The sequence below is a fragment of the Pseudomonas sp. B21-047 genome, assembly GCF_024748775.1.
GTDB lineage: Bacteria > Pseudomonadota > Gammaproteobacteria > Pseudomonadales > Pseudomonadaceae > Aquipseudomonas > Aquipseudomonas capeferrum.
On record NZ_CP087169.1, the window covers coordinates 55136 to 111147 of the forward strand.

Here is a 56012-nt window from a genome sequence, read left to right on the forward strand (position 1 = left end):
GTTCAAGGCGGCGCGGCTGAAGATCAACCTGGTGAGCCTGGCCAAGCCTGGGCACATGGAATTGCGCCTGAGTGGCGCAGCAACATTCCTCAAGGTGCCGGCATTGACCCAGGTGCTGGATACGGTGCCGGCGGGGACCACCTTGCATGTGCCGTTGGGCAACCTCAGCTACATCGACCACTCGTGCCTGGAACTGCTTGAGGACTGGAGCCGCAGCAATGCAGCCAATGGCTCGCGGTTGCTGATCGAGCAGCGGCGGTTGAAGCGGCGCATCGAGGGGCGCTTGCGGACAACGGCGGGGGTTGGCGCTTAGTATTCAGCTGTTGTGTTGCCTGAGCGGGCCTCTTCGCGGGCTTGCCCCGCGATGAGGCCAGATCAGACTGCATCAATGCTGGATTCAGGCCGGCTGGCCCAGCTCCACACCCAGCTGGCGCGAAAGGCATGGCCAACGCTTCCAGGCAGCGCCCGTCTCGGCGCTGCACAAGGTATCGCGATAGGCCTCTACCGATTCCTTGGCAAAGCTCGCTTCATTGAGCATTTCGTCAACCGAATGGTGCACCACTTCATCGAGCTGGTTGGCGAACGTCTCGCCGATCAGCTGATGGGCAATCAGGTTGGCCATGGTGGTATCGAACGGAATCAGCGGCTGCTTGAAGTGCTGGATATACAGGTCGTTGACCTCTTCCACCAGGCGATGCGCCAGGTACGCCTCATCCAGCAGGCAGTCCAGGCCCACGTGCCCTTGCATCACGCTGGGCGGCTGCATGAAATAAGCCTCGGCAATTTTCAGCACCGGCTTGATCTGCGATTCGATGCCTGCTTCACGGGCCACCTCGTGGGCAGCCTCCAGCAGCTCTGGCACCTGGTCGATGTAGGCGCTGACGAAACGCGCCAAAGTACCCTGGGCGTCCTGCTCAGGCAGGTGGATCGAAGGGTGCAAATGCGGCAGTTGTTGCTCGAGTCGCGCTTTCAGTTGGTTGGTCTGGCGCTCGTGTTGATGGGCTTGGCTAATCTGCTCGCGTACAGCAGCGATGTTCATGACAACTCCAGGGACATTACGTTTCAAACGGAAGACACTAAATTAGCTCGGTATACAGAATACCTAAGACGCATTTGTTATAACCCGCGCAAACGTGTGCACGCTGTGGCATATCGGAATGCCATTATTGGGCCACATCCTATCAAGCACGCGGCTTTCAAGGCATTCGGCAAATTCATGAAGTTCATTTCACTGGTGTCATTGCGTGCCATTGGTCGCTGTCTATACTCCCGTTGAACGTGATTCGTTGATGAGGCCCGACTGCTTTTGCAGGGGCTCGGTCGTCGAAGCCAGGCAGTCTTGACCGCCGTTCCCTCTTGCCGCAGGCCACGCCTCCGGGACAACAAGAATTAGAAGGGGAACCCGCAATGATGCGACATCCACCTGTCTGGATGGGCCTCCTGTTGTGGACAGTTTTCGGTCAGGCCAACGCCGCCTGGACCGTGAACATGGCGCCAGGGGCGACGGAAGTCTCCAACGCCGTCTTCGACCTGCACATGACCATTTTCTGGATCTGCGTGATCATCGGCATCGTGGTGTTTGGCGCGATGTTCTGGTCCATGGTCGTGCACCGCCGTTCGACCGGCCAGCAAGCTGCGCATTTTCACGAGCACACCTGGGTCGAAATCATGTGGACCGTGGTGCCGTTCCTGATTCTGGTGGCCATGGCCATCCCCGCCACCAAGACCCTCATCGACATCTACGACGCCAGTGAATCGGACATCGACATACAGGTCACCGGCTACCAGTGGAAGTGGCACTACAAATACCTGGGCCAGGACGTGGAGTTTTTCAGCAACCTGGCCACCCCCGCCGACCAGATCCATAACAAGGCCCCCAAGGACGAGCACTACCTGCTCGAAGTCGACCAGCCGCTGGTGCTGCCGGTGGGTGCGAAAGTGCGCTTTCTGGTGACCGCCGCCGACGTGATCCATTCCTGGTGGGTGCCGGCCTTCGCGGTCAAGCGTGATGCCATCCCCGGCTTCGTCAACGAGGCCTGGACGCGTATCGAGAAACCCGGCATCTACCGCGGCCAGTGCACCGAGCTGTGTGGCAAGGACCACGGCTTCATGCCGGTGGTGGTCGAGGTCAAGTCCAAGGCCGACTACGACACCTGGCTCGGCGAGCGCAAGGCCGAGGCCGCCAAGCTCAAGGAGCTGACCAGCAAGGAGTGGACCCTCGAAGAGCTGGTCGAACGTGGCGACAAGGTCTACCACACCACCTGCGTGGCCTGTCACCAGGCCGAAGGCCAGGGCCTGCCGCCGATGTTCCCTGCACTCAAGGGCTCGAAAATCGCTACCGGGCCGAAGGAAGACCACCTCGGCATCGTCTTCCACGGCAAGCCCGGCACGGCCATGGCCGCGTTCGGCAAGCAGCTCTCGGAAGTGGATATCGCCGCCGTGGTCACCTACGAGCGCAACGCCTGGGGCAACAACAAGGGCGACATGGTCACGCCGAAGGATGTGCTGGCGCTCAAGCAGGCAGAAGCGCAATGAACCGGGTTACTCGCGGCAATCAATGGATTGCAGGAGACAGGACATGAGTGCAGTGATCGACGACCACGGCCACGGCCATGAGCACGCCCACGGCCCGGCCAAGGGCCTGATGCGCTGGGTGCTGACCACCAATCACAAGGACATCGGCACGATGTACCTGTGGTTCGCCTTCATCATGTTTCTGCTCGGTGGCTCGTTCGCCATGGTGATCCGCGCCGAGCTGTTCCAGCCCGGGCTGCAGATCGTCGAGCCTGCGTTCTTCAACCAGATGACCACCATGCATGGGCTGATCATGGTGTTCGGCGCCGTGATGCCGGCGTTCGTCGGCCTGGCCAACTGGATGATCCCGCTGATGATCGGCGCGCCGGACATGGCCCTGCCACGGATGAACAACCTCAGCTTCTGGTTGCTGCCGGCGGCCTTCCTGCTGCTGGTCTCGACCCTGTTCAGCCCCGGCGGCGGGCCCAACTTCGGCTGGACGTTCTACGCCCCGCTGTCGACCACCTATGCCCCGGCCAGCGTGACCTTCTTCATCTTTGCCATCCACCTGATGGGCATCAGTTCGATCATGGGCGCGATCAACGTGATCGCCACCATCCTCAACCTGCGTGCGCCGGGCATGACCTTGATGAAAATGCCGCTGTTCGTCTGGACCTGGCTGATCACCGCGTTCCTGCTGATTGCGGTGATGCCGGTACTGGCCGGCGTGGTGACCATGATGCTGATGGACATCCACTTCGGCACCAGCTTTTTCAGCGCCGCCGGCGGTGGCGACCCGGTGCTGTTCCAGCACGTGTTCTGGTTCTTCGGCCACCCCGAGGTGTACATCATGATCCTGCCGGCGTTCGGCGCGGTCAGCTCGATCATCCCGGCGTTCTCGCGCAAGCCGCTGTTTGGCTACACCTCGATGGTGTATGCCACCGGGGCGATCGCTTTCCTGTCGTTCATTGTCTGGGCGCACCACATGTTCGTGGTCGGTATCCCGGTGGTGGGCGAGCTGTTCTTCATGTATGCCACCATGCTCATCGCCGTGCCCACCGGGGTGAAGGTGTTCAACTGGGTCAGCACCATGTGGGAAGGGTCGCTGACCTTCGAAACGCCGATGCTGTTCGCCATCGCCTTCGTCATCCTGTTCACCATCGGCGGTTTCTCCGGGTTGATGCTGGCCATCGCGCCTGCGGACTTCCAGTACCACGACACCTACTTCGTGGTCGCCCACTTCCACTACGTGCTGGTGCCCGGGGCGATCTTCGGTATCTTCGCCTCGGCTTACTACTGGCTGCCGAAATGGACCGGGCACATGTATGACGAAACCCTCGGCAAGCTGCACTTCTGGCTGTCGTTCATCGGCATGAACATGGCCTTCTTCCCCATGCACTTCGTCGGCCTGGCGGGCATGCCGCGGCGCATTCCGGACTACAACCTGCAGTTCGCCGACTTCAACATGGTCTCCTCGATCGGCGCCTTCATGTTCGGCGCCACGCAGATCTTCTTCCTGTTCATCGTCATCAAGTGCATCCGTGGCGGTGCTCCAGCGCCGGCAAAACCCTGGGATGGCGCCGAAGGCCTGGAGTGGTCGGTCCCCTCGCCTGCGCCTTACCACACCTTCCAGACCCCACCGGACGTGAAGTAGAGGAGCGCCCATGAACGGCCTGTCGCTCAAACGCCTGGTCTTGCGCCTGCTGATGCTGACGGTGGTGATGTTCGCCTTCGGTTTCGCCCTGGTGCCGATCTATGACGTGATGTGCAAGGCCTTCGGCATCAATGGCAAGACCGGCGGCCAGTACGAGGGCAGCCAGGTCAGCGACCCATCGCGCTCGGTGCGGGTGCAGTTCATGTCGACCAACGCCAGTGACATGGTCTGGGACTTCTACTCCACGGCCGACCAGATCGACGTGAACCCCGGTGCGGTCAACCAGATGATCTTCGTGGCGCGCAACCCGACCGACCGGCCCATGAGCGCCCAGGCGATACCCAGCATCACCCCGGCCGAGGCCGCGGCGTATTTCCACAAGACCGAGTGCTTCTGCTTTACCCAGCAGGTGCTGCAGCCCGGCGAACGTATCGAGATGCCGGTGCGCTTCATCGTTGACCGCGACCTGCCGGCCAACGTGAAGCACCTGACACTGGCCTACACCTTGTTCGACATCACCGCTCGCCACCCGCCGGTCGCGCATGTTGCGGCCCAGGACGTCCAGGGCGCCCGTTAAGGGAAGGAGAACAGCAATGGCAAGTCATGAGCACTATTACGTTCCGGCGCAGAGCAAGTGGCCGATCATCGCCACCATCGGCATGTTCATCACGGTGTTCGGCCTGGGTACCTGGTTCAACGACATGAAGGCCGGGCACCCCGACTCGCATGGGCCGCTGATCTTCTTCGTCGGTGCGTTGTTACTGGCCTACATGCTGTTCGGCTGGTTTGGCGCGGTGGTGAAAGAGAGCCGCGCCGGGCTGTACAGCGCGCAGCTGGACCGCTCGTTCCGCTGGGGCATGAGCTGGTTCATCTTCTCGGAAGTGATGTTCTTCCTGGCCTTCTTCGGTGCGCTGTTCTACGTGCGGGTGCTGGCCGGGCCTTGGCTCGGTGGCGAAGGTGCCAAGGGCGTCGCGCACATGCTGTGGCCGACGTTCGAATTCACCTGGCCGCTGTTGCATACCCCGGACCCGAAACTGTTCCCGCCGCCCAAGGAAGTCATCGACCCTTGGCACCTGCCGCTGATCAACACCATTTTGCTGGTCAGTTCGAGCGTGACCATCACGATTGCCCACCACGCCCTGCGGCGTGACCACCGTGGGCCGCTGAAGCTGTGGATGGCGCTGACCATCGTGCTGGGCCTGAGCTTCATCGCCCTGCAGGCCTTCGAGTACCACGAGGCCTATACCGAGCTGGGGCTGACGCTGGGGTCGGGGATCTACGGCGCGACCTTCTTCATGCTTACCGGCTTCCATGGTGCCCACGTGACCTTGGGCACGATCATTCTGATCGTCATGTTCGTGCGCATCCTGCGCGGGCATTTCAATGCCGACAAGCACTTCGGCTTCGAAGCGGCCAGCTGGTACTGGCACTTCGTCGATGTGGTGTGGGTTGGGCTGTTCATCTTTGTGTACGTGCTTTGAAACCTGGCCTGCAACTGCTTTGTGTAGGAGCGGCCTTGCGTCGCGAAAGGGCAGCGAAGCGGCCCCGGCGATTTATGTCACCACACAAAACCTGGGGCCGCTTCGCGCCCCTTTCGCGACGCAAGGCCGCTCCTACAAAAAGCAGGGGGGTGATTCAGAAGGGCGCGTGAGAGACCAGCTGGCCACTGATCAAGCCGTAAGCCACCAGCCCGAGGGTCAAGGCGGCCAGGGTCACGCGTACGGTCAGCGCTTTCAGTAAGCGCGTCGAGTTTTCATCGTCCTTGACCAGAAACACCAGGCCACTGAACAGGCTGGCAACCGTGGCCAACAGCATCAGGACAATTGCGGCCTTGAGCATGGCGCTTCTCCGGGGGGGATGCAGTGATGTGGATAAGTATAGCGAGGCGCCCGTGAGGCCGTTTCGCCCAGGTTGGCTACCGACCTTGGTGGTGCTCGCGCTGCTGCCGGGCTTGATCGCGCTTGGCTGCTGGCAACTGGGCCGCGCCGAGCAAAAGCGCGCGCTGCTGGCGACCTATGCCGAGCGCAGCATTGATGCGCCCCTCTCTACTGCCCAGCTGCAGCAACGCGACGATAGCGCTTTTCGCCGCGTGCACCTGTACGGCCGTTTCGATGCCGAACACAGCCTGCTGCTGGACAACCGCATGCGCGACGGCCAGGCCGGTGTCGAACTGCTGCAGCCCTTCCATGACCAGCCCAGCGGGCTGTGGCTGTTGGTCAATCGTGGCTGGTTAGCCTGGCCGGACCGCCGCGTGCCGGTGCACTTCGAGACCCCGGCGCAGGCGTTGGCGCTGGAGGCTTCGGTCTATGTGGCGCCCGGCAGCACCTTCCAACTGCACCCCGACCCGGTTGGGGGCCAATGGCCGCACCTGCTGACCGCCATCGATGCCGCGCAGCTGTGGCAGCAGCTGAGCCGTGAAGGCTTCGCCCATGAACTGCGCCTGCAACCCGGCCCGGCCGCCTATCGCCTGGACTGGCCAGTGGTCGCGATGGGCCCGGAAAAGCACCTGGGCTACGCCGTGCAATGGTTTGCCCTGGCCGCCGCGCTGGTGCTGCTTTACCTCTACTTTGGCTGGCACAACAACAAGAAGGAGAACCACCATGGCCGCCACCACCAGCCCACTGGAAGTGCCTGAGCGCCGCAAGCCCAGAGCCCGCGGGCGTTTGCAGCTGGTCCTGATACTGCTGGTTGTGCTCGGCCCGATGATCCTGGCCACCAGCATGTACAAGCTCAAGTTCTGGGTGCCGGAAGGCCGCAGCTATCACGGCGCGATGATCGGCAATGGTGAAAGCCGCACGGATATCGGCGTGGCAGGCCAGGACGAGCGTTGGCAGTTGCTGGTCAGTGCGCCCGAAGCCTGTACCGAGGACTGCCAGCGCCTGGTGTACCTGGCCCGGCAAATCCAGGTCGGCCTGGGCCGCGATGCCAGCCGCGCAAGCCATGCGCTGGCAACCGCCCAGCCGCTGACCGCCGACTACCAGGCACTGCTTGGTCGCGAGTACCCGCAGCTGCAACGCTACCCACTGGATGCTCCGCACTACCTGCAGAAGGTAGGCAAGCCTGGCCCGCAACTGTGGATCGTCGACCCCCACGGCAACCTGGTGCTGCGTTACGACAGCAAGGCCAACGGCAAGCACGTGCTGGACGACCTGCGCCACCTACTCAAGCTCTCCAACATCGGCTAGGAGCCTGCCATGGCCAGACCCGGATTGCGCCTCGCTGTGTTCGCCACCCTGCTGGCACTGCTGGTCGTGTTGCTCGGTGCCTATACCCGCCTGACCCATGCCGGCCTGGGCTGCCCTGATTGGCCAGGCTGTTATGGTTTCATCAGTGTGCCCAAGACCGACGCTCAGCTGGCCCACGCCGAAGTGCACTTCCCCGAACACCCGGTGGAGGCCGCCAAGGGCTGGGCCGAAATGGTCCATCGCTACTTCGCCGGCACCCTGGCGCTGGTGATCGCCTGGCTGGCCTTGCAGGCCGTACGCCGCCATGCGCGTGATGGCCAGCCCTACCGCTTGCCCGTGCTGTTGCTGGCGGTGGTGCTGGCCCAGGCGGCGTTTGGCATGTGGACCGTGACGCTGAAACTCTGGCCGCAAGTCGTCACCGCGCATCTGCTGGGTGGGTTCACCACCTTGAGCCTGCTGTTTCTGCTGTGCCTGCGGCTGTCCCGGGCCTTTGCGCCGCTGCCTAAGCTACCGCTGAGCCTACGCCGCATCGCGGCTCTGGCGCTGCTGGTGGTGGTCGGCCAGATCGCCCTGGGCGGTTGGGTCAGCGCCAATTATGCGGCGGTCGCCTGTATCGATTTGCCCACCTGCCATGGCCAGTGGTGGCCGGCGGCGGACTTCAGCAACGGCTTCCACCTGACCCAGCACGTCGGCCTCAACTACCTGGGCGGGCAACTGGACAGCGATGCGCGCACGGCCATCCACATCAGCCACCGGTTGGGTGCGTTGCTGGTCAGTGCCGTGCTGCTGATGCTGAGCTTCAAGCTTTACCGCTGTGGCCTCGCTGGCCTGGCGCGGCTGGTGCTGTTGGCCCTGGCGGTGCAGGTCGGGCTAGGCATCAGCAACGTGCTGTTCCACCTGCCGCTTGGCGTGGCAGTGGCCCATAACGCTGGCGGGGCCATGCTGTTACTGAGCATGGTGCTGGTGAACTACCGCATCCGCGTGGTCGACAAAGTGCGCGTCGGCCACGGCTGGCGCCTGACGCCGGTGGTGGGCGTGGATATCTCGCACCCAATGAGGAACGATTCGTGGCGACGCTTCTAGGCGCACAACGGGCAGGCTGGCGCGACTATCTGGAGCTGACCAAGCCCAAGGTGGTGGTGCTGATGCTGATCACTTCCCTGGCAGGGATGTTCCTCGCCAGCCGCGCAGGCGTTGCCTGGAGCGTACTGCTGTTCGGCAACCTGGGCATTGGCTTGTGCGCGGGCGGTGCTGCGGTGGTCAACCATGTGGTGGACCGGCGTATCGACGCCTTGATGGCGCGCACCCACAAACGGCCGTTGGCTGCAGGCCGGGTCGCGCCGCTGCCGGCGCTGGCCTTTGCCTTGGCCCTGGCGTTGCTGGGCATGGCGCTGTTGCTGGTGTTCACCAACGCTCTCACCGCCTGGCTGACCCTGGCTTCGCTGCTGGGCTATGCGGTGCTCTACACCGGCTTTCTGAAGCGTGCAACACCACAGAACATCGTGATTGGTGGCTTGGCCGGCGCGGCGCCGCCGCTGCTTGGCTGGGTGGCGGTCAGCGGCCATGTCAGCGCCGAGCCTTTGTTACTGGTGCTGATCATCTTCGCCTGGACGCCACCGCACTTCTGGGCCCTGGCCATCCATCGCAAGGAGGAATACGCCAAGGCCGATATCCCGATGCTGCCGGTGACCCACGGCGAGCGCTACACCAAGCTGCACATCCTGCTCTACACCCTGATACTGTTGGCCGTCACCCTGCTGCCCTATGCCATCCACATGAGCGGCCCGTTGTACCTGGCCTGTGCCCTGGCCCTGGGCCTGCGCTTCCTGCATTGGGCCTGGGTGTTGTACCGTGGCAGCCGCCCGCACGCGGCAATCGGCACCTTCAAGTACTCTATCGGCTACCTGTTCGCGCTGTTCGTCGCGTTGCTCCTTGACCACTACCTGTTGCTGAATCTATGACCCGAACCCAGAAAACCGTCTTCATCCTCGTCGCCCTGGTCGCGTTGATCCTGGGCCTGACCGTCAACAAGGTGCTCAATGGCCGCGACCAGCCCAACCCCACCGAACTGATCGACGCCGGCATCATCCTGCTGCCGCAGAGCCGCACGGTGGCAGATGTGACCATGACCAACCAGGACGGCCAGCCGGTGGCGCTGAATGACCTGAAGGGCAAGTGGTCGCTGCTGTTCTTCGGCTACACCTACTGCCCGGACATCTGCCCGACCACCCTGGCCCAGTTGCGCCAGGTGAAGAGCGAACTGCCCAAGGAGGCGGTGGACCGGTTGCAAGTGGTGCTGGTGAGCGTGGACCCGAACCGCGACACGCCGAACCAGCTCAAGCAGTACCTGGGTTACTTCGACAAGGATTTCGTCGGGGTGGCGGGCTCGATCGAGGACACCCAGAAGCTGGCCAATGCCTTGAGCATTCCGTTCATCCCGGCGGATACCAGCAAGCCGGGGTATACCGTGGATCACAGCGGTAACCTGGCGATTGTCGGGCCGGATGGGCGTCAGCGTGGGTTCATTCGTGCGCCGTTCAACAACCAGAAGCTGCTGGCGCAGTTGCCCGGGCTGGTGAAGCGGGATTGAGATTTTGGGCCTGCTGCGCAGGCCTTGCCGGGGCGCCGGACCGGTCGGAAAGGGCCGCAAAGCGGCCCCATGGATTTCGGATCAGAAAGCGGGTACTACAGCGCCCTTGTACTTCTCGTTGATGAACTGCTTCACCTCTGGCGAGTGCAGTGCAGCCGCCAGTTTCTTCATGTCATCCGAGTCTTTGTTGTCCGGGCGGGCAACCAGGATGTTCACATAAGGCGAGTCGCTGCCTTCAATGGCCAGCGCGTCCTTCGCAGGGTTCAGCTTGGCTTCCAGCGCGTAGTTGGTGTTGATCAGGGCAGCATCGACCTGGGTCAGCACGCGCGGGATGGTGGCCGCTTCCAGCTCACGGAACTTGATGTTCTTCGGGTTCTCGGCAACGTCCTTCACGGTCGACAGGATATTGCTGTTGTCCTTGAGCGTGATCACGCCGGCCTTGGCCAGCAGCAGCAAAGCACGGCCGCCGTTGGTGGCGTCGTTGGGAATGACCACGGTGGCGCCCGAAGGCAGCTCGGCGAGCTTCTTGTACTTGGACGAGTACACGCCCAGCGGCTCGATGTGCACGCCGGCAACGCTGACCAGGGCGGTGCCCTTGGCCTTGTTGAACTCATCCAGGTACGGCTGGTGCTGGAAGAAGTTGGCGTCCAGGCGCTTTTCGGCGACCTGCACGTTCGGCTGGATGTAGTCGGTGAATACCTTGACCTTCAGGTCCACGCCTTCTTTAGCCAGTTGTGGTTTGACGAACTCGAGGATCTCGGCGTGCGGCACCGGGGTGGCGGCAACGGTCAGGGTATCGGCGTGGGCCGAAAAGGCCGCGACAGCGGCAGCGACAGCAAGCAGCTTCTTCATGAATCACTCCTTGTGAGGGCCGCGACGGCCCCCGAACGGGTCGGCCAGGCCGACCCCATTGGGGTTACTTACGGGAAAAATGCACGACCAGTTTGTCGCCCACACTTTGCAGGACTTGAACCAGCACCAGCAGCAGCACCACGGTCACGACCATGACATCGGTCTGGAAGCGCTGGTAGCCGAAGCGGATGGCCAGGTCGCCCAGGCCGCCTGCGCCCACCACACCGGCCATCGCGGTGTACGAAACCAGGGTGATGGCGGTGACGGTGATGGCTGCGAAGATGCCCGGGCGGGCTTCCGGCAGCAAGGCACTGGTGATGATCTGGCGCGTCGTCGCGCCCATCGACTGGGTGGCCTCGATGATGCCGCGGTCGACCTCGCGCAGGGCGGTTTCGACCAGGCGCGCGAAGAACGGCGTGGCCCCTACCACCAGCGGCGGAATGGCCCCGGCGACGCCCAGCGAGGTGCCGGTGATCAGCACGGTGAACGGGATCATCACGATCAGCAGGATGATGAACGGCAGCGAGCGCAGGATGTTGACCACCAGCGACAGCAGCGCGTACACGCCCTTCTGTTCGAACATCTGGCGTGGGCCGCAAAGGAACAGCAGCACGCCCAGCGGCAGGCCCAGCAGCACGGTGAAGAACAACGAGCCGAACAGCATGACCATGGTGTCGACGGTGGCCAGCCAGATTTCGGCCCAGTCGACGTTGGCGAAGAAATTCAGGGCGTCCATCAACGCAGTACCTCCATATGTACGTCAGCTGCCTTGAAGCGGTCGAACGCCGCTTCCATGTCGCCGCCGGTGACGGCCAGGGTCAGCTGCCCATAGGGGACATCCTTGATGCGGTCGATACGCCCGGCCAGGATGCTGTAGTCGACGCCGGTCTCGCGGGCCACGGTGCCCAGCAGCGGTGCGTAGGTCGCCTCGCCCTGGAAGGTCAGGCGCACGATGCGCCCCGGTACGTGGGCGAAGTCGTCGCGCTGTTCGCCTTCATCGACCTGTTCGTCCTCCTGGACGAAACGCTTGGTGGTCGGGTGCTGCGGGTGCAGGAACACATCGGCCACCGAGCCCTGCTCGACGATCTGCCCGGCGTCCATGACCGCCACGCGGTCGCAGACCCGGCGGATCACGTCCATTTCGTGGGTGATCAGGACGATGGTCAGCTTCAGCTCACGGTTGATCTCGGCCAGCAGTTGCAGCACCGACGCGGTGGTCTGCGGGTCGAGGGCGCTGGTGGCCTCGTCGCACAGCAGGATCTTCGGGTTGGTGGACAGGGCACGGGCGATGCCCACGCGCTGCTTCTGGCCGCCGGACAGCTGCGCCGGGTACTTCTTGGCGTGGTCGGATAGCCCGACGCGGGCCAGCAGCTCGGTGACGCGCTTGTCGATCTCGCTGCGCGACAGCCCGCCGGCCAGGGTCAGCGGCAGGGCGACGTTGTCGGCCACGGTCTTGGATGCCAGCAGGTTGAAGTGCTGGAAAATCATCCCGACCTGCTGGCGGAAGCCGCGCAGTTGGTTGGCGTTGAACGCAGTGACGTCCTCGCCATCGACGATGATCGTGCCGCCCGAGGGCTCTTCGAGGCGGTTGATCAGGCGCAGCATAGTGCTTTTGCCGGCGCCGGAATGGCCGATCAGGCCGAACACCTGGCCGTCTTCGATGGTCAGGCTGGTCGGGTTGAGGGCGGGGATTTCCCTACCGGCGACGCGGTAGGTCTTATGGACATGTTGGAACTCGATCACGTAGCGAACCTTGTGGGGCGCATGGAATTTTGGGTCAGCGGTTAGCTGGGGTCGCGCATTTTAGCCTTTTCCCATAGCTGTTCTTAGCATTTATTTCGTCATGCACCAACCCAGCGGGCATAACGCGACAACCGGTAAAGCTTATTGAACGTAGCCAATCGGGCTCCAGTCACTACTAGAACAAGCCCACACGGGCAAGCCTGAAGACTGATGAGGAAAGCTGACCATGCCCAGCAAGAAAACGGACGCGCCCAAAGAGAGCCAGGCCGCCGGTACCCAGACGCCCGACAAGGCCAATACCAATGCCAAACTGCAGAGCCTCGAGGCTGTGCGCAGCGATGCGACGGGCCAGGCTTTGCGGACCAACCAAGGCGTGCGCATCGCCGACAACCAGAACACGCTCAAGGCCGGTGACCGCGGGCCTTCGCTGCTCGAAGACTTCATCATGCGCGAGAAGATCACCCACTTCGACCATGAGCGCATCCCGGAGCGGATCGTCCACGCACGCGGCACCGGTGCCCATGGCTACTTCCAGAGCTACGGCAACCATGCTGCCCTGACCAAGGCCGGTTTCCTGCAGGACCCAGAGAAGATCACCCCGGTATTCGTGCGTTTTTCAACCGTGCAGGGCCCACGCGGCTCGGGCGACACCGTGCGAGATGTACGTGGCTTCGCGGTGAAGTTCTACACCGATGAGGGCAACTTCGACTTGGTTGGCAACAACATGCCGGTGTTCTTCATCCAGGACGCGATCAAGTTCCCCGACTTCGTGCATGCGGTCAAACCCGAGCCACACAACGAGATGCCTACGGGCGGCTCGGCCCACGATACGTTCTGGGACTTCGTTTCGCTGGTGCCGGAGTCTGCGCACATGGTCATGTGGGCCATGTCCGACCGCGCCATCCCCCGCAGCCTGCGGATGATGGAAGGCTTTGGCATCCACACCTTCCGCCTGATCAATGCCGAAGGGGTGGCCAGCTTCGTCAAGTTCCATTGGAAACCACGCCAAGGGGTGCACTCGGTATTGTGGGATGAGGCGCAGAAACTGGCGGGTAAGGACACCGACTTCCACCGCCGCGACCTGAGCGAAGCGATTGAGATGGGTGACTACCCAGAGTGGGAGTTGGGCGTGCAGATCGTGCCCGAAGCCGACGAGCATAAGTTCGAATTCGACCTGCTCGACCCCACCAAGATCATCCCCGAAGAACTGGTGCCGGTCACGCCGCTGGGCAAGATGGTGCTCAACCGCAACCCCGACAACTTCTTTGCCGAAGTGGAGCAGGTTGCCTTCTGCCCTGGGCATATCGTGCCTGGCATCGACTTCTCCAACGATCCCCTGCTGCAGGGGCGGTTGTTCTCCTATACCGACACCCAGCTGAGCCGCCTGGGCGGGCCTAACTTCCATGAAATCCCGATCAACCGCCCGGTTGCGCCGAACCATAACAACCAACGTGACGCGCTGCACCGGCAGACTATCCACAAGGGCCGCGCCTCGTACGAGCCGAACTCGATCGATGGCGGCTGGCCGAAAGAAACCCCTGCCGCAGCCCAGGATGGCGGCTTCGAGAGCTACCAGGAGCGTATCGATGCGGTGAAGATACGCCAACGCAGCGAGTCGTTCGGTGATCACTTCTCGCAGGCGCGGTTGTTCTTCCAGAGCATGAGCCCGAATGAGCAGCAGCACATCATCAAGGCCTACAGCTTCGAGCTGGGCAAGGTTGAGCGTGAGCATATCCGGGTGCGTGAGGTAAATGAGATTCTGGCCAACATCGACCTGAAACTGGCTGCGGCCGTGGCGGCCAACCTCGGCCTGCCTGCGCCCAAGGCCGGCACGGTTCAGGTCAAAGGCAGCAAGCTGGCGAAATCGCCCGCCTTGAGCCAGATGAACCACCCCGGCGATGTAGGCATCAAGGGCCGCAAGATTGCCGTGCTGGTGGCTGACGGCGTGGACGGTGCCAGCGTCGATCAACAGGTCAAGGCGCTGGAAGCGCACAGTGCTCGCATCATGGTGCTCGGGCCTACGTCGGCGCCGGTTAAAACCGCCCAAGGCAAGCCACTGCCGGTGGATGCGTCGATGGAGGGCATGCCATCGATCATGTTCGACGGCATTGTGGTGCCGGCTGGCAAGGCGTCGTTGGATGCGTTGGGTGCCAGTGGGCTGGCCAAGCACTTCCTGCTAGAGGGTTACAAGCATCTGAAGGCGATCGCGCTGGCCAAGGAAGGCAAGGCGTTGCTGGACAGCTTGGGGCTCAAGGAAGACAAGGGCCTGCTGCTGGGGGATGACCAGAAGACCGTGGATGCCTTTGTGAAAGCGGTTGAAGGGCATCGGGTGTGGGAGCGGGAGGCGGCTGCTGAAGCAGTACCAGCCTGACAGGGCCGCTTCGCGGGGCAATCCGACTTGCCCCGCGAAGCATTCAGCGCTGGTGCGGGACCAGTACCACCTGCGCCGGCAATTTGCGCTGGATTTCATGCTTCTGCTTCAGCGCAAAGCTGCTGTCGAGCTTGTGAACGCGCTTTTCCAGCAGGGTCTTCAGCCAAGGCGCGTCCTCGGTGCGTGGTACCTGAAACACCACCTCGCACTGGTAATTGACCACGTCCTTGGCAATTTCATCGAGCTGACGGCGCATGGCAGCCATGTCCGTAGTCTTCAGCGCAATCACCGTGCTTGGCGCAGTCGGGTCGATGACCCGCGCCTGGGGCTTGGCCTCGGCAGCTTTCAACGCCGCCTCGGCTTTCTCCAGCTCGGCTTTGCGCGCCTGGCTGACGGCATCACCACCGGTTACTGCCGGGGCTTGCGGCATCAGGGCGCGGGCGCGGGCCAGGGCGGTGGCCGCAGCGTTGACATCGCCCTTCTGCAGGACGATCTGGCTGCGCTGCAGATACGCCTCGGCCAACTGCCGCTGGTATTGCTCCAGGCGCGGGTCTACCGGCGACTGTGCCTGCAATGCAGCCAGTTGGTCTTCGGCGGTGGCCAGCTCATTGCTGGCAATGTTTTGTTGCAACTGCTGCCAGGCATCGGCTTGAGCAGGTGCATCGGCTTGTTCGACCGGTGCGCTGGAACAGGCAGCCAGGAACAGGGAAAACGCGGCAACAAGCAGATAACGGGAGGCGAACGGCTTCATTCCTGCGACTCTCTATTTGCGCAAAAAGCGAGCAAGTCTACACCCAGGTGCGCACGCTCGAAAACAAGTCTTACAGACCCTTTACCCGTGAAAAGGTTGCAGGGCGCGCCTTCGGGCGCCCTGGCTTTCAGCGTTTCGGCAAGGCCAGGCTCAGCAAGAATAGCACTGCCGCGCAGACCACGATCGAAGGGCCGGCTGGGGTGTCCTTGAACCAGGACATGGCCAGGCCGCCACAAACCGCGGTCACCCCCAGCAGGCTGGCACCCAAAGCCATCTGTTCGGGCGAGCGGGCGTGGCGCTGCGCCGCAGCGGCCGGGATGATCAGCAACGAGGTGATCAGCAGCACGCCGACGATCTTCATCGCCACGGCAATCACCACCGCAATCAACAGCATCAATGCCAGGCGCAGGCCCGCCACGGGCAAGCCCTCGACCATGGCCAGTTCCTCGTGCACGGTCACCGCCAGCAAGGGCCGCCACAGTGCGGCGAGCAACAGCAGCACCATTGCGCTGCCACCGAGGATCCAGGCAAGGTCGGTGGTGCTGATGGCCAGCAGGTCGCCGAACAGATAGGCCATCAGGTCGATGCGCACGTCGTGCATGAAGCTCAGCACCACCAGGCCCAGGGAAAGCGTGCTGGGGGCAAGGATGCCGAGCAGGGTGTCGGAGGCCAGCGGTTGGCGTTGCTGCAAAGTCACCAGCAGGATCGCCAGCAGCAGGCAGCCCACGGTCACTGCCAAGGCTGGGCTGACGTCCAGCGCGAAACCCAGGGCGACGCCGAGCAAGGCGGCGTGGGACAGGGTGTCGCCAAAATAGGCCATGCGCCGCCACACCACGAAAGACCCTAGTGGGCCGGCCACCAGCGCCAGGGACAGACCGGCAAGCAGGGCGTAGAGAAGAAAATCAGCCATGCTTGCAGTGCTCTCCGTGAACATGGGTGCCAGGGGCGACCACCGAGCCATGCAGGTCGTGGCTGTGGTCGTGATGGTGGTGATAGATGGCCAGGCTTTTCGCGTTCTGGCCGAACAGCTCGACGAAGGCCGGGTCGCCGCTGACTTGCTCCGGGTGGCCGGAACAGCACACGTGGCGGTTGAGGCAGACCACCTGGTCGGTGGTGCTCATGACCAGGTGCAGGTCGTGGGAGACCATCAGCACGCCGCAGCCGTGGCGGTCGCGCAGGCGGGTGATGAGGTTGTACAGCTCGGTCTGGCCGACCACATCGACGCCTTGTACCGGTTCGTCGAGCACCAGCAGTTGCGGCTCGCGCAGCAGGGCCCGGGCCAGCAGCACGCGCTGCATTTCGCCGCCGGAAACGGTCTGGATCGGGTTGTCGATAACGTGCTCGGCGCCCACTTCCTGTAACGCCGACAGCGCCGCTGCCCGGTCGACGCCCGGTACCAGGCGCAAGAAGCGCAGCACCGACAGCGGCAGCGTGGCGTCGACCTGGATTTTTTGCGGCATGTAGCCGATGCGCAGGCGCGGTTTACGCCATACCTTGCCCCGGTGCGGCTTGAGCAGCCCCAGCACGGCGCGTACCAGGGTAGTCTTGCCTGCCCCGTTGGGGCCGATCAGGGTGACGATCTGGCCCGGCGCCACCGACAAGTCGATGCTGTCGAGCACCGCTTCGCCGGCGAAGGTCACACCGACCTGCTCCAGGCGGATCAGCGCGTCGCTCATGCCGCGCTCCGGCAGCTGCCGCACAGGCCTACCACTTCCACGGTCTGGGTTTCGACGCTGAAGCCGACGCCCTTGGCGCTGTTGATGATGGCGTCGCTGATGCTGGCCTGCTCCAGCTCGATGGCCACATGGCAGGCGCGGCAGATCAGGAACTGGCCCTGGTGCACGTGCTCGGGGTGGCTGCAGCCAATGAACGCATTGAGTGAGGCGATGCGGTGCACCAGGCCGTTGTCGAGTAGGAAGTCCAGAGCGCGGTACACGGTTGGCGGTGCGGCGCGGCGGCCGTCCTGCTCGCTGAGCACGGCAAGAATGTCGTAGGCGCCCAGCGGTTTGTGGCTTTGCCATACCAGCTCCAGCACACGGCGGCGCAGCGCAGTCAGGCGCAACCCTTGGCGGGTGCACAAGGCATCGGCTTCGGCCAGTGCGCTGTGTACGCAATGGGAGTGATCGTGGGGGCGGTTGGCCAGCGGCGTGATGGACATGGGCAGCGACGGTTCTGGATGGAGACGTTATTATGTTACCTGTTTCTGGCGAGCCGAGTATTCACCGTGTCCCGATTCCTAGCCCTTTTTGTCGCTTTCATCGCATTTTCAGCCCAGGCCGACGTGCGTGTGCTGACCAGCATCAAACCGCTGCAGCAGATCGCCGCCGCCGTTCAGGACGGGGTCGGCAGCCCGGATGTGCTGCTGCCGCCTGGCGCCTCGCCGCACCATTACGCCCTGCGCCCCTCCGACGTACGGCGCGTCGCGGACGCCGACCTGCTGTACTGGATCGGCCCGGACATGGAGAGCTTCCTGCCCAGGGTGCTCAAAGGCCGAGACAAGGCCACCATCGCGGTTCAGTCGCTGACCGGCATGCAGCTGCGCCATTTTGGCGAAGACAGCCACTCGCATGAAGAAACCGACCAGGACGACCATGATCACGACCACCGCCCCGGTAGCCTGGATGCGCATCTGTGGTTGTCGTCGGTCAATGCCCGGGTGATCGCGGCGAAGATGGCGGCGGACCTGGTCGAGGTCGACCCGGCCAATGCCACGCGCTATCAAAGCAACCTGAAGGCATTCGTCGAGCGCCTGGATGCTCTGGATGGGCGCATCAAGGCACGTGTGGCCGGCATCGCCGACAAGCCGTACTTCGTGTTCCACGAAGCCTTCGACTACTTCGAGGCCGCCTATGGCCTGAAGCACGCCGGGGTATTCAGCGTGGCTTCGGAGGTGCAGCCGGGCGCCCAGCATGTGGCGGCCATGCGCAAACGCCTGCAGGAAGTGGGCAAGACCTGTGTGTTCAGCGAACCGCCGCTGCGCCCGCGCTTGGCCGAGACGTTGACCGCCGGGCTGCCGGTGCGCCTGGCCGAGCTGGATGCCCTGGGCGGCACCGACCCGGTGGACGGCAAGGGCTATGAGCGCTTGCTGGAGAAGCTGGGGGGTGATCTGGCCGGGTGCCTGGAGCAGTTGTAAACCTGTAGCGGCTTCTTCGCGGGCTTGCCCCGCGAAGAAGCCGGCGAGGTTCTAGAGCGCGAACGGCAGGTGCAACGCCACTTGCTGGCGCTGCGCCAGGCGCACCTCGAACTCGCTCGGGTCATGGATCATCACATCCATCCCGGCAAACGACTCCGCCGCGATCAGGCGCGACAGCCAGAAGCGCACGCAGCCGACCCGCAACATTTCCGGCCACAATTCGGCCTCGGCTGCGGTGAACGGCCGCAGCGCCGCATAGGCCGCCAGCAGCGCCTGGGCCCGTGGCACATCGAGCGCGCCCTGCTCATCGATGCACCAGTCGTTCACGGTGATGGCGATGTCATACAGCATCGGGCCCGAGCAGGCGTTGTAGAAGTCGATCACCCCGCTCAGGTGGGTACCTTCGAACATCACGTTGTCGCGGAATAGGTCGGCGTGCAGGTTGGCCCGTGGCAAGGCCAGGATCTGCGCCTTGTGCGCGTTGATTTCGTCCAGCGCAGGCTGCAGCAGCGCAACCTGTTCGGCCGTGAGGCGCGGCATCAGCTCGGCTCCCGAGGCCAGCATCCAGTCCAGGCCGCGGTCGGTCTTGCGCTCGATGACGTGGTGACGGGTAGCCAGGTGAATGTGCGCGAGCAATTCGCCTACCTGCGCGCAGTGCTGGTTGTTCGGCACCTTGATGTGCTTGCCCGACAAGCGCGGCTGCAGCAGTGCAGGCTTGCCGCACAGTTCGCGCAGGCCATTGCCGTCGCGGTCACGCAGGGCGTAGGGCACCGGCATGTCGGCGGCGTGCAGCACGTCGAGCAGCTCGATGAAGAACGGCATGTCTTCGCTCGGGCCACGTTCGATCAGCGTCAGGACGAACTCACCCTGTTCCAGGCTGACGAAGAAGTTGCTGTTTTCGGTGCCGGCGGCGATGCCCTGGAAATCGAGCAGACGGCCCAGCTGGTACGGCGCCAGAAAGGTTTCCAGCTCAGGCCGGGTCACAGGGGTGAAGACTGACATGATGAAAAAATGCCCATACGGGCACTTCCGCCGGGAAGTGCCGGGTTGATGTGAACGATACGCGTCAGCTTACCACTCGAAGATCTTCCAGGACGGAATCAGCATGTCCGGCTGGTCGGAACGAATGAAATTGGCATCAGTGCCATCGGCGCGTACCAGAAAATAAGGCTTGCCGTTTTTCGGCGTGATCTTGATCGCATACAGGAAGCCGTTCTGGCGGTATTCCTGGATGGTTTTATCGCCTTCCGTGCGAATGGTCACCTCGGGATCGGCCGAGGGGGCGTCGTCCGCCGCCAGGGTGACGACTGGCATGGTTGCCAACAGACCGAGCAGTAACAGGCGATTGAGTGTACGCATGATAACCTTGTCCCTTTGTCGTCATTGATCCGGCTATTCTAGCTCCGGACCCGCCGAAAAGGTTGATTCTGCTCATGAGCCAAGCGCCCCTCGTCCTGGTGGACGGTTCCTCCTACCTCTACCGCGCTTTCCACGCATTGCCGCCGCTGACCACCTCCAAGGGCATGCCTACCGGCGCGGTGAAGGGTGTGCTGAACATGCTCAAGAGCCTGCGCAAGCAATACCCCGACAGCCTGTTTGCGGTGGTGTTCGACGCCAAGGGCGGTACCTTCCGCGATGCCATGTTCGCCGAGTACAAGGCCAACCGCCCGAGCATGCCTGACGACCTGCGGGTGCAGATCGAACCGTTGCATGCCAGCGTCAAGGCCTTGGGCTACCCGCTGCTGTGCGTCGAGGGCGTGGAGGCCGACGATGTCATCGGCACCTTGGCGCGCAGCAGTGCGGCGCAGGGCCGGTCGGTGATCATTTCGACCGGCGACAAGGACATGGCGCAGTTGGTGGACGGGCATGTCACCCTGGTCAACACCATGACCGGTAGCGTGATGGATGTTGCCGGGGTGCACGAAAAGTTTGGTGTCGGCCCTGAGCACATCATCGATTTCCTCGCCCTGATGGGCGACAAGGTCGACAACATCCCCGGCGTGCCGGGCGTGGGCGAGAAGACCGCTGCCGGCCTGCTGACAGGTATTGGTGGCGGCCTGCGCGAGGTCTACGACAACCTCGACAAGGTGCCGACCCTGAGCATCCGCGGCGCCAAGACCCTGCCGGCCAAGCTTGAAGAGCACCGTGAGGCGGCGTTCCTGTCCTATGAGCTGGCCACCATCAAGCTCGACGTGCCGCTGGATATCGAAGTCGAGGCGCTGGTCTGCGGCGAGCCAGATCGTGATGCACTGCTGGCCTTGTACACCGAGATGGAATTCAAGAGCTGGGTCGCCGACGTTCAGCGCGAAGCCGCGAGGGCCGGGGCGACCGTGACCGTGCCGGAGGACGCGCCGGCGGCCAAGGTCGAACCCAAGTACGAGACGGTGCTCGACCAGGCCCGCTTCGATGCCTGGCTGGCCAAGCTGCGCCAGGCCCCGCTGTTCGCGTTCGACACCGAAACCACCGGCCTCGATGCCCAGCAGGCGCAGCTGGTCGGCCTGTCGTTCGCGGTCGAGCCGCATGAGGCGGCGTATGTACCGCTGACCCACGACTACGAAGGCGCCCCGGTCCAGCTGGACCGCGAGGCCGTGCTGCTGGCGCTCAAACCCCTGCTGGAAGACCCGGCCAAAGCCAAGGTCGGGCAGAACGCCAAGTACGATATCAACATCCTGGCCAACGGCGCCCCGGCCATCCAGATGCGCGGCGTGGCCTACGACACCATGCTCGAGTCCTATGTGCTGGACTCCACGGCCACCCGTCACGACATGGACAGCCTGGCGCAGAAGTACCTCGACCACACCACCATCACCTTCGAGCAGATTGCCGGCAAGGGCGCGAAACAGCTGACCTTCAACCAGATCCCACTGGACAAGGCCGGCCCATATGCTGCCGAAGATGCCGACATCACCCTGCGCCTGCACCAGGCACTGCAGCTGCGCCTGGCCAAGACCCCAAGCGTGCAACCGGTGCTGATGGACATCGAGATGCCGCTGGTGCCGGTGCTGGCGAAGATCGAGCGCCAAGGCGCGTTGGTGGATGCCGAACTGCTCCACGTGCAAAGCGGCGAACTGGGCGTGAAAATGGCTGAACTGGAGCGCCAGGCCTATGAACTGGCTGGCGAGACGTTCAACCTTGGCTCGCCCAAGCAGCTGGGGGCGATCCTCTACGACAAGCTGGGCATGCCGGTGCTGAGCAAGACTGCCAAGGGCCAGCCGTCCACCGCCGAGGCGGTACTCGACGAGCTGGCCGAGCAAGGCTACCCGCTGCCCGAGGTACTGATGCAGTACCGCAGCCTGAGCAAGCTCAAGAGCACCTACACCGACAAGCTGCCGGGGCAGATCAACCCGCGCACCGGGCGCATTCACACCTCTTACCAGCAGGCAGTGGCCGCCACCGGGCGCCTGTCGTCCAGCGACCCGAACCTGCAGAACATCCCGATCCGCACCGCCGAAGGTCGGCGTATCCGTCAGGCCTTCGTGGCCAGCCCCGGTTACAAGCTGCTGGCGGCGGACTATTCGCAGATCGAACTGCGCATCATGGCCCACCTGGCCAAGGACGAAGGTTTGCTGCATGCCTTCCGCAACAACCTCGACGTGCACCGCGCCACTGCTGCCGAAGTGTTCGGTGTGGCGCTGGAAAATGTCACCACCGACCAGCGCCGCAGCGCCAAGGCCATCAACTTCGGCCTGATCTACGGCATGAGTGCCTTTGGCCTGGCCAAGCAGATTGGCGTCGACCGCAAGCAATCCCAGGACTACATCGACCGTTACTTCGCCCGTTACCCAGGCGTGCTGGCTTACATGGAGCGCACCCGCGCCCAGGCGGCCGAGCAAGGCTTCGTCGAAACCCTGTTCGGCCGCCGGCTGTACTTGCCGGATATCAACGCCAAGAACCCGGCCCTGCGCAAAGGCGCCGAGCGGACGGCGATCAACGCCCCGATGCAGGGTACTGCGGCCGATATCATCAAGCGGGCGATGGTCAACGTGGACAACTGGCTGACCGAGAGCGGCCTGGATGCCCGGGTGATCCTGCAGGTGCACGATGAACTGGTGCTGGAGGTGCGTGAGGAGTTGGTCGAGCAGGTGAAAGATGAAATCCGCCTGCACATGAGCCGTGCCGCGCAGCTGGATGTGCCGTTGCTGGTCGAAGCAGGAATTGGCGCGAATTGGGACGAAGCTCACTGATTGAGCCTGCAAAGCTGTGTAGGATCTGCGACGTAGTGACGCGGATCCTGGCATAGCTAGATGCCATTAGTGCTGGGTTTCATGAAACTATCGCAAATAGTTTTCAAGGCCTCGGAACTAAACCGGTGAAGCGGAACTCAGAGTAACTGAATGGCTGGTGAAGCCCTTCGATGCTCCTATGTTGTGTTAAGTGTTGGCAGATATCTGGACCCCGCCCTAGCGGTCCGGACTTGGACCCCGAACTTCCCCCTCCCCATACGAAGTCCGGGGTTTTTTTTGCCTGGGATTTGACCACCCTACGATCCCTGGAGCGGCCTTTCGGCAAGGCTCCAGGATCAGTGATCAGCCTTTATTCCGCAGGCTTGTCTTCCAGTTCCATCCAGCCCGCCAGCACGCGGTAGGCCTCTTCGAGCCCCAGGCGCTTGGGCGCCGAGAACAACTGGATGGTCACCGCGTCGCCCCACCCCTTGCGGATCTCGGACTGCACCTTGAGCAAGGTGTTCTTGCCCGCGCCGTGGGTCAGCTTGTCGGCCTTGGTCAGTAGAATGTGCATCGGCATGCCGCTGGCCTTGGCCCAGTCGAGCATCATCTTGTCGAAGTCGGTCATCGGATGGCGCACGTCCATCATCAAGATCACCCCGCGCAGACACTCGCGGCTGCCCAGGTAGGCTTCCAGGTGGCGCTGCCAGTGCTGCTTGAGCGGAATCGGTACTTTTGCATAACCGTAGCCCGGCAGGTCGACCAAACGCCGTTCATCGTCCAGACTGAAGAAATTCAATAGCTGGGTGCGCCCCGGGGTTTTCGAGGTACGCGCCAGGCTGGCATGAGTCAGGGTATTGAGGGCGCTGGATTTGCCGGCGTTGGAACGGCCGGCGAAAGCCACCTCGTAACCCTGGTCGTCCGGGCATTGTTCGACCTTGGCAGCGCTGAGGGCGAATGTGGCTTTCTGGCAGAGGCCGAGGATGGGGTTCTTGACTTGCATGGGATATCCGATGTGGGTGTTGCCTGACTCTGAAGGCTCGAGCCTGGCAAGCGGTGTCGTTTCCGTTTGGATGGCGGAAGTATATAATGCCCCAGTTTTTGTGTGCTCATTCTCCCAGCGAAGGAGAGCGAGCATGGGGTGTCGAACAATAGCTCGCGCATCAGAACGCAGCGCGGCCCCCAACCCTGAAGGTCGTTCCGCATGGCGAAATGGCTGCTTGCTGTCGGTATGTTCCTGCCGTTTTTCAGCGCACAGGCTACACAGGATCCCGAGGTGTTGTACAACCGCACGTGTGCGGCCTGTCACGCCGGGCAGTTGCCACAGGCCCCCCAGCGGGGTGACCGGGCAGCGTGGGAGCCAAGGCTGGCGCAAGGTGTGGATGTACTCGTGAGGCATGTGACCCAGGGTTTCAAGGCTATGCCGCCGCGTGGATTGTGCATGGACTGCAGTGCCGAGGACTACCGTTTGGTCATCCTTTGGATGAGCGGCAGTCCCGATACATAACATTTCACCCTTAGCCGTGTTGGATTAGCTGATGAACAAACTAGTCGTGAGTCTGCTGTTGACCATGGGTGTCGCAGGTGCGGCCACTGCTGCGCAACCTATCAAAGGCGATGCCGCCGCCGGCCAGGCCAAGACGGCCGTCTGTGGTGCCTGCCACAACCCCGACGGCAATAGCCTGGCACCGAACTTCCCGAAACTGGCAGGCCAGGGCCAGCGCTACCTCGAAAAACAACTGCACGATATCAAGTCCGGCAAGCGCACCGTGCTGGAGATGACCGGCATGCTGGCCGCCTTCAGTGACCAGGACTTGGCCGATATCGCCGCGTACTTTGCCAGCCAGAAGGGCAGCGTCGGGGCGGCCGACCCCAAGCTGGTCGAACGTGGCCGTGCCCTGTTCAACGGCGGCGACCTGGAAAAAGGCCTGCCTGCCTGTACCGGCTGCCACTCGCCCAACGGCGCAGGTATCGCCTTGGCCGGCTTCCCGCACCTGAGCGGGCAGCACGCGCAGTACGTGACCAAGCAGCTGACCGAGTTCCGTGAAGGCGTGCGTACCAACGATGGCGACGCCACGACCATGCGCACCATCGCGGGCAAGCTGAGCAACCACGATATCGAAGCGTTGGCCAGCTACATCCAGGGCCTGCACTGAGGTGGTTGTCGATTTCTTCGCGGCTGAACCCGCGAAGAAATTGGCGCATTAACATTCGGTTAATGTTGTAAGCCAAAGATGAAAGGGCGGCCGGACCGCCCTTTTTTGCGTCCGCAGCCGTTACACTACAGAACTCGGGCCTGGCCCGACCTGTCTCAGGTACAGGTCGCGTCGAGGCGACCCATGAATGCTCAGGAGTAAAGCATGCGTAAACTGATTCTCAGCGCTGCGTTGGTCGCCGCCAGCGTATTCGGTATGACCGCCGTTCAGGCCGCCGAGCCTGTTGCCGGCAAGGAATATATCGAGCTGAGCAACCCTGTTCCGGTTTCCGTGCCCGGCAAGATCGAAGTGGTCGAGCTGTTCTGGTACGGCTGCCCTCACTGCTACCACTTCGAGCCGACCATCAACCCGTGGGCCGAAAAGCTGCCAGCAGACGTCAATTTCAAGCGCGTACCCGCCATGTTCGGTGGCCCGTGGGACGCACACGGCCAGATGTTCCTGACCCTCGAAGCCATGGGCGTCGAGCACAAGGTTCACGCGGCAGTGTTCGATGCCATCCAGAACCAGAACAAACGCCTGACCGACCCAGAGGACATGGCCGACTTCCTCGCCACTCAAGGCGTGGACAAGGACAAGTTCCTCGCCACCTTCAACTCCTTCGCCATCAAAGGCCAGGTCAACCAGGCCAAGGAACTGGCGAAGAAGTACGAAATCACCGGCGTACCGAGCTTGGTCGTCAACGGCAAGTACCGCTTCGACCTGGGCACTGCAGGCGGGCCTGAAGGCGTGCTTAAAGTGGCCGACCAGCTGATCGACAAGGAGCGCGCCGCTAAGTAAGCGGCGTACCCATGCCCCGCTTCAGAACCACGCGTGGCATTGGCCTGCACCAGCCGCAGGTCAACGAGCATCACCTGCAGGCTCCCGGCCTGCCAGAGGATGGTCGCCTGCGGCTGCTCAGTTTCAACATTCAGGTCGGCATCAGCACCGAACGCTACCGGCACTACCTGACCCGCAGCTGGCAGCACCTGCTGCCGCATACCGGGCGTGCCGGCAACCTGCAGAAGATCGGCCAACTGCTCGGTGACTTCGACCTGGTGGCCCTGCAAGAAGCCGATGGGGGCAGCCTGCGCTCAGGCTACATCAACCAGGTCGAACACCTGGCTCACCTGGGTGCCTTCCCCTATTGGTACCAGCAGCTCAATCGCAACCTTGGGCGTTTTGCCCAGCACAGCAACGGCGTGCTCAGCCGCCTCAAGCCGCAACACCTTGAAGATCACCCTTTGCCCGGCCCGTCCGGTCGCGGTGCAATCCTGGTGCGTTTCGGCGAAGGTGAAGATGCGCTGATCGTGGTGATGATGCACCTGGCACTCGGCGCCAAGACCCGTGCCCTGCAGCTCAGCTATATTCGCGAGCTGATCGGCGGCTACCGCCATCAGGTGTTGATGGGTGACATGAACACCCATGCCACCGACCTGCTGGAGCGTTCGCCCCTGCGCGATCTGGGCCTGGTTGCCCCTCAGGTCGAGGCCACCTTCCCCAGCTGGCGACCGCAGCGTTGCCTGGACCATATCCTGCTCAGCCCAACCCTTACGCTTGAGCGTGTCGAGGTGTTGGCGCAGCCAATTTCCGATCACCTTCCCGTTGCCGTCGAGATTCGATTGCCTGATGCATTGACTGTGGATACGCTGCCGGTTTTGAGCTAATTGCCATCACCGTTTGCGGACCTGGGCATGACTGACGACGCTGAGCGCTGGAAAGAGAAATACCTTAAGAGCATCGAGCAGCAAGAGAAGCTTGAGCGCCGTTGGGACGCACGTCTCGACCTGCTGCGTCGCGGGCTCGTGCGCAGCACCCTGGCCGCCGAAGGTAGCGACAAGGTGGTGGACGCGTGCATGAAGGAAATGCGCGAGGTCATCCGCAGCGACAATATGGACGCGGGCCTTGCCGGGCTGATCCCGCGCCTGGAAAAGGCGGTGCTGGACTCCGAGCAGCGCCGTGAAACCCGCATGAACCAGGTCAGTGATGCGCTGACATCGCTGGTGAGCCAGCTGCAAGGCCTGCCGTTGCCGAGCGACATCTCGCGGCCGCTGAAAAAGCTGGCGAAGAAGCTTGATGTTGGGGTCGCCCAGTCACGTGAACTGCCCCCGCTGCTGGGCGAGCTGAGTGGCCTGCAAGGCCGCGCACTCTCTGCCTTGGGCAAGCCCGAGGAAGAGCGGCCGGGCTTTTTGCAGCGTTTGTTTGGCGGGCGTGAGAACGAGCAACCCGGCGAAGCTGACGCCGACGCCGAGGCTACGCTGGTAGCAGCGCCTGCGGGCGTGATGGCAGACGCAGTGCCGCAGCCGGCAGCAGCCCCCGTACAGCGCACAGCCGAGGACCCGCAGCCCGACGATGTGGACGCCCTGCTGCCGTTGCCAGCCCCGCTGACTGAGGCACAGGCGCCCGAGGGCCCGGCGCTGATCGAAACCACAGACACGCCGGCCACGCCACAACCTGAGTCCTTGCCGGACGAGGCGCCCGAGCTGGCTACTACCCTCATCTCTCCCGCGGCTGAGGCAGAACCTGCGCAGGCGCTCGAAGACACCTTCGGCGAAGACGGCCCCTATGCCCTGCCCTATGCGGTAGAGCCGCCCTACAGCCAAGTGGCCGCACACATCGAACAGACCCTGATCGGTCTGCTCGACGACCTCAGCCTGCCCGAACGGCACAAGGCCCAGGCCCAGGAAATGCGCGGGCGGGTGGCGCGTGGGCTGAATTGGTATGAGCTGATCCCGGTGCTGGATGACCTAGCGGTGCTGATGTTGGCGATAACCGATAGCGGCCAGCACGAATTCGAGACCTACCTGCAACAGATCAACGAGCGCCTGGAAAGCTTCCAGAGTCACCTGCACGAAGCCAGTGCCGGGCATGCCGACAACAGCAGCGCCGCCCAGGCGCTCGATACCCAGCTGCGCAAGCAGGTCGATGGGCTGCAGAGCAGTGTGCAAGGTGCCGCCGATGTGGACAGCCTCAAGCACATCCTGGAAAACCGCCTCGAAGGCCTGTTGGTAACCATGGACGAACACAAGCACGAGCGTGATCGTCGCGAGCAGGAGCTCGCCGGGCGCCTGCAAGGCCTGTCCGAGCGGGTGGCGAACATGGAACACGAGGCGCTCGGTTATCGTGAGCACCTCGAAGAGCAGCGGCAAAAGGCGTTGCTGGACCCGCTGACCGGCCTGCCCAATCGCGCGGCCTGGAGCGAGCACCTGGAACGCGAGATGCTCGACTGGCATGAAAGTGGCGGCCATCTGGCCATGGCGATCCTCGACCTGGACCACTTCAAGCGCATCAACGACAACTATGGGCACCTGGCGGGGGACAAGGTGTTGAAGATCGTCGCCGACCAGCTGCGCAAACGCCTGCGAGGGCGCGATTTCATCGCGCGCTACGGCGGTGAGGAGTTCGTGCTGCTGTTCCCGCAGACCTCGCCAGCGGCCGCCGCCCAGATGGCCGAGGTACTGCGTGCGACCATCGAAGCGTGCCCGTTCCACTTCAAGGGTGAACGCGTGGTGATCACCGCCTCTATCGGGCTGGGCGCGTTTCGCTCGGGCGAGCGCGGCGACCAGGTGCTCAAGCGCGCCGACACCGCGTTGTACCGGGCCAAGGATTTGGGGCGAAATCGAGTGGAGCAGGGGTAAATATTTACCGCGTTGCGGGCTGAGAAGTGTTCGAGACTGGCTTGCCGTGATGCTGAATCACCAGCAGCGGTCGATTGAACTACTTACTCAGGAGTCGAAAATGACCAGATGGACACTGCCACTGATAGTGAGCCTGACATTCCATGTCAGTGCCATGGCCGCAGATGATCACTGGACGGCGCATATCAGCGCCGAGGGTGAAGTACTGCGATCTTGGCCGAAATGGATCGAAAAAGTAGAAAAGACACCGCAATCCAATTACTTCACGCAGTACAAGATGCACCTCAACAAGCACATCGTTCAGCAGGACCCCAGGTTTTGTTCTGTTTCGCCGATTGATGGGAGCACGCAGACCCGCTTGTTGCATGGCCACGCCAAAGTTGTTGGTATGCCGAGTGTTGACGGGGGCGTTACCGTTAACACCCAGCTGATAGACGTCAACGGCGCCAGTGGAGACAATTCGCTGGCGTTCATGCTGATGTGCATGCGTTGAGGCTGCTTGAGCCGCGCCGTCTGAAAGGGGCTCGTTATACTGTGGCTAACTTATCTATTCACGTTGACGTGCCCTTTCGATGAAGACCCTTTTAGCAACGCTTTTACTGATGATATTGACCGGCTGCTCGACGGGCCTGCGCATCGACCGCAGCCACCCTTCGGTCAACCAGGACAACCGTATCCAGTTCGTCGTCCTGCACTACACCAATGCCTCGCTTGAGCGCTCATTGGCGCTGTTGACCCACGGCGAGGTCAGCAGCCATTACCTGATTGGCGACGGCCCGGCCACGGTCTATCAGCTGGTGGATGAAAGCCGCCGTGCCTGGCATGCCGGTGACAGCCAGTGGCAGGGGCGCACTTGGTTGAACTCCACTTCTATTGGCATCGAAATCGTCAACCCAGGGTTCACCGACACTCCCAATGGCCGGGTCTGGTACCCCTACAGCGAAGCCCAGGTGCAGTCCTTGATCGCACTGCTCAAGGACATCGTCACGCGCAACAAGATCGACCCCCGGCACATCGTTGGCCATAGCGATATCGCACCTTTGCGCAAGCTCGACCCGGGCCCGTTGTTCCCGTGGAAGCGTTTGGCTGATGCCGGCATCGGTATCTGGCCCGAGGCTAACGCCGTCGCCCGTCAACAAGCCTTCTTCAGCGTCAACCCGCCAAGCGTGGGCTGGTATCAGCAGGAACTGGCGCGGTTCGGCTACGCCATCGCGCAAACCGGTGAGCTGGACGTTGCCACGCGGCATGTGATCGCCGCGTTCCAGATGCGTTTCCGGCCACAACGCTTCGATGGCATGCCCGACGCGCAAACGGCCGCCATGCTGCAGGTGCTCAACCGCATGCGTTGAGCTGAGGCGCCCAACGGCGAGGGCGATTCCTGATCCAGTTGCTATACCTTAGTAATCAACTGGATGCCCTTGATGTCAGCCCTCATCTCCACGCTGCGCCAAATTTTCTACCGTCCCTGGATGCTGGCCTCACTGGCGGCGCTGGCCAGCGCCGCGCTGTTGCTGACCGCCAGCATCGGCATTGCCCTGCAGCAGATGAAGCAAAGCGAGAGCGCACAGATGAATGCCCGGGGAGAGCGCTTTCTCGAACGCCTCGAACAGGTGTTCGGCCAGTTGCGTGAAGGGGTGGATATCTTGCAGGCGCAGCCCTTGCGAGGTTGCAGCCCGCAGATGCTGGCGGCGTTGCAGCAAGTTGGCCTGAGCTCGCGCTTTATTTATGAGGCGGCCTACGTGGATGCCAATGTCGCCTGCTCCAACCGGGGTGATGAGCGGGCGTTCGAACCCCTGCGGGCGCCTGACATCAAGGGCCCGACCTACAGCTATTGGCTCAATACCACTACCGAACCCAACGAAAACCTGGCGGCCTTGATGCTAGGGCGTGGCAATTTCGTGGTGTCCACCTCGCGCGGGCACCTGACCGATGTGGTCCACCTGCCGCCCGGCGGCAGCCTGGTGGTTGTGCTGGACAACGGTACGCGGGCAATCCCGGTACTGGGCCCACCGCAGGTCTGGCCCCCGCCCTCGGCCTGGACGGCCAGCCACAAGTCGCTGCTGGAGCTGAGCGACCGCCTCATCTACCGCATGCCAACCAAATCACCGGACTATCAACTGGTGCTGATCGCGCCGCGTGCCAGCCTGCCCTTGCGCATGAACGGCATGCTCTGGCTGTTGTTCCCCGGCAGCGTGCTGGCCGCCTGTTGCATCGGCTGGCTGGTGCTGCAGTTGATTCTGCAGCGCCGGTCGATGAGCTCGGAGTTGCAAAACGCGCTGCGCCGAGGCGAGCTGCAGGTGCTGTACCAACCGATCATCGAGCTCGACACCCGGCGCTGTGTCGGCGCCGAAGCCCTGGTGCGCTGGCGCCGCCCTGACGGCACCCTGACCAGCCCGGACCTGTTCATACCCCTGGCCGAAAATACCGGGCAAATCCGCCAGATCACCGATTTTGTCCTGCAACGTGTGCTCGAACAGCTTGGCCAGTTGCTGCGTTCGCACCGCAACCTGTACATCTCGGTGAACCTTGCAGCGTGCGACGTGATGGTCCCTCGTATCGGCCGGGTCGCGGCGCGGTTGCTGGCCCAGCACCGGGTCTCGGCCAGCCAGATCGCTTTCGAGGTCACCGAGCGCGGCCTGATCGACGTGGTGGTGGCCCGTGACAACCTGCAGGCCCTGCGTGCGTTGGGCCATCAGGTGTTGATCGACGATTTCGGCACGGGTTATTGCAGCCTGGCCTATCTGCAGACCTTGCCCGTCGACTGCCTGAAGATCGACAAGGCCTTCATTGATGCCTTGGGGCATGACGCCGCCAGCAGCGGCGTGGCCCCGCACATCATCCGCATGGCCCATGACCTGCACCTGAGGGTGATTGCCGAAGGCATCGAATGCGAAGACCAGGCAGTACTGCTCAACAGCGAAGGGGTCAACTATGGCCAGGGCTGGCTGTTCGCCCGCCCGTTGAATGCCCGCCAGTTTGCCGAACTGGTCACCCGCGGCCGGCGCGAGGGGGCTGGACGGCGGGCCGACGATGAGTCCTGAGGCCCGCCCCGCTGGCTACACCGGCAACGCCATGTAGAACTGGGTGCCCTGCCCCGGGCGGGAAAACACGCCCATTCGGCCGCCGTGCAGTTGCACGATCTCCTTGCACAACGCCAGGCCCAGCCCTGCACCGCCCTTCTTGCGCCCCACCTGCACAAAGGGCTCGAAGATACGCCCCTGCTGCCCATAGGCGATGCCCTCACCGTTGTCCTCGACGCTGATGATCACGCGCTCGACATGGCGCCTTGCGTGCAGGCGTATGCGGCCACCACTGGGGGTATGGCGCACGGCGTTGTGCAGCAGGTTGTCCAGTACCCGGTCGAGCTGGGCGACATCGGCCTGGATGCGAGGCAGCGGCAGCTCCAGTTCCTTGATCAGCTCGATCTGCTTGTGTGCGGCCTGTTCGGCAAAACGCAGCTGCGCGCGCTCCAGCAGCTCATCGATGGCGCAAGGGGCGAGTTCGAGCTTCTGCAAGCCGCTCTGGTAACGAGAGAAGTTCAGCAGGTCGTTGATCAGCTGGGTCAGGCGCTGCATTTCTTCGCCGATGGTTTCGAGCAGGTCGTACTCGCGCGCCTCGGGTGGAAACTTCACCCGCTCACGCAGCAGACCGAACGCCATGTGCATGCCAGTGACCGGTGTGCGCAGTTCGTGCGAGGCACGCAGAACGAACTCGCTGCGCACGCGCTCGAAGGCCCGCTGCTCGGTCACATCGTGCAGCACCATCACCGCGCCCAGAATCGGCCCCTGAGGGTGGCTGACCGGTGTCAGGCTGTAGGTCAGCAGGCGGGTTTCTTCATCGACGTCGATGTTCAGGTCGTCTGGCGGGCGATCGAGGCTGCCACCGCGCAGCACCTGGCGCAACTGCTGCTCCAGCTCCGGGCGCTGCAAGGCTTCGGCCAGGGTGCTGCCAAGGCGGCTGTCGTTCCAGCCCAGCTGGCGTTGGGCCACAGGGTTGAGGTGTTCCAGGCGGCCCTGCCGGTCAATGATCAGCAGGCCATCGTCGATGCTGTCGAGCACGGCCTGCAGGCGTTGCTGGCCGGCCAGCAGCTCATCGACGTTGGTGGCCTGGTGCTTGCGCAAGGCGTCGGCCATCAGCCCGAAGCGACGGGTCAGCTGGTTGAGCTCGCTGGCCTGGGTGACTGGCAGGGTGACGTCGAAGTTGCCCTTGCCGAGTTGATCGGCCGCCTTGGCCAAGGCTTCGATCGGTTGGCCGAAGCGTCGCGCGATGTTGTGCGCGGTGACAAAGCCCAATACCAGTATCGCCAAGCCCATCAGGCCGAGCACGCCGCTGATCAGCAAGGCGCGATCACGGGTACGTTCTTCACTGCGGGTGATGTGTTCCAGCGCCTGTTTGTGCGAATCGATGAGGTCGGTGCGTAGCTGGTTGAAGGCTGCCCCCAGTGGCTCGTCGCTGCCCATGCTGCGCGCAGGTGCTGGGCTGTCGCGGTAGGCCTGGAGGAAGGTCTGGTAATTGCTGCTGGCCTTACTGAAACCGGTGCGTTCACCGCCTTGTTCGAGCCCTTGGTCGAGCAGCGCCTGGAAGTTGTCCTGCAACAGCCGCAGGTTCTGCGGCGCGGTATTCTCATCGAGTATCAGGGTCAGCTGTTCGCCGAGGTTTTGCCGCAGTTTCAGTCCCACTTCCAGCGCGTGGGTGGTGTCCCGTACCAGCTGCTGCTGCACCGTGGCCATCTGCAGCACGCTGACCAGCCCCAGCATCAGGCCCAGCAGGGCCACTGTGACCAGCGCCGAAATGCTGAGGAAAAGCCGCGTGCGCAGCTTCATCTGCCACTTCATAGGTTGTACTGCTTGCGTTTGCGATACAGGGTCGAGGCATCGATGCCCAGGGTCTTGGCGGCCTGGTCGAGGGTATCGCTGGCGGCCAGCACGGCGCCGATGTGCGCGCGCTCCAGCTCATCCAGGCTCAATGCCGCGCCCACGCGGGGTGCGTTGCCTGTCGGCTGTTCGCCCATGCCCAGGTGGCTGATCTCCACGCGTTCCTGCGGGCAGATGATGCTGGCGCGCTCCACGACGTTGCGCAGTTCACGAATGTTGCCGGGCCAGCGGTAGTTGAGCAGGGCAGCCCTGGCCTCATCGCTGAAACCACGGGCGGGCCTGGAGTATTCCTTGACGAAGCGGGCCAGGAAACGATCGGCCAGGGTCAGGATGTCTTCGCTGCGTTCGCGCAGGGGCGGCAGGTGCAAGGTGATGACGTTGAGGCGGTACAGCAGGTCTTCGCGGAAGCGGCTTTCGCGCACCATCTCTTCAAGGTTGAGGTTGGTGGCGGCGAGAATGCGCACATCGGCCCGGCGGGTGACCGGGTCGCCGACACGCTCATACTCCTTGTCCTGGATGAAGCGCAGCAACTTTGGCTGCAAGGTCAGCGGGAAGTCGCCGATTTCATCGAGGAAGAGCGTGCCCCCGTCGGCCTGGCTGACGCGGCCAAGGGTGCTCTCGCTGGCGCCGGTGAAGGCGCCGCGGGTATGGCCGAACAGCTCGCTTTCCATGAGTTCGGCATTCAGCGACGGGCAGTTGATGGTGACGCAGGCTTTGCGCGCCCGCTTGCTCCAGCCATGAATGGCACGGGCCAGTTCACCCTTGCCGGTGCCGGACTCGCCGAGGATGAGGATGTTGGCGTCGGTGGTGGCCACCTGACGCGCGGTTTCCAGCACCGCCATCATGGCCGGGCTGTGCGAGTCGAGGCCGTCCTTGGGCTTGCGCACCTCGCCTTCAAGGGCTTCGAGGCGCGCCGACAGTTGGCGCACTTCCAGCTGCTTGGCGGTCGCCAGGCGCAGTTGATCGGGGCTGCAGGGTTTGACCAGATAGTCGGCGGCACCGGCCTGGATGGCATCCACCGCCGTGTCGATCGCCGAATGCGCGGTCACGATCACCACCCGCATCCACGGGGCTTGGATACGCATCTGGGCCAGCACGTCGAGGCCGTTGTCCTCGCCCAGGCGCAGGTCGAGGAAGCACAGGTCGAACACCTGGCGTTGCAGCAGGGTTTCGGCCTGCGCGGCGCTGTTGGCGGTGGCCACGCTATAGCCTTCGTCTTCGAGGCAGTAGCGGAAGGTGCGCAGGATCGCGGACTCGTCATCCACCAGCAGAATGCGGCCTTGCTTGTCCTGGGCTGATTCCATTTCCTGCGCTCCTTAGGATAGATCTTCAATTAGTGTGGGAAAAATCGGGCAAGTTGCATGGTCAATTCTGAAGGATTCTGTCCTTTGCATGCTAGCCAATGGCCAAACAATGCCCTTGAGCCGCGATATCTCGATGATTTGCTTAGAGGTGCGCGATGGCACATTGGTTGCGACTATTTTCTGTTTTTGCCAACAAAGGAGGCATAGCCATGCCCTTTTTCCCACGACTGGCCGTGTTGGCGGCCACTTTGCTGCCGGTCTTGACCCCGGCATTCGCTGACCCTGTGCAGGACGCCCGCCTGGAGGGCTCACTGCAAACCGCCCTGTCGCTCAACCGCATGCTCAACCCCTTTCGTATCGAGGTGGTGGTGGATGGCAAGCAGGCGCGGCTATCGGGTGAGGTCGAAAACGCTGTCGAGCGCCAGTTGGCCGAGCATGTCGCCTTGGCCACCCGCGGCATCGAACAGGTCGACAACCAGTTGCAGGTCAATGCTCAGCTGGTGGAACGCCCGCTCGAGCTGCGGGCCTATGCCCAGCGGCTGGAGGACGCAACGTTGGCGGCGGTGATACGTGCACGGCTGCTGTGGAGCCGCACCACCGAGAAGGCGCCTATAGAAGTGCAAAGCAGCGAAGGCGTAGTGACGCTGCGCGGCAGGGTCGACAGCGCAGAGGCCAAGGAGTTGGCCGGCGTAGTGGCGCGCACCACCGACGGTGTGCACCTGGTCAACAACCTGGTCAGCCTGGACACCGCCGCCATGGCCAAGGCGCGCGACAACCCGGTAGGCGCGCCGACCGGGCCGCAGCCTAGCGACAGCTGGATCGTCGACAAGATCCAGAACAGCTTCCGTTTCAGCCGCAACCTCGATGGCCTGAACCTCAAGGTCGCCAGCGAGGAGGGCCTGGTGCGGCTGTCGGGCGAAGTGGTCAGCAGCGAGCAGAAGACCATTGCTGTCGAGATTGCCCGGCAGATCATTGGCGTGCGCGGTGTGGACGCCGATCTGCTCAAGGTGGCGACCAAGGTCGAGGGCTGATCGTGCAATTCGCACGACGCCCCAGGGGCCATCGTGCAGGATACGTCCTTCGGTGCAATGTGTGATTGTTTTAAGTGCTTGATTTAAAAGGATTTTTTATTGATGCAAAGGCTGGCATGCAGGCTGCAATTATCTGTTCAGGTTTGAACAACAATTACAGCAGGAGGAGCCGGCATGAACCGCCAATCCGTCAACCGCTCGCAGAACGTCGCACTGCCTTTGCGCCAGTTCCTGTTACTGGGGATGGCGCTACTGCTGACCTTGGCCGCTGGCCTCTTCTACTACAGCTGGCAGACCGCGCGTCTGGCGGAGCAAGTGGCGGCACAGACCGCGCTTCTGACGCAGATTCAGGCAACCCGTGCCACCAGCCTCGTGAAGGCGGCCGACCCGCTGCCATCGAGCAATGCCACCGCTTCACCGGCCACCTTGGAAAACGTCGTACCACAGGATCGCTGGGTGTTCTGAGCCTGTTCTGTACCCCAAAGCCGGATTGATTTCAAAAAAGAAAGGAGAACCACCATGCTGAGTTGGGCTATCACTTTCCTCATCATCGCCATTGTCGCCGCCGTACTGGGCTTCGGTGGTATCGCTGGCGCGGCCACGGGTATCGCGAAGATCCTGTTCATCGTCTTCCTGGTCCTGTTCGTAGCCTCCTTCTTCTTTGGACGTGGTCGAGGTTGAAGATGCGCAGGAAGCTTTGCACAGCCCTGGCTGCCGCCTGCTTGCTGGGCAGCAGTGCAGCGGCGATGGCGGCCAATGACGGCCAGGTCCGGGTCGATCAGTTGCTCGGCTCGGACCCGGAATACCGGGAAACCTGGCAGGACACGATCAAGGGCGAGGAGCGCTTGCCCGATTGGGTAGTCAACCTCACCGGCAGTGCCCAGGAGCAGATGTCGGCAGTCACCGAGGACGGCGACCAGTATCTGGTCGGGCCCTTGTGTGAAACGGCGCAAAACTGCACCTACAAGCGTCTGATCGTGGCGTTTAGCTGGGACAAGGACCAAGCCTACGGGATGCTCGTAGAGGTGCCCGAAGGCTTGCCGAGCGACAAGTCGCCTACCCGTCATGCGCAATACCGCTTTATTGGCGAACCGGATGATGGCATGCAGGCGATGTTGCGCGAGCAACTCAAGCGTGACCCTAAGTGGTACTGAGCTTTTATAAGCCGTTACCGATGAACGGTTATGCACTGTCACGTAATAGAAGCTGAACCTTTTTATATTTCAGCCTTCTATGATGCGCCGCCCCGAGGAGGGGCAGCACATGACCAAGGGGCCGGGCTGTTCTGACTGTTGCAGGGTCGGAGTGGCCTAGGGGTACAGGGAGTGCCTCCAGCAATGGGCCGGGTCAGGAAAGGCGGAATCGGAAGCCTCGGGTCGGTGGTGTCATCAGGGATACCCTGTGCCGACCTGACTTCCGAGGAGCCAACGAGGAACCGTCAAGGCAATCAGGCAAATTACCCTTCTTGCGTGTTTTTCCCTCAAAGACACATTTTGTCTCGACCGTACATCAACTTTTTTTCGCCCGCCAGGGTCCCTTCGCAAGTGGCATTTCGGCCATTCGGATTGTCGAACAAGCCATCTAGCACCCTCCGAAGACGCTGCCAAATCTGCCTAAAAATGGCGCTTTGGTCTTGTTCGGGATTCCGAACGTTATAAATCAAGCACTTGCGACATGCCATTTTTAGCGTAAATCATTATGCAGTTTCGGCATGGGGTATACGTTTCAGGCATTAGATTTCCCCCTTCCCCATCGCAATAGTTGCCGCCTTTTCGCTGGCCCGAGCGCCCAGTCGCTCGCTCGCGGTGTCCTTACATGAGGCCACCGGACGGAAGCTTTTCGCTCACCGTGACGTTGCCAACGGCTCTGTTACGCGCGTTTTCGTCCGGCGCCCATGACCACTAGAACAAAGGGTAAAGACATGAAGAAGGCAAAACTGAGCCTCGCCTGGCAGATCGTGATCGGTCTGGTCCTGGGCGTTGCAATCGGCGCGCTACTGAATCATTTCAGTGCAGAAAAGGCATGGTGGATCAGCAACGTCCTCCAGCCCGCTGGTGACATCTTCATTCGCCTGATCAAGATGATCGTCGTCCCGATCGTGATCTCGTCGCTGATCGTGGGCATCGCCGGAGTTGGCGACGCGAAGAAACTGGGCAGCATCGGCCTCAAGACCATCATCTACTTCGAGGTGGTGACCACCATCGCCATCGTCGTCGGCCTGGTGTTGGCCAACCTGTTCCACCCGGGTGCCGGCATCGACATGAGCACCCTGGGTACCGTGGACATCTCCAAGTACCAGGCCACTGCGGCCGAAGTGCAGCATGAGCATGCATTCATCGAAACCCTGCTCAACCTGATCCCGTCGAACATCTTCGCGGCGCTGATGCGTGGCGAAATGCTGCCGATCATCTTCTTCTCGGTGATGTTCGGCCTGGGCCTATCGAGCCTTCAGGCAGAGCTGCGCGACCCGCTGGTGCGTACCTTCCAGGCCGTGTCGGAGACCATGTTCAAGGTCACCCACATGATCATGAACTACGCCCCGATCGGCGTGTTCGCCCTGATCGCCGTCACCGTCGCCAACTTCGGCTTCAGCTCGCTGCTGCCGCTGGCCAAGCTGGTGCTGCTGGTGTACTTCGCCATCGCCTTCTTCGCCTTCATGGTGCTGGGCCTGGTGGCACGCGTGTTTGGCTTCTCGGTGATCAAGATCATGCGCATCATGAAAGATGAGCTGATCCTGGCCTACTCCACCTCCAGCTCCGAAACCGTGCTGCCGCGGGTGATCGAGAAGATGGAGAAGTACGGCGCGCCGAAGTCGATCTGCTCGTTCGTGGTGCCGACCGGCTATTCGTTCAACCTCGACGGTTCGACCCTGTACCAGAGCATCGCGGCAATCTTCATCGCCCAGCTGTACGGCATCGACCTGTCGTGGAGCCAGCAGCTGCTGCTGGTGCTGACCCTGATGGTCACCTCCAAGGGTATTGCCGGCGTACCGGGCGTGTCGTTCGTGGTGTTGCTGGCGACCCTGGGCAGCGTGGGCATCCCGCTGGAAGGCCTGGCCTTCATCGCCGGTGTCGACCGCATCATGGACATGGCCCGTACCGCGCTGAACGTGGTCGGCAACGCCCTGGCCGCGCTGGTCATCGCACGCTGGGAAGGCATGTACGACGCTGCCAAGGGCGAGCAGTACTATGCTTCGCTGATGGCCGACAAGCAGGGAGCTGTGGTGGTTGGCGAAGCCGCCAAGCGCTGAAGCTGATGCGTTGAACAAAAAGCCCCGACTTGTCGGGGCTTTTTGTTGTGTGGCGGATTGTGGGGGGCGCGTTGCGCCCCTTTCTAGGGACTGCGTCTTGCGTGGGCGCCTGCAATCTCCGTTATCATTCGGGCACTTTTCAGGGGGAACAATCGGATGCTCAACGGCCTTTGGCTCGGCTTTTTCCTGGTGGCGGCCGTCTCCGCCCTGGCCCAGTGGCTGATCGGCGGCAACGCCGGCATCTTCGCCGCCATGGTCGAGAGCATCTTCGCCATGGCCAAGCTGTCGGTGGAGGTGATGGTCCTGTTGTTCGGTACCCTGACCCTGTGGCTGGGCTTTCTGAAAATCGCCGAGAAGGCCGGTATCGTCGAGTGGCTGGCCAAGGTCCTCGGCCCGCTGTTCGCCAGGCTGATGCCCGAGGTACCGCCGGGGCACCCGGCCCTGGGCCTGATCACCATGAACTTCGCGGCCAACGGCCTGGGGCTGGACAACGCGGCCACGCCGATTGGCCTTAAGGCCATGCGCGCGCTGCAGGAGCTGAACCCCAGCAGCAGCACCGCAAGCAACGCACAGATCCTGTTCCTGGTACTCAATGCGTCGTCGCTGACCCTGTTGCCGGTGACCATCTTCATGTACCGCGCGCAGCAAGGCGCGACCGACCCGACGCTGGTATTTTTGCCGATCCTGCTGGCTACCAGCGTGTCGACCCTGGTGGGCCTGCTGTCGGTGGCGGTGATGCAGCGCCTGCGCCTGTGGGACCCGGTGGTGCTGGCCTACCTGATCCCCGGTGCGTTGCTGTTGGGCTGCTTCATGGCCTTTCTCGGCACCTTGTCGGCCGCTGCGCTGGCGGGCCTGTCGTCGATCCTGGGCAACCTCACGCTGTTCGGGGTGATCATCCTGTTCCTGGTGATCGGTGCGCTGAAGCGGGTCAAGGTGTACGAAGCCTTTGTCGAAGGCGCCAAGGAAGGCTTTGATGTGGCCAAGAGCCTGCTGCCCTACCTGGTGGCCATGCTCGTGGCAGTCGGCGTACTGCGCGCCTCGGGCGCGCTCGAGCTGGCGCTGGACGGCATTCGCCATGCGGTGAACTGGATGGGCATGGATACCCGCTTCGTCGAAGGCCTGCCCACCGCGCTGGTCAAGCCGTTCTCGGGCAGTGCGGCGCGGGCCATGTTGATCGAGACCATGCAGACCCACGGTGTGGATAGCTTCCCGGCACTGGTCGCGGCGACCGTTCAGGGCAGTACCGAGACCACCTTCTATGTGCTGGCGGTGTACTTCGGTGCCGTGGGCATCCAGCGGGTACGCCACGCGGTCGGTTGCGCCCTGCTGGCCGAATTTTCCGGCGTGGTCGCGGCGATCTTGGTCTGCTACTGGTTCTTTGGCTGAGCCTGGACCTGAGCTTGGGCTCGCGTGGCCTGGGCGACGGTCCAGCTGACCACCTGCCCGACCAGTTGGTCGCTGGCGCCGCCGAAGCCTGCCACCACTGCCGAAACCTCCCTGGCGGCCAGCGGTTGGCGGATCTCGAAGCGTTTGCTGGCGAGGATACGCTGACTGCGCCCTTGGACCAGACGCGCATCGTAGCGAATCACCACCTCCACTGCCCCGTCCGGGCGGTACTCACTCTGAAACGCCTGCAGCTCGCCGGCCAGCTCGTAGTCGGCCTGCAGGTTGCTGTCATCGGCGCTCAGGCGTTGAACCTGGCCGTCACGCTGGAAGCCATCGAGCAGGCGGTTGCGTAGCAGTACTGGCGCGGCGTCGCTCCAGCGTGCGCCCTTGTAGCTGCTGACCACGTCTCCCTGTGGGATCACCGCGATCCGTGGGCCGGCCAGTACTTCGCTGGCCAGCGGTTTGTTAAGCCGCAGCGACCAGTCCAGCGGCGCGGCAACGCGGCTGGGTTGGTTCACCGGCAGGCGATACAGGTCCACGGGTTCGCTTTGCGGCAGGATCGAGCAGGCACTGGCCAGGCTCACCGCGGCCGCCAGGGCCAACAGGCGCAGCGATGCTTTCATGGCTGGAACTCCTTGTTGTTGTCGCGTCCGAGCAGGTAGCCGCTCGGGTCGGCCTCCAGCTGCCGGGAAATGCCCTTGAGTGCGTTGAGGGTTTCGCGCAGCTCGCGGATGGCGGGGGTTAGCTGGTTCAGGCCCTGGGCACCGTCACCGATGGCCTCGCTGTTGTTCTTGAGCAGCGCATTGATGGTCGCCGTGCTTTCGGCCAGCGACTGCATGGCCTGCTCGGCGCTGCCGATGGCCTGTTTGCCCTCGCTGCCGAGCAGGCTGTTGGCGTTGCGCATCAGCGCCTGGGTTTCGGCCAGGGTGGCGCTGGCCTGTTTGCCGACCTGCACCAGCTGCGTGATGGCCTCGGCAATACTGCCGTGCTGGCCGGCGAAGGCACCGGTGGTCTTGTCGAGATTGGCCAGGGTGCTGCTAAGGTGGCCGATGTTGTCTTCCGAGAACATCAGGTTGGCGTTGTGCAGCAGCAGGTTGATGTTGGTCACCAAGTCGCTGCTGTCGTTGAGCAGGCGCGAGATTGGCGAAGGCGAGGCGATGATCACTGGCAGCTTGCCATCCTTGCCCTTGAGCTCGGGGCTATGCGGCGTGCCGCCGCTGAGCTGGATGAACGCGTTGCCGGTGACCCCGGCCAGGGTCAGCTTGGCCTGGGTATCCTCCTTGACCGGCGTGTCGCCGCTCAGCCGTACCCGGGCCAGCACGCGGCGAGGGTCCTTCGGGTCCAGGCGCAGGGTCGACACGTCGCCCACCTTGATGCCGTTGTACTGCACCGGGCTGCCGCGGGACAGGCCCGAGACGGCTTCGTTGAACACCACTTCGTAATCCTTGAAGGCATCGTCGACACTGGACTTGGTCAGCCACAGGCCAAACAGCATGGCACCGGCCACCACCAGGACGGTGACCAGGCCGATGAGGACGTGATGTGCTCGGGTTTCCATCGTTCAGCGCTCCTGGCCCGGGCGGGCGGCGGCCTGTTCGGCTGCGCGCCCGCGTGGGCCGTGAAAGTATTCTTGAATCCAGGCGTCGTCGGCTTGCTCGACCTCGGCCAGGGGGCCGGCCACCAGGACCTTTTTCTGCGACAGCACCGCCACCCGGTCAGTGATGGTGTAGAGGGTGTCCAGGTCGTGGGTGATGAGAAACACCGACAGGCCGAGTGCGTCGCGCAGGGTCAGGATCAACTGGTCGAACGCGGCGGCGCCGATCGGGTCGAGGCCTGCGGTGGGCTCGTCGAGGAACAGGATGTCCGGGTCCAGTGCCAGGGCACGTGCCAGCGCTGCGCGCTTGATCATGCCGCCGGACAGCGAGGCGGGGTATTTGTCGGCAGCCGAGATGGGCAGGCCGGCCAGGGCCAGCTTGACCCCGGCCAGGTGCTCGGCGTCGGCGCGGGACAAGCCGGCGTGTTCGATCAGCGGCAAGGCGACGTTTTCGGTGATGGTCAGCGACGAGAACAGCGCGCCCTTCTGGAACAGCACGCCGAAGCGTCGCTCGACCAACGAACGCTGTTCTTCACGCAACTCGGCCAGGTCCTGGCCAAATACCTTGATCTGCCCCTCGTTAGGCCGTCGCAGGCCGATGATGCTGCGCAACAGCACCGATTTGCCGCTACCCGAGCCACCGACCACGGCAAGGATCTCGCCCCGGTACAGGTCCAGGTCGAGGTTTTCATGCACGCTCTGGCTGCCGAAGCGGTTACAGATGCCCCGTGCCTCGATCACCGTTTCCCGGCCGCTCACCAGCCCATCTCCATGAAGAACAGTGCCGCCACCGCATCCAGCACGATGACCACGAAAATCGACTGCACCACTGCCGAGGTGGTGTGGGCGCCCACGGACTCCGCGCTGCCGCTGACCTTGAAGCCTTCCAGGCAGCCGATGGCGGCGATCAGGAAGGCAAAAAACGGTGCTTTGGCCAGGCCGACGAGGAAGTGCTGCACACCGATGTCGGTCTGCAGCAGCGACAGGAACATGGCGGGTGAGATATCCAGCGACAGGGCACACACCACCGCGCCGCCGACGATGCCGCAGATCATCGCGAGGAAGGTCAGCAGCGGCAACGAAATCAATAGTGCCAATACCCGTGGCACCACCAGCAGCTCCATGGGGTTGAGGCCCAGGGTGCGGATGGCGTCGATTTCTTCGTTGGCCTTCATCGAGCCGATCTGCGCGGTGAAGGCACTGGCCGTGCGGCCGGCCATGAGGATGGCGGTCAACAGCACGGCAAACTCACGCAAGAACGAGAACGCCACCAGGTCGACGGTGAAGAGGGTCGCGCCGAATGCGGCCAGCACCGTTGCGCCCAGAAACGCCACCACCGCGCCCACCAGAAAGGTCAGCAAGGCGACGATGGGGGCAGCATCCAGGCCGGTCTGTTCGATGTGCGCCACGACCGGCGTAAGCCGCCAGCGGTGGGGCTGGAAGGCCCGGCGCAGCAAGGTTTCGAGAATCAGGCCGACGAAGCCGAGCAACTGCCGGGTGTCTTGCCAGAGGGTGCTGACGGCACGGCCGATACGTTCGAGCAGCAACAGCAGCACCGGGCGTTCGGCCTCCTTGACCGGAATGCAGTAATCCTGCACCGAGCAGTACACGGTCTTGAGCAGGGCACGGCTGGCGTCGGGCAGGCCATCGGTGCAGTGCGACAGGCGTTCGGCACCGAGCAGTTCGGCCAGCAGCGAGGCGCCTGCGGTGTCGAGGCGGCCCAGTTGGCTGAGGTCGGCAACGGCGTCGTTGCTGCATTGCGTGCGCAGGCGTTCGCTGTCGCGCTTGAGGCTGGCATAGTGGGCCAGGGTCCAGTCACCGGTAATACGCAGGCAGGGCGGTTGGTGGCTGGTGTCCAAGGTGGCGCTGGGGGGGGTCATAGGCTCCATGCAACTGACTCGGCGCTAAGGCTTAGGGGCTGATCATAGCGCAGAGGGCATGGGGCGGTTTATTGATTGTGTGCTCAAACCAGGAAGCTATGGGCTCGGCGCATCGTCGACCACTTTGAACCGCAGCACCCCGATCACCTGGCCGTCCTCGGTCAGCACCCTCACCTGCCATTTACCGACCGGGTTAGGCGGGAAGTTCTGCTTGTGGGTCCAGGCCCGGTAGCCTTCCTTGCGCCCGCCATGAATATCCAGCGCAATCCGGTCTACTTCCTTGCCGTCTTTTTGCCACACGTGGTAAATGCGCTCGTTCAGGCCCCGGGGTGCGTTGACCGAGGTGTACGCATACAGCCCGCTGGTCTTGATGCGGCTGGCGGCAATCTCGTCCAGTGACTCGCCGGGCTGGCGATTGAGCACTTCGGTGCTGACGGCCACTTCGGTCATCCACAACGTCGCCGGTGGTACCCACGAGCGCAGCAACCACCCCCCGCCGCCCACCGACAGGGTCACCAGAACCAGCGCCACGCCGCGCCGCCAGGTATTGACCGGGAAGCTGCTGGCCAGGCTCGGGAACGACAGGGCCATGGCAATGATCAACGCCAGCTTGAAGCTTTGTGCGGTGGTCAGGTGAAGAATGATCGGCAGCGCGGTGAGCAGCGCCGCGAACAAGGTCAGCGTGTGCAGCGCGAGGAACAGCCAGCGCCGCGGCGCCAACCACTTGTAGTACAGCGGGTCGACGATCGAGATCAGCCCGGCGGCGGCGAGCAGGCCGGTGAATACCAGTTGGCCGCTGTTCCAGGTGGTGGTGATGAAGAAGAACGGCAGGACGAAGAACAGTGTTTCCTGGTGGATCATCTGCGTCGCGTAGCGCAGCAACGGTTGCGGGATCTCACGGTTGAAGGTGCGGGCGAACAGGCCGGTGAGGGTGTTTTCCAGCATAAGCCAGACCCAGCTGACCAGCATCAGGATCGCCACCCAGCTGGCCAGGCCGGCCTGGCGGTCGACCAGGATGAAGCTGCCGATGCCGGAGAGGAAGCCTCCGAGCGCGATGATGCCGGGGTAGCGTTTAAGCAGTTCGATGACGCGCTGGACGATGCGGGGAATTGGGGGCATGGGTCTACAACAGGGAGAGATAGGGTGGCTGTGCCGGCCTCTTTTCGGGCAACCCCGTGAAGAGGCCGGTACTGGCTAAAGGATACCGCCGAATCACGCTTTGCGTGTAGCACCGCTCGGTGGTTGCGGGGTATGCCGGCGCCAACGCAGCAACCCGGCCGCCAGGATCAGCCCCAGCAGCAAGGCGAGCAACCCGTACAGCTCGTCATAACCCAGCAGGGGCTTCTCGATGCGCAGGTAGCCTTGGTCCTTGAGCAGTGCCTGCAACGCTTCGTTGGCCTGCGCCAGGCTGACCTGCCGCAACTTTCGCACCGGGTTGGCAAAGCGCCCGTCGTTGTAGTCGTTCAACGCCCCCCAGTAGTAGTCGGCCAAGGCGCTGTTGCCCTGGGTGCTCCAGCTTTCCCGGGCCATGCTGGCGCCCTTGATGCGGGCGAAGGTATCCGGGTCGAGGCCTTCCTTGCGCAGGTGGTCGAACAACCCCTGCATCACCTTGACCGCCTGGTCGACGTCGTCGCGTTCCAGGTCGGCGTTGAGGCTGAGCATGCCGCTGTCACCGAAGCTCTCGCGCTGTACCGACGGCCCGTAGGACAAGCCATTGCGCAGGCGCAGCTGGTCGTATAGCGCCCAATCCAGGTAGCGTGACAGCAGGTCGAGGGTCGGCTGATGGTCGTTGTCCAGCACCGGCTCGATGAACAGCCAGTGCAGTTTGACGCTGTCGCCCAGCCAGCCGCGAGTCAGGTCGCGGCGTTGCTCGGCCTGCTGGCTGATGCTTTCGAGGTTGCGGCGCTCTTCCGGCTCGGTGGCAGGCAGCTCGCCAAAGGTGCGCTCCAGGTACGCCGGCAGCAGGCGGTCGAGGCCGCCGACCATGATCAGGGTCATGTTGTTGGCCGCGTACCAGCGGTCGCGCAAGGCCTGCACCTGCTCCAGGGTCATGTCGTCGATGTTCGAGCGCTCGGCACACTTGAGGCCCAGTTCGGTCGCCAGTTGGTCACTGGCAGGGTGGCCGATGTCCTGGCGGTCCAACCAGCGTTGCAGGTGACCATAGTGGCCGCCGTCCTCGCGCTCGATGATCCTTTTCGCCGTGGCCAGGGCCTTGGCGTCGATAGGGGTGTCGCGGATCACCGCCAGCAGCAGGTCGAGCACTTTACGCTGGTTACGCGCAGGTGCCTCGATCACGAACGTGGTGTCGGCGCTGCTGGTATAGGCGTTCCACTCGCCACCCAAGGCTTGCAGGCGCTCTTCCAGTCCGCCCTCGCCGGTTTCGTCGATACCGCTGAACAGCAGGTGCTCGAGCAGGTGTGGCAGCTCCTTCTGCTCACAGTCGAAGTCATCCAGGCCAACCCCGACCACCAGGCGGATGGCCACGTGGTCACGTTCATAGCCGTCCTTGAGGATGACCTGCAGACCGTTGGGCAACAGGTACCCCTCTACCCGCGAGCGGTCGAGGGCCAGGGTGGGCAGGCTGCAGATCAGCAGGCAAACGAACATCAGGCAACGCATGGGCGAGCTTGGCTCTCCTGGTAGGCGAAATCACGGCAAGCGGGCTTCGTCCGGCACAGTGTCGAGCATCAGCCCGCCGGTGTCCGAACCGCCTAGTACCACATAGGCACTGCTGCAGAACAAAGAGTTCAACCGCTTCATGTCGGCAATCAGCTCCAAGTGTAGCGAACTGGTCTCGATACTTTGCACCACCTTGCGTTGCAGGCGGCTGACATGCGCGTGGGCAAGGCGCCTTTCCTGCGCACGGAAACGGCGTTTTTCACGCAGCAGCAGCTGTGCGCTCTCGGGGTCTGCGCTGAGAAACACCGACAGGCCGAGGCGCAGGTTCGACAACAGCTGTTCTTGCAGGCCGGTCAGTTCCTCCAGGCCGACCTGGGAAAACGCCCGGCGTTGGCTGGTTTTCTGCTGCTGGACCTTGCGCAGCATGCGCTCGACCAGGTCGCAGGCCAGCTTGAGGTTGATCGCCAGTTCGATGATTTCGGCCCAGCGCCGGTTGTCGCGCTCGCTGAGGTCCTCCCGCGTCATTTGCGCCAGGTACAGTTTGATGGCGCTGTACAAGGCCTCGGCGTCCTCGGCCAAGGCGCGCACCTGCTGTGGCAGGGCTGTCTGGGTGCCGCGCAGGGCGCCGAGCATGGCTTCGAGCAGGTTGTCGACAATATCGCCCAGGCGCAGGGTCTCGCGGGCGGCATTGGCCAGTGCCAGGCTGGGGGTGTCGAGCGCCGAGGCATCGAGGTGGCGCGGGCGCACTTGGCCGTTGCCGTTTTCGCGTTCGGGCAGCAAGCTGTTGCACAGCCGGCCCATAGGTTTGACGGTGGGCAGCATGATCAGGCAGCGCAAGGTGTTGTAGAGCAGGTGGAAGCCGATCACTAGCTCCTGAGGGCTGAAGCTCAGTGTGTCCATCCACGTCACCAGTGGGTGCAGCACCGGAATGATCAGCACCAGGCCGATCAGCTTGTACAGCAAGCTGCCCAGTGCCACACGCCGCCCGGCGGCGTTCTGCATGCTGGTGCTGATGAACGCCAGCAAGCCGCTACCGATGTTGGCACCGACCACCAGGCCGATGGCCACCGGCAGGCTGATCAGTTCGGCGCCGGCCAGCGTCGCGGTGAGCAGCACGGCCGCCAGGCTGGAATAGGAAATCATGGCAAACAGCGCGCCGACCAGGGCATCGAGCAAGATGTCGCCGGTCAGCGAGGCGAACAGCACTTTCACCCCCTGGGCATGGGTGATGGGTGCAGCGGCCTGCACGATCAGCTCCAGGGCCAGGATGATCAAGCCAAGCCCGATCCCTACCCGGCCCAATTGGCCGACCCGGGTCTGCTTGCGGGAAAGGAAGAAGATCACCCCTAGAAAAATCAGCAGCGGTGACAGCCACGACAGGTCGAAGGTCAGCACCCTGGCCATGAGCGCGGTGCCGACATCGGCGCCGAGCATGATCGCCAGGGCTGGCGTCATGGCCATCAGGCCCTGGCCGACGAAGGATGTGACCAGCATGGCGGTGGCGTTGCTGCTCTGCACCATGGCGGTGACGAGGATCCCGGCGATGAACGCCAGGGGGCGCTTGTTCATGTTCTGGCTGATGATGCGGCGCAGGTCGGACCCGAATACCCGCAGGATGCCAGTACGCACGATATGTGTACCCCAGACCAATAGCGTCACGGCCGAGAGCAGGTTGAGCAGGGTCAGCATGGCGAAGCCCCCTGTTGCCGATGGCCCATGCGGGCCAAGAAGTGGAGCGTGGGCGCTTGAGAAATTTCAGTGCCCACTCAAAGCTTTAGTTGTTTTGTGCAGCTGTTGCCAGCTTCGCATGGCTGTCACTCATTTGAAACACACCGCGCATGAATGATTGCCCTGTATTTCTGTGGCCGCATCAACGAAAAAGGGCCCCGAAGGGCCCTTTTCTGCAACACGCTTCCTGGGTTTATTGACCCGGAATGTCCTTGCGCAGTTTCACCGGATCATGCTCTTTGCCATCCTTGCCATCCTTGCGTGATGAGGCAGTGCGCATACGGATGTTGATCGCTTCCACCGCCAGCGAGAACGCCATGGCGAAGTAGACGTAGCCTTTTGGCACATGCACGTCGAACGATTCGGCGATCAGTACGGTACCGACCACGATCAGGAACGACAGCGCGAGCATCTTCAGCGAAGGGTGCTTGTCGATGAAATTGCTGATGGCACCGGCGCACAGCATCATCACCAGCACGGCGACGACGATGGCGGCGATCATCACCGGCACATGGGACACCATGCCCACTGCGGTGATCACCGAGTCCAGCGAGAACACGATGTCGATGATGGCGATCTGGATGATGGTGTAGAAGAACTTGCCGCCCGCGCCTTTGGGCTCGTCGCTGCTTTCGTCTTCACCTTCCAGGCCGTGGTAGATCTCCTGCGAGCTCTTCCACAGCAGGAACAGGCCACCGAAGAACAGGATCAGGTCGCGCCCGGAGATGCCATGGCCGAAGACCTCGAACAGGTCGGCAGTCAGGCGCATGACCCAGGTGATCGACAGCAGCAAGAGGATGCGCGTGACCATGGCCAGGGCCAGGCCGAAGATCCGGGTACGTGGCTGCATGTGCTTGGGCATGCGGCTGACCAGGATCGAAATCATGATGATGTTGTCGATCCCGAGCACGATCTCAAGCGCGGTGAGGGTGAAAAAGGCAACCCAGATTTCCGGGCTGGTCAGCCATTCCATGTGTATTCCTTCGAGCGATAAAGGCGACGCGCCCGGACAAGGGGCGCGTCGCGGTAGTGTAATACGTGTTTATTAAAGACTACTGAACAGCGGGAAAATGCCCATCAGCAATGCGGCGAGCATTATGCACAGGCACACCAGAACTGCCCACTTCAAGGTGAAGCGCTGGTGGTCGCCGAATTCGATGCCGGCCAGGGCCACCAGCAGGTAGGTGGAGGGTACCAGGGGGCTGAGCAGGTGTACCGGCTGGCCGACGATCGACGCACGGGCCATCTCGACCGGGCTGATGCCATAGTGGCTGGCCGCTTCGGCAAGCACCGGCAACACGCCGTAGTAGAAGGCGTCGTTGGACATGAAGAAGGTGAACGGCATGCTCACGATCGCGGTGATCACCGCCAGGTACGGGCCCATTGCATCGGGGATGACCGCCAGCAGGCTCTTGGACATGGCATCGACCATGCCGGTGCCCGACAGGATGCCGGTGAAGATACCTGCGGCGAAGATCAGCCCGGTGACGGCCAGCACGCTGCCGGCATGGGCGGCAATGCGATCTTTCTGCTGTTGCAGGCAGGGGTAGTTGACGATCATGGCGATGCTGAAGGCGATCATGAACAGCACCGGCAGTGGCAGTACGCCTGCGATCAGGGCAACCATCAGGGCTGCGGTCAGGGCGCCGTTGAAGTACAGGAGCTTGGGGCGACGCGCATCCGGGTACTGCGAAACGGTGATTTCGCTGTGGTCGATGTCGTCGGTCGGCAGGTGCAGTTCACCCAGACGAGCACGCTCGCGTTTGCCGTACATATAGGCAATGGCCAGGATCGCCAGCACGCCGAACAGCATCGCCGGGATCATCGGCACGAAAATGTCCGATGGGTCCACGTGCAGGGCACTGGCGGCGCGGGCGGTCGGGCCACCCCACGGGGTCATGTTCATCACGCCGCCGGCGAGAATGATCAGCCCGGCCATGATCCGCGGGCTCATGCCCAAGCGGCTGTACATCGGCAACATGGCGGCGCAGCAGATCATGTAGGTGGTGGCGCCGTCACCGTCGAGCGAGACCACCAGGGCCAGCACGGCGGTGCCCACCGAGACTTTCAGCGGGTCACCTTTGACCAGCTTGAGGATCTTGCGCACGGCCGGGTCGAACAGGCCAGAGTCGATCATCAGGGCGAAATAGAGAATGGCGAACATCAACATCACGCCGGTGGGCGCGAGCTTGCTGATGCCGTCGAGCATCATCGGGCCGATTTTGGCGGAAAAACCACCGAACAGGGCGAACAGGATCGGTACCAGGATCAGCGCGATCAAGGCCGACAGGCGCTTGGTCATGATCAGGTACATGAAGGTGATGACCATGGCAAAGCCGAGGAAGGTCAGCATGGCAATACTCCAGGCGTGGCGCGGCGAAAGGACAGTCGATTCGGGCGGATCAGCGCGTCGGGCGCTGCGCAGGGAGCTTGCGAAGGGGCACTACGAGAAGGCGGGCACAGGAATACATCAGAATCACCATTGTTGTTGTTGATTGGGCCGGGCGCGGAAAATTCCGGATGCCCTGGCTGACCGGTCTTGTGCCGGTAGTGGGCGCTATCCTATGAGGGCAAGCTTTCAGCCAGCTTTCGCTGAGACAAAGGCGACAGGAGGTAGGTGATGCAGGATGTGACCGAGGGTGGCTGCCATTGTGGCGCCTTGCGTTATCGGTTGGAGGGCGCGCTGACGGATGTTGCCCACTGCCATTGCACGATTTGTCGGCGGGTCAGTGGTGGTTTGGTGGTGACCTGGCTGACTCTGCCCCGCTCGGGTTTTCAATGGTTGGCGGGCGAGCCGAACTGCTACGTGGCACCGGCCAGTTGCAGCCGGTACTTCTGTGGGCATTGCGGGGCGCATGTGGCGCTGGTTACTGCGCACAGCCCGCACAGCATTGATGTGACGGTGGCGACGCTGGACCACCCGGAACGGGTGCGGGCCAACCGGCATATCTGGATTGGTAGCCGGCTGCCCTGGTTGCACCTGGACGAGGACTTGCCGGGCGAGGCTGAGGAAAGCTTGTAGGAGCGGCCTTGCGTCGCGAAAGGGCTGCGCAGCGGCCCCGGGATTTGGGACTGTCAGTTTTTTTGTGTTCCGACCGGTCCGGCGCCCCGGCAAGGCCGCTCCTACAACTGCAGCCCACCTGCGGCCTTGTGCAATGCCCGCAAATGCTCGCCCACTTGCTTCACGTTGGCCTCTATCGCGGCAATTTCCTTGGCCCGCGACGGGTCCAGCAGCGCCCTCACCTCTTTGTCCAGGTCAGTGCTCAGCCGCAGCAACTGGGCCTGCCGCTCGCTGCTGACCTGCTCCAGGTGCTTGCGCTCATCAGGCTGCGGCAGGCCGTAGCCTTTGGCATCCAGCAGTTCTGCCGGGCGGCTGAGAAAACCGCTGTTGGCGAGCATCTGCTGCAGCGTCTGGTTGGCCTTGTCGATGCTGCCATCCTTCAGTGCAGCAGCGTTCAGGTAGCGCTGCTTGACCTCGTCCTGGGCCAGCAACAGCTGGCGCCGCAAGCTGGCCTGTTCCAGCAGCAGCAAGGCGGCGCTGGTGCGCAGGTCGGCCTGGGCGAACCAGCTGCGGCGCTGCTCGGCATCCAGGGCCAGCCAGTCCTCGACCTTGTCCTGCTTGATCGGCAGCTGCTTTTTCAGCACGTCGAACATGGCCTGGTAGCGGTCGCGGTAGGAGTCGAAGCGGTAACCCAGGCGCAGCGCTTCGCGTGGGTCATCGAGCACACGGGTATCGGCAATGCCCCGCCCTTTGAGCACCTCCAGCAAGCCGTTGGGCATGATGCTGTCCAGGTCGTTCAGGCGTGGGTTAGCCGTGCCGCTGCGTAGCAGTTTCAGCGACTCGACCGCGCAGTTGTTGGACAGGAAGTAGTAATTGCCGTCGTAGCTCCAGTGCATTTCTGCGGCCTGGCGCACCAGGTTCTCGACTTCCTGGCGGTCGAGCCTGAGCGGGATCGAGGCCAGGCTACGCAGCTCGGTCTTGGTGTATTCGTCGATCACCTGGCCCAACGGCAGCACGAACAACCGCGACGGGTAAGCGCCGACCAGGCCGTCCCAACTGGACAGCTGCACATCGTTGACGAAGGCGCGGTACGACAGCACCAGGTGCTGGTCGAGGTCCAGGCGGCAATCCGGGCCGCGCGGCCGGCCAGGCTTGCAGATGACCAGGCGCAGCATGCTGTGGCCCCAGCGGCTGACCCAGTTCTGATTGGCCTCGGCCAGCAGGTAGTCGACTTCATAGACGCGCTCGGGGTCGATCTCTCCCAGCGGCTGGCGGGCGAAGTCGCTGCCGGCATTGAGGAACGGCAGGCCTTTGGCACAGGCTTGTTGCTCGGGGGCCCAGCCGAAGTGGTCGCGCAGGTACTGGTTCAAGGCTGGGCGCCGGCAGGCATAGCTCGGGTCGAGGAGGAAGTACTCCATGTTGACCGCGATGAATTCCTTGGGGCTGCTCAGCTCATAGCTGTCGGGGCTGCGCACGAACTGGCCGTTGTGCTGCTCGCGTTCGCCACGGCGGCCGACATACTGCTGCCAGCCGGCAAGGTCGAGCAGGCGTGGGTCATCGCTCAAGGTGAAGCGCCGCTCGGCCTGGCCGCGGCACGCCTCTGGCAGGCCGACTTTGCCCACGGTGCCCTGCTGGCGCTTGCAGCGGGCGATCAGCGAGCGCTCGGTAGCGGGCCATAGCCGTGCGCGGTCGTAAATGTGGGTCAGCTCATGCAGCACAGTGGCCAACAACTCCTCCCGCACGGTGCCATGCGGGCGGTCGGTACGTTCGTGGGCGGCGCTGCCATCAGCCAGCCCTGGCAACAGGCGGCTGTTGAGCGCCAGGGTGGAAACCAGCGATGCCTGGCCATACGCGTCGGCAGGCATGCGCGCGCTCCAACTGACCAGCACACGCCGGTCCAGTTGCTGTTTGAAGCGCGGCGGCAGCTTGCTCAGCGCTTCGTCGAGCAGTGCCTGGCTGGCTTGAGTTTGTTGAGGGTCGAGGCCGGAAGCCTGCAGCACCAGCTGCAGGTCGGCCTGGGCGGGCGTGCCGAGCAGCGTCAGGGCGCCGCCGAGCAGCCAGGCACGCACCTGGTTCACAGTGCCAGGATGGCTTCGGCCAGTACCTGGTCGCTGGCGCCACGCGCTTCAGGCAGGCGCTCGCGCAGGGTGTTGAAGGCAGCCTCCAGTTGGGCGCCACGGATGTCACCGTTGCTGGCGACGAAGCTGGCAGCATCGTCGTGCGCTTCACGCACGACTTTGGAGTCACGGATCGATGTTGTGGTGTCTGAGGTGAAATCGATCGAGCGGCCGAAGGCGCGCACGATGATATTGCTGGTGGCCACCAGAGTCTGTGCCTGGGCCAGGTCGGCCAGCAGCAGCATGCCGAGGGTAGCGGCGATCAGCGGTTTACGCATGGAGCATCTCCGAAAAATACAGGGAGTCAGGTGTAGTCATTGGACGAGAATTGCCTGCGCCAGTTCCAGGTCGCCGACAGCCTGCCGTGCACAGTGGTAGCGCAGTGAATCGAGAGCCGCTTCCAGGCGCGCACCGCGAATCATGCCATCGCTGGCGACGAATGCTGCTGCATCGTCACGGGCCTGGCTGACCAGCTTGCGGTCAAACGGCGCGGTGGTGACTTGGCTGGTGACATAGCCGGTGATGACCAGGCTTTGTGTGGTGGTGTCCATGGCATGGGCACTTGCCATGCTCAGGGGCACGCCAACGGCGGCGAACAACAACGGCAAAAGATAACGCATGGGCTTCTAAAGGCTTGAAACGTGGGCGTGAAGGCGCGTGCGGCTGTGCGGGCGAACCCCGCGAGCCGCACGGCTCAGTTGCAGGTCAGAGCGCCAGGATGGCCTGTGCCAACTGTGCGTCGCTGGCCTGCAGGGTCGGCATTTGCCCACGAATGTGCAGGAAGGCGCTTTCCAGCTTGGCGCCGCGAATAGCGCCTTGGCTGCCGACGAAGCTGGCGGCGTCGTCACGGGCGGCCTGGACGATCTTGTCGTCGCGGAACGACGAAGACACGTCGGAAGTGGCGTCAGTCGAGGCGGCTACAGCGCCCACGACTGCGTCGGTGGTGACGACGAAGCTGGTGGCGCTGGCGGTGCCCGCCAGGCTCAGCATCAGGGCGGCGCCAATCAGATGTTTACGGGACATGATCGTGGACTCCTGGGGATTCTGCTAATCGGACGCTCGCACTGCGCGCCTCGGTACTTTTTCAACATCCGGTTCTACCAGACTGTTAAGCCAAGCGTATCACGCGCCGGTGTTTCTGGATGTTAATGAACGGCGTGCTCACAAACTGTGCTGGTGTGTTTATGATTATAAATAAACTGTACCTGTTGTACTGCCAAGTGCTCTAGCACGGGGCCAGACACAAAAAACCCGTTGCAGTCACCTGCAACGGGTTTGGAATTCGCGGTGCCGGCCGCAGCCGGCAAGCCGGAGCTTAGCGCCAGAAAGGCTTGCTCAGCTCTTCGTAACGCTGCGACTCGCTGATACCGGCGTCAGCCAGCAGGCGGGAGTCCAGGCGAGCCAGTTGACGGCGGCTGGCCATGCGACGCTGCCACAGCAGCAGGGTGGACAGAGCGCGCAGAGGCATCGAAGCGCTGGATTGCTGGGCGTTGCTTTCAAAAACCAGACCGGAACTGAGTGTACGTTCCATGATGTTTCATCCTTCCGCTTATGGCGGGATTAGGTAGTGATTTAACTGATGCCAATGATCCTCCTCTCTTGTCCATAACAGTAGATACAGTTCTGTTGCATTACGATGGTTCAGTTAACTGTGTAACCCTACTGTTGCACTCGAAATAGGCGCAACTGTACTGGTCTGCACTTTTATGGTGCGTTAATGAGTAGAGAGAGGTTTGTGAAGGCGGGATTGAAGCGTGATGACAAGTACAGTAGTACAGTTTATTAAGGCTACTGGTGGGGCGACCTTGCGTCGCGAAAGGGCTGCTGTGCAGCAGCCCCCTCCCAACCGATCAACTGGCGAGCATGCGCCCAGTTTCTTCCAGGTTTTCGTGCCAGCTCAGCGCCTCGCGCAGAATGTGCGGGGTATGGCCACCACGTTGGCACGCACGCTCGAAGTAATCGTTAAGCGCTGCGCGGTAATCCGGGTGCACACAGTTGTCGATGATCGCCCGGGCGCGCTCGCGTGGCGCCAGGCCGCGCAAGTCTGCCAGGCCCTGCTCGGTGACCAGGATGTCGACATCGTGCTCGGTGTGGTCAACGTGGCTGACCATCGGCACCACGCTGGAAATCGCACCACCCTTGGCAATCGACTTGGTGACGAACACAGCCAGGTGGGCGTTACGGGCGAAATCGCCAGAACCGCCGATGCCGTTCATCATCCGCGTGCCGCAGACGTGGGTGGAGTTGACGTTGCCGTAGATATCGAACTCCAGTGCGGTGTTGATACCGATGATGCCTAGGCGACGTACCACCTCGGGGTGGTTGGAGATCTCTTGCGGACGCAGCACCAGCTTGTCCTTGTAACGCTCCAGGTTGCCGAACACATCCGCGTTGCGGCGGGACGACAAGGTAATCGAGCTGCCCGAGGCGAAGCTCAGCTTG

The 56012-nt window shown here is 62.9% G+C and carries 56 protein-coding genes and 1 pseudogene (2 of these 57 running past the window's edge); 28 read left to right on the top strand and 29 right to left on the bottom strand.

Annotation, left to right across the window (positions count from 1 at the left end; translation table 11 throughout):
• Positions 1-313, top strand: the end of a protein-coding gene (locus LOY26_RS00270) for a SulP family inorganic anion transporter (RefSeq protein ID WP_033702507.1). Its footprint begins 1220 nt before the window's first position; only the last 313 of its 1533 coding nucleotides appear in the window; its start codon lies off the left edge, out of view; it ends in the stop codon at positions 311-313.
• Positions 314-397: 84 nt separating this feature from the next.
• Here the strand turns inward: LOY26_RS00270 and LOY26_RS00275 are convergent, their stop codons facing one another.
• Entirely contained in the window at positions 398-1039 is a 642-nt protein-coding gene (locus tag LOY26_RS00275; protein ID WP_033702508.1) for a hypothetical protein, read from the bottom strand.
• A 368-nt stretch (positions 1040-1407) separates the two neighbouring features.
• On the opposite strand from LOY26_RS00275, the gene coxB reads away from it, so the two are divergent.
• The 4 genes from coxB to LOY26_RS00295 are packed head-to-tail and all read left to right on the top strand — an operon-like array spanning position 1408 to position 5649.
• A complete protein-coding gene (gene coxB, locus LOY26_RS00280; RefSeq protein ID WP_047582429.1) occupies positions 1408-2535 on the top strand; it encodes a cytochrome c oxidase subunit II in 1128 nt (375 codons plus the stop codon).
• 43 nt (positions 2536-2578) lie between these two features.
• Entirely contained in the window at positions 2579-4168 is a 1590-nt protein-coding gene (ctaD, locus tag LOY26_RS00285; protein WP_186655376.1) for a cytochrome c oxidase subunit I, read from the top strand.
• Positions 4169-4178: 10 nt separating this feature from the next.
• Positions 4179-4745, top strand: coding sequence for a cytochrome c oxidase assembly protein (locus LOY26_RS00290; RefSeq protein WP_033702511.1), 567 nt, complete (start codon positions 4179-4181; stop codon positions 4743-4745).
• Between the two features lie 16 nt (positions 4746-4761).
• A complete protein-coding gene (locus tag LOY26_RS00295) occupies positions 4762-5649 on the top strand; it encodes a cytochrome c oxidase subunit 3 (protein WP_186655373.1) in 888 nt (295 codons plus the stop codon).
• A 154-nt stretch (positions 5650-5803) separates the two neighbouring features.
• Here LOY26_RS00295 and LOY26_RS00300 read toward each other — a convergent pair whose 3' ends face one another.
• Entirely contained in the window at positions 5804-6007 is a 204-nt protein-coding gene (locus LOY26_RS00300; RefSeq protein ID WP_186655369.1) for a twin transmembrane helix small protein, read from the bottom strand.
• A 52-nt stretch (positions 6008-6059) separates the two neighbouring features.
• Between LOY26_RS00300 and LOY26_RS00305 the strand changes: the two genes are divergently transcribed.
• From LOY26_RS00305 to LOY26_RS00325, 5 genes are read left to right on the top strand one after another with little or no spacing between them, the layout of a single operon-like run.
• Positions 6060-6803 (top strand): SURF1 family protein, encoded by a 744-nt coding sequence (locus tag LOY26_RS00305; RefSeq protein WP_186655367.1) that lies wholly within the window; start codon positions 6060-6062, stop codon positions 6801-6803.
• Positions 6769-7353 (top strand): hypothetical protein, encoded by a 585-nt coding sequence (locus tag LOY26_RS00310; protein WP_186655364.1) that lies wholly within the window; start codon positions 6769-6771, stop codon positions 7351-7353. The genes LOY26_RS00305 and LOY26_RS00310 overlap by 35 nt, the downstream gene beginning before the upstream one ends.
• A 9-nt stretch (positions 7354-7362) precedes the next feature.
• Positions 7363-8436 (top strand): heme A synthase, encoded by a 1074-nt coding sequence (locus LOY26_RS00315; protein ID WP_258714274.1) that lies wholly within the window; start codon positions 7363-7365, stop codon positions 8434-8436.
• Positions 8421-9314 carry a heme o synthase gene (cyoE, locus tag LOY26_RS00320; protein WP_033702517.1) on the top strand — a complete coding sequence of 298 codons (894 nt, stop codon included), beginning with the start codon at positions 8421-8423 and terminating at the stop codon, positions 9312-9314. Before LOY26_RS00315 ends, cyoE begins: the two co-directional genes overlap by 16 nt.
• Complete coding sequence (locus LOY26_RS00325) at positions 9311-9943, top strand: SCO family protein (RefSeq protein ID WP_186655358.1); 633 nt, start codon at positions 9311-9313, stop codon at positions 9941-9943. The genes cyoE and LOY26_RS00325 overlap by 4 nt, the downstream gene beginning before the upstream one ends.
• Positions 9944-10024: 81 nt before the next feature.
• On the opposite strand, the gene LOY26_RS00330 is transcribed toward LOY26_RS00325, so the two are convergent.
• The 3 genes from LOY26_RS00330 to LOY26_RS00340 form a co-directional block, all read right to left on the bottom strand.
• The gene (locus LOY26_RS00330) at positions 10025-10795 is read right to left on the bottom strand and encodes a MetQ/NlpA family ABC transporter substrate-binding protein (RefSeq protein ID WP_033702519.1); all 771 of its coding nucleotides are present in this window, start codon (positions 10793-10795) and stop codon (positions 10025-10027) included.
• A gap of 64 nt (positions 10796-10859) precedes the next feature.
• Positions 10860-11531, bottom strand: a complete 672-nt coding sequence (locus tag LOY26_RS00335) for a methionine ABC transporter permease (protein ID WP_033702520.1) — start codon at positions 11529-11531, stop codon at positions 10860-10862.
• Entirely contained in the window at positions 11531-12538 is a 1008-nt protein-coding gene (locus LOY26_RS00340) for a methionine ABC transporter ATP-binding protein (protein WP_033702521.1), read from the bottom strand. The genes LOY26_RS00335 and LOY26_RS00340 overlap by 1 nt, the downstream gene beginning before the upstream one ends.
• Positions 12539-12764: 226 nt before the next feature.
• Here LOY26_RS00340 and katE point away from each other — a divergent pair, with 226 nt between their 5' ends.
• Positions 12765-14909 (top strand): catalase HPII, encoded by a 2145-nt coding sequence (gene katE / locus LOY26_RS00345; RefSeq protein WP_033702522.1) that lies wholly within the window; start codon positions 12765-12767, stop codon positions 14907-14909.
• Between the two features lie 43 nt (positions 14910-14952).
• On the opposite strand, the gene LOY26_RS00350 is transcribed toward katE, so the two are convergent.
• The 4 genes from LOY26_RS00350 to zur form a co-directional block, all read right to left on the bottom strand.
• Positions 14953-15660, bottom strand: coding sequence for a PA5502 family lipoprotein (locus LOY26_RS00350; protein ID WP_033702523.1), 708 nt, complete (start codon positions 15658-15660; stop codon positions 14953-14955).
• A gap of 127 nt (positions 15661-15787) precedes the next feature.
• On the bottom strand, positions 15788-16570 hold the full coding sequence (znuB, locus tag LOY26_RS00355; RefSeq protein ID WP_186655352.1) for a zinc ABC transporter permease subunit ZnuB: 783 nt from the start codon (positions 16568-16570) through the stop codon (positions 15788-15790).
• Entirely contained in the window at positions 16563-17336 is a 774-nt protein-coding gene (gene znuC / locus LOY26_RS00360; RefSeq protein ID WP_033702525.1) for a zinc ABC transporter ATP-binding protein ZnuC, read from the bottom strand. The genes znuB and znuC overlap by 8 nt, the downstream gene beginning before the upstream one ends.
• Positions 17333-17818 (bottom strand): zinc uptake transcriptional repressor Zur, encoded by a 486-nt coding sequence (gene zur, locus LOY26_RS00365; RefSeq protein WP_033702526.1) that lies wholly within the window; start codon positions 17816-17818, stop codon positions 17333-17335. The genes znuC and zur overlap by 4 nt, the downstream gene beginning before the upstream one ends.
• Positions 17819-17836: 18 nt before the next feature.
• Here zur and LOY26_RS00370 point away from each other — a divergent pair, with 18 nt between their 5' ends.
• Positions 17837-18793 (top strand): zinc ABC transporter substrate-binding protein, encoded by a 957-nt coding sequence (locus tag LOY26_RS00370; protein WP_186655350.1) that lies wholly within the window; start codon positions 17837-17839, stop codon positions 18791-18793.
• Positions 18794-18844: 51 nt separating this feature from the next.
• On the opposite strand, the gene LOY26_RS00375 is transcribed toward LOY26_RS00370, so the two are convergent.
• Together LOY26_RS00375 and LOY26_RS00380 are read right to left on the bottom strand one after the other, a co-directional pair.
• On the bottom strand, positions 18845-19795 hold the full coding sequence (locus tag LOY26_RS00375) for a homoserine kinase (RefSeq protein WP_033702527.1): 951 nt from the start codon (positions 19793-19795) through the stop codon (positions 18845-18847).
• Positions 19796-19864: 69 nt separating this feature from the next.
• Positions 19865-20152, bottom strand: a complete 288-nt coding sequence (locus LOY26_RS00380) for a DUF2782 domain-containing protein (protein ID WP_010951520.1) — start codon at positions 20150-20152, stop codon at positions 19865-19867.
• Positions 20153-20226: 74 nt separating this feature from the next.
• Between LOY26_RS00380 and polA the strand changes: the two genes are divergently transcribed.
• The gene (gene polA / locus LOY26_RS00385; protein WP_186655334.1) at positions 20227-22977 is read left to right on the top strand and encodes a DNA polymerase I; all 2751 of its coding nucleotides are present in this window, start codon (positions 20227-20229) and stop codon (positions 22975-22977) included.
• 349 nt (positions 22978-23326) lie between these two features.
• Here polA and yihA read toward each other — a convergent pair whose 3' ends face one another.
• The gene (gene yihA, locus LOY26_RS00390; protein WP_033702529.1) at positions 23327-23959 is read right to left on the bottom strand and encodes a ribosome biogenesis GTP-binding protein YihA/YsxC; all 633 of its coding nucleotides are present in this window, start codon (positions 23957-23959) and stop codon (positions 23327-23329) included.
• A 201-nt stretch (positions 23960-24160) separates the two neighbouring features.
• On the opposite strand from yihA, the gene LOY26_RS00395 reads away from it, so the two are divergent.
• The 8 genes and pseudogenes from LOY26_RS00395 to LOY26_RS00430 all read left to right on the top strand — a co-directional run bounded on the left by LOY26_RS00395 (position 24161) and on the right by LOY26_RS00430 (position 31827).
• The gene (locus LOY26_RS00395; protein WP_186655332.1) at positions 24161-24463 is read left to right on the top strand and encodes a cytochrome c5 family protein; all 303 of its coding nucleotides are present in this window, start codon (positions 24161-24163) and stop codon (positions 24461-24463) included.
• Between the two features lie 31 nt (positions 24464-24494).
• Positions 24495-25112, top strand: coding sequence for a cytochrome c (locus LOY26_RS00400; RefSeq protein WP_033702531.1), 618 nt, complete (start codon positions 24495-24497; stop codon positions 25110-25112).
• A gap of 204 nt (positions 25113-25316) precedes the next feature.
• Entirely contained in the window at positions 25317-25949 is a 633-nt protein-coding gene (gene dsbA, locus LOY26_RS00405) for a thiol:disulfide interchange protein DsbA (RefSeq protein WP_186655330.1), read from the top strand.
• Positions 25950-25982: 33 nt separating this feature from the next.
• Positions 25983-26815: pseudogene (locus tag LOY26_RS00410) on the top strand (endonuclease/exonuclease/phosphatase family protein).
• Between the two features lie 27 nt (positions 26816-26842).
• Positions 26843-28786: a GGDEF domain-containing protein gene (locus LOY26_RS00415; protein WP_186655328.1), complete on the top strand. Its 1944-nt coding sequence runs from the start codon at positions 26843-26845 to the stop codon at positions 28784-28786.
• A 100-nt stretch (positions 28787-28886) separates the two neighbouring features.
• Positions 28887-29279 (top strand): hypothetical protein, encoded by a 393-nt coding sequence (locus LOY26_RS00420; RefSeq protein ID WP_258714275.1) that lies wholly within the window; start codon positions 28887-28889, stop codon positions 29277-29279.
• 79 nt (positions 29280-29358) lie between these two features.
• Positions 29359-30135, top strand: a complete 777-nt coding sequence (locus tag LOY26_RS00425; protein WP_186655315.1) for an N-acetylmuramoyl-L-alanine amidase — start codon at positions 29359-29361, stop codon at positions 30133-30135.
• Between the two features lie 72 nt (positions 30136-30207).
• Positions 30208-31827: an EAL domain-containing protein gene (locus tag LOY26_RS00430; RefSeq protein ID WP_186663673.1), complete on the top strand. Its 1620-nt coding sequence runs from the start codon at positions 30208-30210 to the stop codon at positions 31825-31827.
• Positions 31828-31842: 15 nt separating this feature from the next.
• Here LOY26_RS00430 and LOY26_RS00435 read toward each other — a convergent pair whose 3' ends face one another.
• Together LOY26_RS00435 and algB are read right to left on the bottom strand one after the other, a co-directional pair.
• Positions 31843-33621 (bottom strand): KinB sensor domain-containing domain, encoded by a 1779-nt coding sequence (locus LOY26_RS00435; RefSeq protein ID WP_258714276.1) that lies wholly within the window; start codon positions 33619-33621, stop codon positions 31843-31845.
• A complete protein-coding gene (gene algB, locus LOY26_RS00440) occupies positions 33618-34964 on the bottom strand; it encodes a sigma-54-dependent response regulator transcription factor AlgB (RefSeq protein WP_258714277.1) in 1347 nt (448 codons plus the stop codon). Before algB ends, LOY26_RS00435 begins: the two co-directional genes overlap by 4 nt.
• Before the next feature lie 209 nt (positions 34965-35173).
• Between algB and LOY26_RS00445 the strand changes: the two genes are divergently transcribed.
• The 6 genes from LOY26_RS00445 (at position 35174) to LOY26_RS00470 (ending at position 40631) form a co-directional block, all read left to right on the top strand.
• Positions 35174-35995 carry a BON domain-containing protein gene (locus LOY26_RS00445; protein ID WP_186663671.1) on the top strand — a complete coding sequence of 274 codons (822 nt, stop codon included), beginning with the start codon at positions 35174-35176 and terminating at the stop codon, positions 35993-35995.
• A 174-nt stretch (positions 35996-36169) separates the two neighbouring features.
• Entirely contained in the window at positions 36170-36460 is a 291-nt protein-coding gene (locus LOY26_RS00450; protein WP_033702541.1) for a hypothetical protein, read from the top strand.
• Positions 36461-36514: 54 nt separating this feature from the next.
• Entirely contained in the window at positions 36515-36676 is a 162-nt protein-coding gene (locus LOY26_RS00455; protein ID WP_003252966.1) for a DUF1328 domain-containing protein, read from the top strand.
• Positions 36677-36678: 2 nt separating this feature from the next.
• Positions 36679-37149, top strand: coding sequence for an inhibitor of vertebrate lysozyme family protein (locus tag LOY26_RS00460; RefSeq protein WP_258714278.1), 471 nt, complete (start codon positions 36679-36681; stop codon positions 37147-37149).
• A gap of 767 nt (positions 37150-37916) precedes the next feature.
• Complete coding sequence (gene gltP / locus LOY26_RS00465) at positions 37917-39245, top strand: glutamate/aspartate:proton symporter GltP (protein WP_186655293.1); 1329 nt, start codon at positions 37917-37919, stop codon at positions 39243-39245.
• A 156-nt stretch (positions 39246-39401) separates the two neighbouring features.
• Positions 39402-40631, top strand: a complete 1230-nt coding sequence (locus LOY26_RS00470) for a nucleoside recognition domain-containing protein (protein WP_033702545.1) — start codon at positions 39402-39404, stop codon at positions 40629-40631.
• Here LOY26_RS00470 and LOY26_RS00475 read toward each other — a convergent pair.
• From LOY26_RS00475 to LOY26_RS00515, 9 genes are all read right to left on the bottom strand, one after another.
• Positions 40613-41254 carry an ABC-type transport auxiliary lipoprotein family protein gene (locus LOY26_RS00475; protein WP_258714279.1) on the bottom strand — a complete coding sequence of 214 codons (642 nt, stop codon included), beginning with the start codon at positions 41252-41254 and terminating at the stop codon, positions 40613-40615. The two genes, LOY26_RS00470 and LOY26_RS00475, sit on opposite strands and share 19 nt — an antisense overlap.
• Complete coding sequence (locus LOY26_RS00480) at positions 41251-42189, bottom strand: MlaD family protein (RefSeq protein WP_033702547.1); 939 nt, start codon at positions 42187-42189, stop codon at positions 41251-41253. Before LOY26_RS00480 ends, LOY26_RS00475 begins: the two co-directional genes overlap by 4 nt.
• A gap of 3 nt (positions 42190-42192) precedes the next feature.
• Positions 42193-42984 (bottom strand): ABC transporter ATP-binding protein, encoded by a 792-nt coding sequence (locus tag LOY26_RS00485; RefSeq protein WP_033702548.1) that lies wholly within the window; start codon positions 42982-42984, stop codon positions 42193-42195.
• Positions 42981-44114, bottom strand: a complete 1134-nt coding sequence (locus tag LOY26_RS00490; RefSeq protein ID WP_186655280.1) for an ABC transporter permease — start codon at positions 44112-44114, stop codon at positions 42981-42983. Before LOY26_RS00490 ends, LOY26_RS00485 begins: the two co-directional genes overlap by 4 nt.
• Positions 44115-44201: 87 nt before the next feature.
• Complete coding sequence (locus LOY26_RS00495; RefSeq protein WP_186655278.1) at positions 44202-45224, bottom strand: DUF5924 family protein; 1023 nt, start codon at positions 45222-45224, stop codon at positions 44202-44204.
• 93 nt (positions 45225-45317) lie between these two features.
• Positions 45318-46724 (bottom strand): pitrilysin family protein, encoded by a 1407-nt coding sequence (locus LOY26_RS00500; RefSeq protein WP_047583845.1) that lies wholly within the window; start codon positions 46722-46724, stop codon positions 45318-45320.
• 30 nt (positions 46725-46754) lie between these two features.
• Entirely contained in the window at positions 46755-48413 is a 1659-nt protein-coding gene (locus LOY26_RS00505) for a Na/Pi cotransporter family protein (protein WP_186663669.1), read from the bottom strand.
• 232 nt (positions 48414-48645) lie between these two features.
• Positions 48646-49425 carry a TerC family protein gene (locus tag LOY26_RS00510; RefSeq protein ID WP_186655270.1) on the bottom strand — a complete coding sequence of 260 codons (780 nt, stop codon included), beginning with the start codon at positions 49423-49425 and terminating at the stop codon, positions 48646-48648.
• Positions 49426-49497: 72 nt separating this feature from the next.
• Positions 49498-50805: a CitMHS family transporter gene (locus LOY26_RS00515; RefSeq protein ID WP_186655266.1), complete on the bottom strand. Its 1308-nt coding sequence runs from the start codon at positions 50803-50805 to the stop codon at positions 49498-49500.
• Positions 50806-51072: 267 nt separating this feature from the next.
• Here LOY26_RS00515 and LOY26_RS00520 point away from each other — a divergent pair, with 267 nt between their 5' ends.
• A complete protein-coding gene (locus LOY26_RS00520; RefSeq protein ID WP_033702555.1) occupies positions 51073-51474 on the top strand; it encodes a GFA family protein in 402 nt (133 codons plus the stop codon).
• A gap of 101 nt (positions 51475-51575) precedes the next feature.
• Here LOY26_RS00520 and LOY26_RS00525 read toward each other — a convergent pair whose 3' ends face one another.
• The 6 genes from LOY26_RS00525 to LOY26_RS00550 all read right to left on the bottom strand — a co-directional run.
• Positions 51576-53531, bottom strand: a complete 1956-nt coding sequence (locus LOY26_RS00525; RefSeq protein ID WP_258714280.1) for a DUF4105 domain-containing protein — start codon at positions 53529-53531, stop codon at positions 51576-51578.
• Entirely contained in the window at positions 53528-53848 is a 321-nt protein-coding gene (locus LOY26_RS00530; protein ID WP_027591949.1) for a DUF2388 domain-containing protein, read from the bottom strand. The genes LOY26_RS00525 and LOY26_RS00530 overlap by 4 nt, the downstream gene beginning before the upstream one ends.
• A 36-nt stretch (positions 53849-53884) precedes the next feature.
• Positions 53885-54190, bottom strand: coding sequence for a DUF2388 domain-containing protein (locus tag LOY26_RS00535; RefSeq protein ID WP_186661704.1), 306 nt, complete (start codon positions 54188-54190; stop codon positions 53885-53887).
• Positions 54191-54275: 85 nt separating this feature from the next.
• Positions 54276-54593 carry a DUF2388 domain-containing protein gene (locus LOY26_RS00540; RefSeq protein WP_033702558.1) on the bottom strand — a complete coding sequence of 106 codons (318 nt, stop codon included), beginning with the start codon at positions 54591-54593 and terminating at the stop codon, positions 54276-54278.
• Between the two features lie 292 nt (positions 54594-54885).
• Positions 54886-55101: a DUF1127 domain-containing protein gene (locus LOY26_RS00545; RefSeq protein WP_186661706.1), complete on the bottom strand. Its 216-nt coding sequence runs from the start codon at positions 55099-55101 to the stop codon at positions 54886-54888.
• A 319-nt stretch (positions 55102-55420) separates the two neighbouring features.
• Positions 55421-56012 carry the 3' portion of an acetyl-CoA hydrolase/transferase family protein gene (locus LOY26_RS00550; RefSeq protein ID WP_033702560.1) on the bottom strand. It continues 902 nt past the right edge of the window, so only the last 592 of its 1494 coding nucleotides appear in the window; its start codon lies off the right edge, out of view — the gene reads right to left on this strand; its stop codon occupies positions 55421-55423.

Bases quoted from the DNA above. Each gene is read 5' to 3' on its own strand.
- LOY26_RS00330 (WP_033702519.1), bottom strand. From the start codon at position 10,795: ATGAAGAAGCTGCTTGCTGTCGCTGCCGCTGTCGCGGCCTTTTCGGCC.
- LOY26_RS00535 (WP_186661704.1), bottom strand. From the start codon at position 54,190: ATGCGTTATCTTTTGCCGTTGTTGTTCGCCGCCGTTGGCGTGCCCCTG.
- zur (WP_033702526.1), bottom strand. From the start codon at position 17,818: ATGTCCATCACGCCGCTGGCCAACCGCCCCCACGATCACTCCCATTGC.
- LOY26_RS00380 (WP_010951520.1), bottom strand. From the start codon at position 20,152: ATGCGTACACTCAATCGCCTGTTACTGCTCGGTCTGTTGGCAACCATG.
- LOY26_RS00475 (WP_258714279.1), bottom strand. From the start codon at position 41,254: ATGAAAGCATCGCTGCGCCTGTTGGCCCTGGCGGCCGCGGTGAGCCTG.
- LOY26_RS00325 (WP_186655358.1), top strand. From the start codon at position 9,311: ATGACCCGAACCCAGAAAACCGTCTTCATCCTCGTCGCCCTGGTCGCG.
- LOY26_RS00425 (WP_186655315.1), top strand. From the start codon at position 29,359: ATGAAGACCCTTTTAGCAACGCTTTTACTGATGATATTGACCGGCTGC.
- LOY26_RS00315 (WP_258714274.1), top strand. From the start codon at position 7,363: ATGGCCAGACCCGGATTGCGCCTCGCTGTGTTCGCCACCCTGCTGGCA.
- LOY26_RS00275 (WP_033702508.1), bottom strand. From the start codon at position 1,039: ATGAACATCGCTGCTGTACGCGAGCAGATTAGCCAAGCCCATCAACAC.
- yihA (WP_033702529.1), bottom strand. From the start codon at position 23,959: ATGCAAGTCAAGAACCCCATCCTCGGCCTCTGCCAGAAAGCCACATTC.
- LOY26_RS00445 (WP_186663671.1), top strand. From the start codon at position 35,174: ATGCCCTTTTTCCCACGACTGGCCGTGTTGGCGGCCACTTTGCTGCCG.
- LOY26_RS00370 (WP_186655350.1), top strand. From the start codon at position 17,837: ATGGAGACGTTATTATGTTACCTGTTTCTGGCGAGCCGAGTATTCACC.
- LOY26_RS00290 (WP_033702511.1), top strand. From the start codon at position 4,179: ATGAACGGCCTGTCGCTCAAACGCCTGGTCTTGCGCCTGCTGATGCTG.
- LOY26_RS00375 (WP_033702527.1), bottom strand. From the start codon at position 19,795: ATGTCAGTCTTCACCCCTGTGACCCGGCCTGAGCTGGAAACCTTTCTG.
- LOY26_RS00470 (WP_033702545.1), top strand. From the start codon at position 39,402: ATGCTCAACGGCCTTTGGCTCGGCTTTTTCCTGGTGGCGGCCGTCTCC.
- LOY26_RS00420 (WP_258714275.1), top strand. From the start codon at position 28,887: ATGACCAGATGGACACTGCCACTGATAGTGAGCCTGACATTCCATGTC.
- LOY26_RS00350 (WP_033702523.1), bottom strand. From the start codon at position 15,660: ATGAAGCCGTTCGCCTCCCGTTATCTGCTTGTTGCCGCGTTTTCCCTG.
- LOY26_RS00430 (WP_186663673.1), top strand. From the start codon at position 30,208: ATGTCAGCCCTCATCTCCACGCTGCGCCAAATTTTCTACCGTCCCTGG.
- coxB (WP_047582429.1), top strand. From the start codon at position 1,408: ATGATGCGACATCCACCTGTCTGGATGGGCCTCCTGTTGTGGACAGTT.
- LOY26_RS00295 (WP_186655373.1), top strand. From the start codon at position 4,762: ATGGCAAGTCATGAGCACTATTACGTTCCGGCGCAGAGCAAGTGGCCG.
- algB (WP_258714277.1), bottom strand. From the start codon at position 34,964: ATGGAATCAGCCCAGGACAAGCAAGGCCGCATTCTGCTGGTGGATGAC.
- LOY26_RS00460 (WP_258714278.1), top strand. From the start codon at position 36,679: ATGCGCAGGAAGCTTTGCACAGCCCTGGCTGCCGCCTGCTTGCTGGGC.
- LOY26_RS00300 (WP_186655369.1), bottom strand. From the start codon at position 6,007: ATGCTCAAGGCCGCAATTGTCCTGATGCTGTTGGCCACGGTTGCCAGC.
- gltP (WP_186655293.1), top strand. From the start codon at position 37,917: ATGAAGAAGGCAAAACTGAGCCTCGCCTGGCAGATCGTGATCGGTCTG.
- ctaD (WP_186655376.1), top strand. From the start codon at position 2,579: ATGAGTGCAGTGATCGACGACCACGGCCACGGCCATGAGCACGCCCAC.
- LOY26_RS00480 (WP_033702547.1), bottom strand. From the start codon at position 42,189: ATGGAAACCCGAGCACATCACGTCCTCATCGGCCTGGTCACCGTCCTG.
- LOY26_RS00500 (WP_047583845.1), bottom strand. From the start codon at position 46,724: ATGCGTTGCCTGATGTTCGTTTGCCTGCTGATCTGCAGCCTGCCCACC.
- LOY26_RS00490 (WP_186655280.1), bottom strand. From the start codon at position 44,114: ATGGAGCCTATGACCCCCCCCAGCGCCACCTTGGACACCAGCCACCAA.
- LOY26_RS00400 (WP_033702531.1), top strand. From the start codon at position 24,495: ATGAACAAACTAGTCGTGAGTCTGCTGTTGACCATGGGTGTCGCAGGT.
- LOY26_RS00395 (WP_186655332.1), top strand. From the start codon at position 24,161: ATGGCGAAATGGCTGCTTGCTGTCGGTATGTTCCTGCCGTTTTTCAGC.
- LOY26_RS00310 (WP_186655364.1), top strand. From the start codon at position 6,769: ATGGCCGCCACCACCAGCCCACTGGAAGTGCCTGAGCGCCGCAAGCCC.
- znuC (WP_033702525.1), bottom strand. From the start codon at position 17,336: ATGAGCGACGCGCTGATCCGCCTGGAGCAGGTCGGTGTGACCTTCGCC.
- LOY26_RS00545 (WP_186661706.1), bottom strand. From the start codon at position 55,101: ATGGAACGTACACTCAGTTCCGGTCTGGTTTTTGAAAGCAACGCCCAG.
- LOY26_RS00515 (WP_186655266.1), bottom strand. From the start codon at position 50,805: ATGCTGACCTTCCTCGGCTTTGCCATGGTCATCACCTTCATGTACCTG.
- LOY26_RS00415 (WP_186655328.1), top strand. From the start codon at position 26,843: ATGACTGACGACGCTGAGCGCTGGAAAGAGAAATACCTTAAGAGCATC.
- LOY26_RS00435 (WP_258714276.1), bottom strand. From the start codon at position 33,621: ATGAAGTGGCAGATGAAGCTGCGCACGCGGCTTTTCCTCAGCATTTCG.
- LOY26_RS00450 (WP_033702541.1), top strand. From the start codon at position 36,170: ATGAACCGCCAATCCGTCAACCGCTCGCAGAACGTCGCACTGCCTTTG.
- LOY26_RS00530 (WP_027591949.1), bottom strand. From the start codon at position 53,848: ATGCGTAAACCGCTGATCGCCGCTACCCTCGGCATGCTGCTGCTGGCC.
- dsbA (WP_186655330.1), top strand. From the start codon at position 25,317: ATGCGTAAACTGATTCTCAGCGCTGCGTTGGTCGCCGCCAGCGTATTC.
- LOY26_RS00455 (WP_003252966.1), top strand. From the start codon at position 36,515: ATGCTGAGTTGGGCTATCACTTTCCTCATCATCGCCATTGTCGCCGCC.
- LOY26_RS00335 (WP_033702520.1), bottom strand. From the start codon at position 11,531: ATGGACGCCCTGAATTTCTTCGCCAACGTCGACTGGGCCGAAATCTGG.
- znuB (WP_186655352.1), bottom strand. From the start codon at position 16,570: ATGGCTGATTTTCTTCTCTACGCCCTGCTTGCCGGTCTGTCCCTGGCG.
- LOY26_RS00520 (WP_033702555.1), top strand. From the start codon at position 51,073: ATGCAGGATGTGACCGAGGGTGGCTGCCATTGTGGCGCCTTGCGTTAT.
- LOY26_RS00505 (WP_186663669.1), bottom strand. From the start codon at position 48,413: ATGCTGACCCTGCTCAACCTGCTCTCGGCCGTGACGCTATTGGTCTGG.
- LOY26_RS00540 (WP_033702558.1), bottom strand. From the start codon at position 54,593: ATGTCCCGTAAACATCTGATTGGCGCCGCCCTGATGCTGAGCCTGGCG.
- LOY26_RS00495 (WP_186655278.1), bottom strand. From the start codon at position 45,224: ATGCCCCCAATTCCCCGCATCGTCCAGCGCGTCATCGAACTGCTTAAA.
- katE (WP_033702522.1), top strand. From the start codon at position 12,765: ATGCCCAGCAAGAAAACGGACGCGCCCAAAGAGAGCCAGGCCGCCGGT.
- polA (WP_186655334.1), top strand. From the start codon at position 20,227: ATGAGCCAAGCGCCCCTCGTCCTGGTGGACGGTTCCTCCTACCTCTAC.
- LOY26_RS00510 (WP_186655270.1), bottom strand. From the start codon at position 49,425: ATGGAATGGCTGACCAGCCCGGAAATCTGGGTTGCCTTTTTCACCCTC.